Raw genomic sequence first — 57,671 nt, forward strand, 5'->3', positions numbered from 1 at the left:
GTACATGACATAAATTATAAAAATTCAATGTTTAAGTAGAAGTTATAGTTTTTATTATGTAATTAGACATGTTTGTGAAAAAATATTTTCCAAATGACAAGCTAGCAGCTGATTTTCATAATGCAACAAGTGTTGCTTCGCAGGATGAATGAAACATTGAAAGTTTTTGCAATGAGATATATCGATTCTTTTCTTGTTTCGGGGAGGTTTAATGTCCTTGACATAAAAGTAACAATACAAAAATGTAGTTTGAAATTGTTTGCTTTTGCTTCTTTGTAGCCTTAAAAATCGCAGAAGCATTAGAAAGTACTGTAGAAAAAATTTAAAAATATAACGTGCGAAAAGCGCACTTATAAACTAGTTAGAAAGAAAGGGGGAAAATATCAGCACTTCCAATGGCAGTACCAATTGATCTAAAGCATAAATATATAAAAAGCACTTCAAGAGGTGACATCATGAGCCAACAAGAGGAATATGCAGCGACTTATGAATTTGGAAAAACGAAAGTTTATGTTGTGGCTCCTGAACCTAAAACACAAAAGGAAATTGAAAACATCCTTCGAGCATATTACGAGGCTGGTTGGGCCATCATCAAAGAAATGCAAGCAAAAGAAAGTATCGAGGATTAATTCCTCTTTTTTTCATAAAAAATAGACAAGTTATGTATTCTATAAATTTTATTGTAATTCTTTGAAAACTGAATACGGAGGTGAACAAATATGGGAACAAGTATATATTGCAATTCATCGATAGGTGGATTGCTACGTAATGCTAGAGAATGTTGTGAAAGATGGACAAATTCATTCAATAGAGCCACCAACAAGTGGTCATGGGGAACAGTCCTTTGTATATAAAAGTGGAAAAGTAACTCGTATGGATGAGCGGAAAACACAGTTACTTTAATCAAATTTGAATTTTGTTCGGGATGAAAATTTAGTGAAACAAAAAGTAATGAATACAAGGAAAAATCCCTGGGGGACAGGGATTCGATAAGGGAGATATTGTTGTCGTGCAATGTCGAAATTTGGCGTATTCAACAAATTAATATTATCATGAATTTTCAGTGGATTGTGATAGTGGATGTGTCAAAAATGTGTACAGATTTCATATAAAAGCGTTATTTGTTAAGAAATGAGGAGGTGTAATAGTGAATAATTGGATGGTGATATGAAAAAAGAATCCTTTATATAAAGGATTCTTCTGGTGATGAATTTTAACCTTCATAGTCACATTCATTACAAGAATTATCTTTTTCATTACAGCAAATACAGAACGTTTTTTGGATAAATATATTCCCGACACTAGGACTGTTAGTGGTATTTGAGAAAGTAAGGCTTTCGAAATCTTCCACTTGAAATATCCGTGGTGAATCCTCTTCACTTAATCTAGCGGTAATTGGTATGCGAGATCCTCTTGTTCGAATAGTTACTTCAAAAGGGGCACTATTACCAGCAGCAGAAATCTGAATTAATGTTTTATTGTGATTTTTGGTAAAGTCTTCAAAAATAGTTCTTGAAGTGTTAGGGCGTAAGAAAAAATCTAGGGGGATATTTCCAGTTAAATTTACTCCCGATCCGGAAATTGTATGAGTCTCAACGAAACATTTATGTTCTTTTTGACTAGAATACGAGTGATATTGGTTTTTATAACACTTCTTACCATTTTCATAAAAATAATCCGCCATACGTATGTCACTCTCCTTGTTAGTTGTCCATATATATTATTTGTGAAATAGAAATGGTGCTTGGACGAAATTTAAAAAATTTAAGGGATTTATTATGTACCGAAAAGTCAGTAAAAGGGTGGGGGAAAATCAGTTGGATAAAATGGACGAAAGCGTTATTTGAATAGAAAGAGGTTAGAGAATGATAAGGTAAAAAGTTTCACAAATTATCAACTTTAAATCAATGTTCATAGTATGAAAGGTGACGGGTGAGAATATTTACGAGGGTGGGGTGAATAAAAATGTTTCCCAGTTATTTTTACAATGAAATGCGAAAGCGTCCTTTAGGTGGGCATGGTCCTGCGCAAAGTACAATTCAAGCTGTTCACCAGGCTATACAAGCACAGCAACAAGCGATACAAGCACAACAAATGCAACAAAGTATACAACCTTACTATCATTCATTGCAATATTATTATCCAATGTACATTATGCAGTATAGGATACCTTTTTCAACGGTTCCGTATGAAACTGCATATTATTTGTAGCAAATAGTCACAGAAGACATAACTGTTCGATGGACACTTATTCATAAATAGTTTAACAAAAACGTTATTTGATAAAAAAGAGCACATGTGTGAATGTGCTCTTAGAAAGATAGCAATCTATGAGAGAGGGTCTTCATACAATAAAGTATGCTTGTCTCATTAAGGCGTGTCAAAAATAAACAAAAGCGCCACTTTGAAGCAGAATGTGAATGTTGATTCAGGAAAAGGAAAAATAAAAATAGATATTGAAAGCCAGATGAAGACCCTAATATCTTTTGAAAAACTTTTGTAGTCAGATTTTCCTTCTGAAGTGAATTTTTTATATTGTATGTTGTTTTTTGATAGCTGAGTATGTCCGTAAAAGAATAAAAACGCTAAATTTAATGAATATTTTATTTAAAAAAAACATCACAATAAAAAGAGCACCTTCGAACAGTGCTCTGTAAAGGAAAAGAATCTTTGCAATTAATTGAAAAGTTGTAAAAGGATACCGTTCAGTTTATAGCTTAGATATTATTTTTTGATTCAAAATAGCATATGAGTATTGAGGGAGAAGTGTGAAAAAACAAAAGAGCAGCTAGCAAAAGCTAACTGTTTGGTTCATGGGTAATAGAGAAAGTAACTTAATGGGTTATCTATTATATTGACGGAAGATTTATTAAATAATCATAGTGATAATTTATTATTTATTTTAACTTAAGGCTGGTTCCAAAAAAGTGACATACCAACAAAATATAGAACTATTAAAAGGAAAATTGCTATGAAAATAACTGAAAAAATCTTTTTCATTAGTAGACCTCCTTTATGAAGAATATTAACATTTATCCAGAATTTGAACAAAATAGTTATTTAAATAAAAGAAACCCCGTTTATCTACGGGGCTCCTAAGGGTAATCGTCAAGTAATGACGTACTCGACTAATTAACCGTAACATGAACTTTTTGGAAATAATACTGGTAAATGTGTCCAAATGAATCAGGACCGTCATTTTGAATAAAATCGTTATTTCATAATAAATAATCTAAGAGCACACATATAAGCGTGCTCTTAGATTAGAAAGGTAGATTTCTATGAGTAGAGAATCTCCATACAATAACATATGCTTGTCCAGTATAAATGTGAAAAGTTTTTAATAAAAACGCTATTTTAATTGCAAATAAAAAGAGCACATTCATGTATGCGCTCTTGGATAACGGTTGTTGTATTTTATTTTAGTGCTTATCTTTCATCGGATGTATCAAATTTATCAATCAATTTAAAGATAATTTCTAGAAGAACTGTAAATAAAATAGCAAAAATCAACACGGCATGAGGGGATAATTTCACCGTTGTAAAATTAAGATTTGCTAACCCAAAATATCCGACATACATCGTAAGAAATGTACTAACAATTGAAATTGTGAATCCTAAGAAACCTAATTCTATTAGTTTTTCCTCAGATAGTTTGAATACTCGTAATATGAAAGAGAAGATTATTCCAAATATGAAAAAGCCAATAGATAACGTCAATAGTGACATTATACTTGTATATTCAATGTCATTAGGCATCCATTGTTTCATTCCTACAATTATAACTGTAGGGAGAACAATAGGTAGTACCAGTGGTAACACTATTTGAAGAACTGCAAATAGTCCATTGATGTTATTTGTTTCATTGTTATTTTGATTATTCATAAAGCCTCCAAAAAATAATATGAAGATTAATATCCTAGAGGATTTTAACACAAAAGTATTAGTAAAGATACATTCAAAAATAAAGATGGATTTAAACAAAAATTTCATATTGTAATAATATACAGAGTTTATTGGGGATGATTCTATAAATAAAAACTCTACTCTCAACGACGAGAGCAGAGTTCATGGATGCAGTTGCTGAGTTCGTGGGATGGTGAACGCCAGCAATTGAATAATATCATGATTATTCAGAAAAAACACCGAGTAAATATTTCTAACTTTTCTAATAATAGTAAATTGATGTGAAATGAATAAAATCGTTATTTACATTGTATATGTAAAAAGAGCATCTGATATAGGTGCTCCTAGAAAGAAGATTCCAATGCCTTTAAGTCTCCTTGTTTATATTGATTATTTATATGCTAGTTTCATTGTAAATGTGAAAGTCGAAATAACTGAAGTGAAATATGTATACAAAAAAGAGCACTATATAAAAGTGCTCTTTCAAGAACTTGTATTGTTATTTATTTAATACTAATAATTACTAACAAAAAGAAATTGAAGTTTGCTTACTGCTATATAAGATACAGAAAATTTACTATTGTAGGGATTGCCATGAATGTGCTTATTGAAATTGTTGTTGACCGCCCATTTGCTGTCCTTGTTGGTTACCCATTTGCATACCTTGTTGACCGCCCATTTGCTGCCCTTGTTGGTTACCCATTTGCATACCTTGTTGACCGCCCATTTGTTGCCCTTGTTGTCCACCCGTTTGACCAACTTGTGATTGAGCCTGAGAAATAGCTTGATTTACTTGGCTTAATGTCTGATTAGCTTGTAGATACTGTAAACCTTGATTTAATGTTTGAATAGCTTGTTGGATAGTTTGTTGTAATTGTTGATCAGCTTGTTGCATTTGTTGTTGAGACTGTTGGCTAAATTGTTGAAGCTGTTGCATCAGTTGGTTAGCTTGTTGCAATCCTTGTTGCGGCTGTTGTTGTTGACCTTGAGATGCTTGAGATAAAGACTGTTGTAACTGCTGAATTTGATCTTTAAGACTAGTTAATTCTTGTGAAACTTCTAAATCAGCAGCTTTTCGTGCCACAGCTTCAACTTTTTTCTCTGTTCGTTTGTCCATTTTATAATCCTCCTTTTGTACCCACATAGTAGTGAGCAACATCTTTTATATTGTGCAAATTTTTGGGTTAAATACTAAATAAAAAAATAAATTTAAAATACAGAGAATTAGGAAAGGGGCATAAAGATAAAGTTTTAATTACAAATAGGACAAGCGAAATCGCTTGTCCCATGAGGAGTAAATTAACTTAGGTAGATTTTAAAAGTAACAAAATGACTCGTATTGGTAAATTGACTCATGAATAGTATGTGTGAATGGGAAAGGATTATACAACAAAATAACAGACAACTGAAAAAGTTGTCTGTTATTAAAGCCCTTGGATAACGGTGGGGAGTCCGTCAGAGAAATTATGGAAATGTCAATAGCTTTTTAAAGAGTCTGTACAAAATCAGCATTGATTATACAAAATTTGTTAATGATTTGGCAGACAACATTTTTAGTTGCCTGCCTGTGGGTCTCATGAGTTTGTGAGATTAACTAATGGCATACTCATTGAAAGAGGGAGTGAACCGCTAGTTCGAATGGCTTATGGATAGTGTGTGCAGCCTTTTTGAAAATATGTAAAAAGGATATGTCTATTTAAAAAATCAAATATAGCACAAATATAGCGTGTTCATAGGAAGATGGGTTTTTATGAGTGATGTTCTCTATACAATAACATATGCTTGTTTCGTTTAAATGTGTCAAAAATCAACAAAAACGCCATTTGATACTGAAATTATCCACTATAAAAAGAGCACTATATACGTGCTCTTATCAGGGCCTCAGAGAGTGGAATGTGGCACACATGATAATATATGTAAGTTACTCATCAAGGTGTAAATATCTAACAAAAATTTCATTTTATAAAAAACATCACAATAAAAAGAGTACCTTCGAACAGTGCTCTTTAAGAGGAAATAAGCCTTGGAATCAATTGAAAAGTTGTAAAAGGATACCTTTCATTTTAATGCTTAGATATTATTTTTGATTCAAAATAGTATATGAGTATTGAGGAAGAAGTGTGAAAAAAACAAAAAAGCAGCTAGCAAAGGCTAACTGCTCGGCTCCAATGGGGGAATGGAGAAAGATTATATCTACAGTATTTGCGGAATATTGAGTTTTATTCAGGGAGGAAGAGAGAAAGTTATGTTACATATTTGATGAAGAATTCTTTTATTAATAGTAACGTTCCCAAAAGAAACAAGATTTCAATCGTGAACCAGAACATACTTTTTTGTGGATTTTTAAATTCCATCATTACGGAGAAAAATAAATAACTTGCAATGAGCATGATAATAAAGAGACGGATTATATCAGACATTTATAGCACTCCTTACAATTAACCACTTGTTACGTCTTCTCATTACTATTGTTACAGCAAAATAGAAAACAATCAGGGCCACTGCTGTAATAGCAAAATATTTAACATAGGGGCCAGCTACTTCGTTTATATTCTCCCACTTTTCTACAAGCTTCCAACCTAGATATACAAATAAGGCCGACCAAGGAATAATTGCAAGCGTAGTAAGCGTAATAAATCTAAAAACACAATAACAAGGAATGTGAACAAGCATATATTCATACAATTGTATGGATAGTTCGTTTTCAATATGTTATCCCATAATTTTTCAAGAGAAAGCACTTAATTTTTGGGAGTGCTCTCTTTCACATTTTAAGAAGGACAAGCATATATTGGAGTATGGGACAAGATCTCCAAGGTCCTATTCAATACTCATTGAAAACTCCTACACATTTGGGCATCTACTGACGTGGATGCTCTTTTTATTGAACAAAATGGGCGCATACTCTATCGTAAATTCTTGTGGATGTTAGGGCGCGGCGGTGATAAAAACGGTCTAATGTCCGTTATTATCCACTTTTTAATCAGTGAATTGCATGGTATTCCAGAATATAATACTTCTGTTGTTGCAAACAGTGAAGAGCAAGCAGAAACAAGCTCTGATGAAGTAAAGAAAACTGTTCGCAGACATGAAATTTTGAAAAAAAGCTTTTAAAGCAACTGAAACACAAACGACTTCGAAGGCTACTGGAAGTATAGTGAAGTTTAGAACATCAAACGGAGATACGAAAGATAGTCTTCGTGATGGTGAGGTTCTGATGTGCGCTTACGTGAATTTTCTACAACGAACTCAAAAGTAGTAGGTGTACTAGAACAAAAAGATTACGAGATTGATGGTCGTGAAGGTGATTGGGTTCATGTAAAAGATCGCGGATGGATTTATTTTGGTGAGTATATTCGTTGGGTTAGATAATACAAGATCTATCCTTAATTTAGGGTGTTTTTTAGATACTACTAACAATGGTACATTATATCAACCTCACATGTATAGGTTATACAAGTATGAGTTGTTATTAAGAATCACTTTTTTGTTCTAAACATATAGTTTATAGAAGTAATCTTTATGTACAAGGGGTGGGTAGATTGGATAGAAAAGTAAGAAAAAATGATTTTGTTTCCGGATTTGTACCACATCATAACCATGGATCTGTTGATTATACATCCGTGGCAGATGGTCATGTACATCAATGTTTGGATGTAACATCACCACCAATTCCGACGCAAGAGGGAGGACATATTCACTATACAGAAGGATATGTTCTATTTGAGGATGGGCACACCCATTATTATAAGGCATACTCAGGACCAGCCATTCCTGTTGGAAATGGAATGCATGTTCATTATTATGATTTTTACACGACTGAAGATGATGGGCATAAACACCATGTTAAAGGAGTGGATCAACCTGCTCCAGGGAATAAATAAAAATTATAATACAGCAATTACTATCCAAAAAGGGCATTAGAGATGTCCTTTACTTAAAAATCATAAAGATAAATAAAACACAGGGAGGATTAAAATCCCCCCTGTTGTAAAATCAGACTATCCTCTTAATACTCTAAATGCTGCTCTTATTTTTCTAGCAAATTCTAATGGTGGTTCAATAGATTCAAAGTGCATATACATTGCCCGTGGTTCGTCAAATAACCAGTGATTATGAATCGCTGTAACTATAATATCTCTTTTTCTAAGTTCAGTTAATAACGGGTTAATTTCTTCTTGTAAAAGCACAGTTTCTCCTAAATTTAACGCATTACCTCTACTATCCAGATCTTCAAATGAAAAAAATTGAGGGTTTACAAGTGGAGACCTTGTTCTACGTCCAAGAATCGTAAATCTAATATTACGAAACTTTTGTACCAAACATACTCCCTCCGGAGTGACTGATCCCTCTCCACCTAAGATTCTCGCAAATTCATTACATAATTGACTGCTAGATGAACATCTAGATTCGCATGAATGATAATCATCTGAATACATAAAATCCCTTCTTTCCATATATACGTAGTGTTAGGGACAAGCAATTCCCTATAATAAAATATTCATACTATACGGAAAAGGTTTGGACTATTTATTTACTACTAATGAGATTAAATACTATAATCCTTACATAATTATTTATTAATACTTATATTTTCATATTCGGACTAAAGAAAATCCTTGTTTTTTACCCTTTTTTTAGGTTCTGTCCTTCGCTTTTTATTTGAATATCTCTAATTGTTTTATTTATATTTAAATAGAACACTAAATAAGAACTGTCTGTGCTAATTGTTCCATACGTTGCAATAGGATCATAACTCATGAAAAGACCTCCTTGAAATAACACCTAAATCATACCAATCTCATGCAACAACTGTAAATATTACATTCCCATAAATCCGTGATTAAGGAGTTGCAGAAACTTATTTTTAAAACTCCAATCAAGTTGAACTCTTCGTTGTTAGACAAAAATAAAAATCACCTCATTTGAAGTGATTTTTATTATGATAACACTCTACTCTGACAGGTTTTGTTACTAATTTTATCTCCCAACCTTTTCGATCGTTACATCCATTTTACATTCCTCTGATTCCTTTAATGCATTTTTTAGTAAATCTAAAAAAGAAGTTCCTTGAATAGTATGATAGTTTGCTAAGTTAGTTATTTTAGCAGGAATTTTATCTCCATAAGGTGGTTTTTTTGTTATATCTTCAAAATCCCATATTACCTCTGATGGAGGGATTTTGCTCAATTTTTCTCTAATTTCTTCCACGTTTTTTAATGCCGCAGACACATCCTGCCATTTTAATCTTTCAAAATATAAATCCTGCATTAATAAAGGGTATTTAGTTCCCCAACCATCAGGCTCACAGTGGTATGACACTGTTGAGAAAAAACTGTGTAGAAAGTCAGGGTGTCCTGCTTCATAAAAAAACATATCTACAGAAAATCCTACTGCCATTTTTATCAGTCCTCTTTTATAATTTTTATTTCAGGTAATGCATTAGCTTTTTTTCTTATTTCTGTTCTAATTTCTTTCAAAATTTCATTAGAAACAGTTTGTCCTCTTATTGTGGAGGTAATTTTTCGTAAAAAAAGATGCAATCAAAAGAGAACGCCTCGGATGGGTAACAATGAACGTATTTTTACTATACCACAAGATATTACCTTTAAATTCCAATTTTCATATTCTTAACATTGCTTTGTTAGAATCTTACATGTAATAACAAAATAGTTAATAGGAGATGTAATCGGTGGAAATGCAAATTTTCGATGTTAACGAATCTGTTTGATGTATCATCAAAGTACCAGCAGAATCAAAAGAATACACATTTTTATTCCACAAGGATTCAACTTTTGTGGAATCGGTATTTTTATTAGAAGATGAGAGGCAGTGTAGTTTGATGAATGAAGAGATAGTTACTAAAACAGGTGCAATTACATCGGAGCAACTCAAGAGGGACTTTTTTGGAGATTTAAAAGGTTAGGTATGGATTGCGGTTGATGACGTGGGTTTATATAAAAGAAAAGCGACAGATCAAGAGGTAGAAATGTATTGGCATGTAAAAAAAATATACAAGAGAATTTAGCTGATAAAGTGAAAGTCCCTCTCGAGTGAGAGGGACTTTTGTTTTTAGATTATGATTAGTTGTTAATCGAATATAATTCAATTTAAGTTAATACGACAAGTATTAACTAAATTTTTTTGATTGTTTTAATTCTATTTTTATTTATAACTTCTATCTACAGCTTTCATCAGTTCCCAATCATTTCTTAATTCTTTTTTCTTTGTGTGTATTTCATTAATACCGTGGTTCAATTCTTTACGTAAGGTCCCTAAATCTTCCGTCGCTTTTTTTCCCGCACCATTTTGTGACCAACCAGCTTGTACGAGGTTATAAATGTCGTTGATACGCTCTTGATTTTCATTTATATATGTGATTAATTTGTTTAAGCTTTCAAAAGCGTCTTCTATATGTTCTTCGTTAAAGTACATTTGTCTCATTTTTTTATCCACCCAAATCCTTGGAAATTTTCGTCCGCATTTTTATATTCGTCCGCCTTTTTCTTAATAAACTCTGCAACTTCTTGAGACTTTAAAGCATATACTCGGCTAGTCTGATCTAAAAGGTGATAAAGTTCATTTATTCTATTTTCCATACGCTGACTCTTTGTTGATTTTAGAGACTGTTTTACTTCGTCAATTACCCGTGGGATATGGTTTCGGAAGGCTTCTGCGCTCTGTTTCATTTCGTTTGCTGACTTCTCTAGATATTCCATGATAACTTTTACCTCCCCGACACCATTAATAGAATATCTCGGAGATTGATAAATTTCTTTTCCTGTACTAGCATCTATCAATTTATTATCTATATTTCCGAATTTGTCATAATGATAATTGCCTAATCCATGAAAATCTTTATCTTTTGAGACAGAGTCGCTGAATCTATCAATCATATGAAAACCATAGTCATCTGTAGCTGTTTTAAAATCCGAATCAATCATATATGTATCGCCAATATGATTTTTATCTTCCCATAGAAAACCACCAGAAATAGAATCCTTAGGGTTAATGTAATTCGTTATTTTTCCTTTGTATTCTCCTGAGTCCACCTTTTCTTGAATTTCTTTTGGTAACATATCATAAACACCAGGAGCAGAATAAGTTATTGCAGGCACATCGCACATCGCTGCAGCATATTGAGCATTTGCACCACCTAACGAATGACCTGTGACTGTTATCGTAGCTTCACCGCCATATTCCTTTTTTACTATTTCTAAGAGAGACGTTGCTTGCGTAAATTGATTTGGTGCTACTACTTGAGTTTTATCAGATGGATCTATTTTCTCCCCATCTTGTAAAGGTTTGTCACCTTTGAATATATACTTAAAATCTGTCAAATAATCTGGTCCTGCTCTGTCTATTGATTTACCACCCTCTGTACCTCTATAGGATACAACAACTTCTTTAGTTTGCTTATTGTAAAAAACTGTTGCATCAAACCCAGTTACAGGGTCATGTAATGTTGCACCTTTAGGTTCAATTACTTTCCAGTTTTCTCCCCCTGTAGATGTGTAAGTTGAGCCTATTTCATGATCAGTGTAGGATTCGTCGGATAACTCGTTATAAGTTCTATCAGAAATGCTGGTACTCATAATATTCCTCCTAATATTATATTATTTCTATTATAATAGATTAGGGGGGGAAATGAATGAAAAAGGTAATATTTGTTATTGTTTTGGTGTTTTTTGGTATGGGGGCGTATCTTGCGGTTCAATATAACAAAGCGTTACATCCTTACACCGCACAGGAAGAAAAGGAAATGAAAGAAAAATCTTCACAAGCTGCTGTTGAATATTTTAAAAAAGAAAAAAATTGGGATATTAAAGTTACTAAAGTTGAATTTTCTGGATCTTTGGGAGGTGGTTCTATTTTTGTACATGGATATGTTAAGGAAAATCGAGAAAAGGTATCTGCAACAATAAAGTATAATAAAAATTACGAAGTATCTGGAGTAACTGTAAGCGAAAAACTACATAATATGGAAAGTGGAAAAGAGTGAAAATTTCATTAATTACATATAATTTGTGATTTTGGTAAATATCATCAAGCAAAAAAGTTAACTGAAATTAGTTAGCTTTTTTGCTTAGCTCTATATGTTGTGCTAGACAACTCTTTATAGGTTTTATCTGAGATTATATCCCCTATAACGTCCCTTTATTTCTGAATATTTAATATTATAATGGTAATGGGGGTAATAATAAATGAAGAAAATCCTATTAATTACATTTATATTAATTTTAGGTACTGGTTCGTGTGCTGTATATGAGTTTTATAAAGCTACTCATCCGTACACTAAAAAAGAAGAACAAGAGATGAAAGAAAAAGCGTCAAGAGTAGCAGCCGAGTATTTTGAAAAAGAAAAAAATTGGAATATTACAGTGAAAAATGTTGGATTTTCAACAGATATTTCTCGAAGTTCAATTAATGTTTATGGCTATGTTACTGACAACAAAAAGAAAGAAGTATATGCAAATATAAGATATAGAGATGATTATAAAATTGGAAACACGAGTGATTAATTATTCTAAATGAACGGTACTTTTACTACATATTGTTTAATTATAATTAAAAGCTCTGCTCTATTTATTAATATAAAAATGTCGAAACTCAGATGAGGATAAAATTTGTTTGTTATCATCAATTGAGTTTCATCACTTTACAATTGGCAGACGCATACAATCCCTTTATTCTAATTACTTTTACGTTAATTAGGATCGTATAGAGGAGATCATAAATGAAAAAAGTTCTATTCGTTATATTTTTGTTAATTTTAGGAATGGGTTCGTGCACTGTTTATGAATTGTATAAAGCTACTCATCCGTACACTGAAAAGGAAGAACAAGAGATAAAAGAAAAAGCATCGAAAGCAGCTATTGAATACTTTAAGGTAAAGGAGAATTTGGATATCGTAGTGACCAAAGTGGAATTTTCTAACGATATCTCTGGAAGCTGGATTAATGTTGACGGTTATGTATCTGGAGATAAAAAGAAAGAGGTGTCTGCAAACGTAGACTATAAAAATGATTATAATGTTACAAGTTATAATTATTAAACGTTTTAACGTTGTACATATATAATAGAAGTAAATAAAAAATATTTCTTTTTGTCATCACCATGTTGGCGTCAATCTTATGCGTTTAATGGCGACAAAACATATTTATTTTGTGCCATTTGGGCAAGATGCACCAGAGAAAAAACCAAACTCAATGGTAGCCCGTATGGAACTTCTTGAAGATACAATTGTAGAAGCGATAGAAGGGAAGCAAATACAACCTGTTGTTGTAGAAAAATTCAGATATATGAATTAAAAAACGAAAAAAAACGGACATTTTTTTATGAAACCATCATTCTTATCGCAGAATATGATAAAATTAACGTTATTAAGATTAGAAGGGGTATTTTATACTCCTTCTAATTCTAAGTATAGAAGGATTGGTATCTAGAAAGGGGCATAGTGATGGAAAAGCAAAAAACTTTTCATGTCGCTGTAGTTGGAGCAACCGGCGCAGTTGGTGAACAAATGTTAAATACTTTAGAGAAACGAGAATTTCCAATTGGGAAATTAACGTTACTTTCATCTAAACGTTCTGCAGGCAAGAAGCTTGTATTTAAAGGAGAAGAATTCATAGTACAAGAAGCAACTCCTGAAAGCTTTGAAGGAGTCGATATTGCACTCTTTAGTGCAGGCGGATCTGTATCGAAACAATTAGCACCAGAAGCAGCAAAACGTGGTGCGATTGTTGTTGACAATACAAGTGCATTCCGTATGACAGAAAATGTACCACTTGTTGTACCAGAAGTGAATGAAAATGACTTAAAAGAACATAGTGGTATCATTGCAAATCCAAACTGTTCTACAATTCAAATGGTAGTTGCTCTTGAACCAATTCGTCAACAGTTTGGTTTAAAACGAGTAATTGTTTCCACATATCAAGCTGTGTCTGGTGCTGGAGCTGCTGCAATTGAGGAGCTTCATGAACAATCACAAGCAATCTTAAATGGGGAAGAAGTAAAAGCAAGTGTTTTACCTGTATCAGGTGATAAAAAACATTACCAAATTGCTTTTAATGCTATTCCACAAATTGATAAGTTTCAAGATAATGGATTTACATTTGAAGAGATGAAAATGATTAATGAAACGAAAAAAATTATGCATATGCCTGAGTTAGAAGTAGCAGCAACATGTGTACGTTTACCTGTTGTATCAGGTCATTCTGAGTCTGTTTACATTGAATTAGAAAAAGAAGGTGTAACAGTAGAAGATATGAAAAACCTACTTGCAAATGCAGAAGGAGTAGTACTGCAAGATAATCCAGCAGAACAGTTCTACCCAATGCCATCTACTGCAGTAGGTAAAAACGAAGTGTTCGTTGGGCGTATTCGTAAAGATTTAAATAATGAAAAAGGATTCCATCTTTGGGTCGTATCTGATAACTTATTAAAAGGTGCTGCATGGAACTCTGTTCAAATTGCAGAACGATTAGTAAAATTACAATTAGTGTAAACGGCTAAGAGAAGGTGCAAAGAAAATGAAAATTATTGTTCAAAAATTTGGTGGTACATCTGTACGTGACGAAAATGGACGTAAGCATGCACTTCACCATGTTAAAAAATCATTAGATGCTGGTTATAAAGTAGTTACAGTTGTATCAGCTATGGGACGTAAAGGTGAACCATATGCAACGGATACATTATTAAGTCTTGTAAATCAAAATGAATTTAGTATTTCAAAACGTGAGCAGGATTTATTACTATCATGCGGAGAATTAATCTCGGCAATCGTTTTCTCAAATATGTTAAATGAAAACGGAATAAAAGCAGCAGCACTGAATGGTGCACAAGCTGGTTTTGTGACAAATGATGATTTTACGAACGCAAAGATTGTTGAAATGAATTGTGATCGTATACATGAAGAGTTACAAAACGTAGATGTTATTGTTGTTACTGGATTTCAAGGCCAAACGAAAGATGGCGATATAACAACACTTGGACGCGGTGGTAGTGATACTTCAGCTTCGGCACTAGGTGTTGCGCTTCATGCTGAATATATCGATATTTTTACTGATGTAGAAGGTGTGATGACTGCTGATCCCCGTATAGTAAAGGACGCGCGTCATCTTCAAAACGTGACGTACAATGAAATTTGCAACATGGCTTATCAAGGTGCGAAGGTTGTTCATCCGCGTGCAGTTGAAATTGCAATGCATGCAAAGGTGCCACTTCGTGTACGCTCTACGTACTCTGATAGTGAAGGGACACTTATTGCTGCATATGCCGGTGCTACAAAAGGCCGTGATATAGAGGAACGTCCAGTTACAGGAATTGCCCATGTATCAAATGTGACGCAAATTAAAGTAGTTGCGAAAGACGGATCGTACGATTTGCAAAAGCATGTTTTCAAAGAAATGGCAAATGAAGGAATTAGTGTAGACTTAATTAACATTTCGCCTACAGGCGTGGCATACACAATAAGTGATAATGTATCTGGGCGTGCTGTTGAAGTTCTTCATAAGCTTGGATATGATCCAATCGTGACGGAGCACTGTGCAAAGGTATCTATTGTAGGAGCTGGAATGGCAGGTATTCCAGGGGTTACTGCTAAAATCGTTACAGCTTTAGCAGAAAAAGGTGTTCAAATTTTACAATCAGCTGATAGTCATACGACAATTTGGGTGCTTGTAAAAGAAGTAGATTTAGTGGAAGCTGTGAATGCATTGCATACTGCGTTTGAGCTTTCAAAAGAACAGCAACTGGAACAGTAAGGAGTGAGACCATGATAGATTTTGGGACAATTGCAACAGCGATGGTAACACCGTTTGATAAAAATGGAAACGTCGATTTTGCGAAGACAACTAAATTGGTAAATTATTTAATTGATAACGGTACAACAGCAATTGTGGTAGGAGGAACGACTGGAGAGTCTCCTACATTGTCATCAGAAGAAAAAGTAGCGTTATATCGCCATGTCGTATCTGTTGTCGATAAAAGGGTGCCCGTAATCGCTGGAACAGGAAGCAATAATACGCATGCTTCTATCGAGTTAACGAAAAAAGCAACAGAAGTTGGTGTCGATGCAATTATGTTAGTGGCACCGTATTATAATAAGCCGAGTCAAGAAGGAATGTATCTGCATTTTAAAACAATTGCTGAAAGTACAGAACTTCCGGTTATGCTATATAATGTTCCAGGACGATCTATTGTACAAATCTCCGTTGATACAGTTGTTCGTTTATCAGAAATACCAAACATCGTAGCGATTAAAGATGCTGGTGGCGATGTGTTAACAATGACAGAAATTATTGAAAAAACAGCGGACGACTTTGCTGTATACAGCGGTGATGATGGTTTAACGTTACCAGCTATGGCGGTTGGGGCTAAAGGTATTGTTTCTGTTGCCTCTCATGTGATTGGAAATGAAATGCAAGAAATGATTGCGGCATTCCAAGTAGGAGATTTCAAAAAAGCACAGAAATTGCATCAATTGCTTGTTAAAGTAACGAATGCATTGTTTATGGCACCAAGCCCAACACCAGTAAAAACAGCGTTACAAATGGTTGGATTAGACGTAGGATCTGTGCGTTTACCACTTATTCCATTAACAGAAGAAGAACGACTAACATTACATGATGTAATGCAATCGATTCCTCGTTAATAAAAATGACCTAGTGTAAAAACTAGGTCATTTTTATTTTGAAAGAAATTTTTTACAGGTATTCTCCTTGAAATTTATATACTTCATCCTTCTTTCTCACGATTTAACTTGTGTTCTATTTCTTGTATCAGTTATAATATGGCTAAGTAGCTTAGTACGGGTATGCTTAGCAAAATTGGAAAAAATTATGGTTTAACGGAATTTTCATATCATATCGCATAAGATATTTGATTTATATAATGAAAGAGAGGTGAAACCTGGTTTAAAAAACGAACGAGAACATGATATCGCATAACGGTAAGGACATTCGTCTTGGACGGTGAATATATGGTGGTTGTAGAGTTTCCCTGGTGTCTCTACAATTTTAGTGAAATCAGTGTTTGTAAGATTTTTAAACCAGGCAACAACATGAAGAGAAAAGAGAATGATTCTGTAAAAGTATTTGCTCTCGGTGGAGTAGGTGAAATCGGGAAGAATATGTATTGTGTGGAAATTGATTCCGAGATTTTTATTGTAGACGCAGGATTGATGTTCCCGGGAGACGAGATGTTTGGAATTGATATTGTTATCCCTGACATTACATATTTAGTAGAAAATCAAGAACGAGTAAAAGGTTTATTTATTACACATGGTCATGAAGATCACATTGGTGGAATTGTTTATGTACTGCGTAAACTTTCAATCCCAGTATATGCAACTAAGTTAACAGTAGGTTTAATACAAGAAAAACTTGGTGAAGCAGGAATGCTTGGTCGTGTAGATTTAAAAACAATTGATTCTAATTCAGAAGTAGAATTCAATACGACAACGGTTTCATTCTTTGGTACAACACATAGTATTCCAGATTCCGTTGGTGTTTGTTTCCATACATCAAAAGGTGCAATCGTATATACAGGAGATTTTAAATTTGACCAAACACCAATTGGTAACAGTGGAGCAGACCTTGGAAAGATGGCTCAAATCGGAAATGAAGGTGTTCTTTGTCTGTTATCAGATAGTACAAATGCTGAGCGTCCTGGTTATACAGGTTCTGAAAAAGAAGTTGGAATAGAGATTTCAAAAGTATTTTATGGTGCAGAAGGCCGTATCATCGTTGCTTCTTTCGCCTCTAATGTACATCGTATTCAACAAGTGTTTGATGCGGCTGCTGAAACAGGACGTAAAGTAGCTGTTGTAGGCCGTAGTATGGTGAAAGTGGTGGATATCGCAAGACGTCTTGGATATTTAGATGTTCCAGATGGCATGGTTATTTCACTGCAAGAAGTGGATAATTTCCCAGAGAAGAAGGTAGCAATTTTAACAACTGGTAGCCAAGGGGAACCAATGGCAGCTCTTTCAAGAATGGCAAAGCAAGCACATAAACAAATTTCAATTCGTAAAGGTGATACAGTTATCATTGCTGCTTCTCCGATTCCGGGAAATGAAATATCAGTATCTAAAATTATTGATTTACTATTTAGAGCTGGTGCAGAGGTTGTCTACTATGGAGAAAGAAAAGTTCACGTTTCCGGTCATGGTAGTCAAGAAGAATTGAAATTGATGCTAAATTTAATGAAACCGAAGTATTTTATACCCGTACATGGTGAATTTCGTATGCAAAAGGCACATGCGTATTTGGCGGAAGATGTTGGTGTCTTGAAAGAAAATATTTTCATCGTAGAAAAAGGCGATGTAATTGTTTTTGAAGGCGTAGAGGCAAAGCCAGCTGGTAAAGTACAAGCGGGCAATGTTCTTATTGATGGATTAGGTGTAGGTGATGTCGGAAATATTGTCTTGCGTGATCGTAAGATGTTATCACAAGACGGAATTTTAGTTGTTGTTGTAACACTTGGGAAAGATGAGAAGAAAATCATCTCTGGACCAGAAATTATTTCACGTGGTTTTGTGTATGTTCGTGAATCTGAAGCGTTAATTGAAAAATCTACAGATATTGTACGTACAATTGTTGAACAATCCATTAAAGAATATTCCATTGAATGGTCTATGTTAAAGCAAAATATTCGCGAATTATTAGGACAGTTCCTATACGAGGAAACGAAGAGAAAACCGATGATTTTACCAATTATCATGGAAGTGTAAGAAAACCACCTTTACCGGTGGTTTTTTCTTTTGATCCCTATCGCATGAAATTTACAACTTAAGAAATAATAGTGGTATAAGAGTGAAAGGGGATGCGATATGACAGAACGTGATGGTTTAACAAATGAGGAAAAAGAAGCAGAGCCGAAAGAGGCATCAGTAATAGAGAAAATCCAACAACTCGGTCAAACGAACGTTCCGCAAATGAATGAATCACGTATTCACTGCTTAACAATTGTTGGACAAGTAGAAGGCCATATGCAGCTTCCGCCACAAAATAAAACGACGAAATATGAACATGTGATTCCACAAATTGTGGCAATTGAGCAGAATCCGAAAATTGAGGGATTACTTTTATTGCTAAATACTGTGGGCGGGGATGTTGAGGCTGGATTGGCAATCTCAGAAATGGTAGCTTCATTATCGAAGCCAACTGTATCTTTGGTTTTAGGTGGAGGGCACTCGATAGGTGTGCCAATTGCAGTCTCAACAGATTATTCATTTATTGCTGAAACTGCAACGATGACAATTCACCCAGTTCGTCTGACTGGTCTTGTTATTGGTGTGCCGCAAACATTTGAGTACTTGGATAAAATGCAAGAACGTGTGGTAAGATTTGTAACAAAACACTCAAAAGTGACGGAAGATCGTTTTAAAGAGCTTATGTTTGCTAAGGGAAATTTAACGCGCGATATTGGAACAAATGTAATCGGAATAGATGCAGTGAAGTATGGTCTTATAGATGATGTTGGTGGTATTGGAGATGCAATTCGAAAGTTGAATGAATTAATAGATATGCAAACAGGTGGAAATCAAGATGGGAAGTTGCTACAATGATTTTATATACAATTATGCCCGAGCAACTTATTTATGAGGCGGACTATTCGCAGTACGAACGACAAAAAATAGTGAATGTAAATGGAGTAGAGATGGTTGTATCGGAAGAGAATAATCAATATTATTCCGTTGTTCGTGTGTTAAGTACAAATCCATTCCACTACTTACAGTATGAACCGGGCCAGAAAATAACCTTTTAGCAAAAAGCAGGATTTTGTTAAGAAGCTATGGTATAATATAAAAAACAAGACGGTTGAGCAGCCATGATTAGGCTGCTTTCTTCTGTTTACGCGGCATTTTACACATCTTGTAAAATGCGGCGTAAATAGATTTAAAAAATGTGATGAATGACATGAAAAATACTTTCAATGAATGAAAGTTTCACTTAATTTTTGGACTTGGGGTGAAGAAATGGTAAAACAAAAGCAAAGAGGGACGAAATCAAAAGCAAGACGTACGATAAAGCCAACTTTGTATTACGAAATCGTCGGGTTGACTCTTTTTGCGCTTTCGATCATTACAATCTTACAGCTAGGCATTGTAGGGAAATCGTTTGTGTTATTTTTTCGCTTTTTCTTTGGCGAATGGTACATAATTGGTGTATTAGGTGTAATAGCTTTATCTATTGCGTTTGTTATAAGACGCGGTTGGCCAAACCTTTTAAATAAACGGTTAATCGGTGTCTATTTAATTGTGTTAGCGATATTGATGTTTAGTCATATTACATTATTTAACCTTCTTACAAAAGACGGAGCGGTGGAAAATACTTCTGTAATTGTGAGCACAAAAGATATGTTCTTTCATGAGATGAAGAAAGGCACAGAGACAGTTCATTTAGGTGGAGGTATGTTTGGGGCGCTTATGTTTGCAACGTTTTACTTTTTGTTTGATGAAGTAGGTGCTTACATTATTGGGATTATTCTAGTTATTCTTGGTATACTTTGCATTACAAATAAACATATTGGGGAAGTACTAGCTCCAGTTGGACGAATACTTAGAAGTCAATTTCAAGTGATGCAGGGAGATTATAAGGACTGGAGAGCGAAACGCACTGCTGAACAAACAGAAAAGAAAAAAGCGACAAGGCGCACACGTAGTGAAAGGCATGATATACAAGAAGAGATTGTCGAACCGGTAGAAGAAATAGAAATTGGTCCACCAATTATTTCGAACTTTACAGAGAATTATCCAGTAAGTGAAGAAAAGGATAAAAATCGTGAAGATGAAGTTGCTGATGAGCTGATTGCCCCCCCTGTTATGGAAGAGGAGCTTCCATCGGCATTAAAAGAGCGGTCGCAAAAGAAACGAGGAGAAAAGATAGTTGAATCTCTAGAAGGGGAAATGAAAACTCCCCCAATGCAATTTTCAAATGTGGAAAACAAAGATTACAAGCTTCCTTCTATCGATATATTGAAGTTTCCCAAAAACAAGCAGGTTACAAATGAAAATGAAAAAATTTATGAAAATGCTCGTAAGCTTGAGCGTACGTTCCAAAGTTTTGGTGTGAAAGCAAAAGTGACGAAAGTACATAAAGGGCCTGCGGTTACGAAATATGAAGTGTATCCTGATATGGGAGTGAAAGTAAGTAAAATTGTGAGTTTGAGTGATGATTTAGCACTGGCATTAGCTGCGAAAGATATTCGTATTGAAGCTCCTATTCCTGGGAAATCCGCAGTAGGGATTGAAGTTCCAAATTCAGAGGTTTCCATGGTAACACTTAGAGAAGTACTTGATTCGAAAGCGAACAATCATCCGGAAGAAAAATTATTAATTGGCCTTGGGCGTGATATTACTGGTGACGCAGTGTTAGCGCGGTTAAATAAGATGCCTCATCTATTAGTAGCTGGAGCGACTGGTAGCGGCAAGAGTGTATGTATTAATGGTATTATTGTTAGTATTTTAATGCGTGCTAAACCACATGAAGTAAAGTTAATGATGATTGATCCAAAGATGGTAGAGTTGAATGTATACAATGGTGTTCCGCACTTATTAACACCTGTTGTGACGGATCCTAAAAAAGCATCACAAGCTTTGAAAAAAGTTGTGAGTGAGATGGAGCGACGTTATGAACTATTTGCTCATAGTGGAACACGTAACATTGAAGGGTATAATGAATACATTAGAAACCATAATGATCAATCAGAAGCAAAACAACCTGAGCTTCCATACATTGTTGTAATTGTGGACGAGTTGGCGGATTTAATGATGGTCGCTTCTTCGGATGTAGAGGATGCAATTATGCGTTTAGCACAGATGGCACGTGCTGCTGGTATTCACTTAATTATCGCAACGCAGCGTCCATCTGTTGATGTTATTACTGGTGTTATTAAAGCGAATATTCCGTCACGTATTGCGTTCGCGGTTTCCTCGCAGACGGACTCTCGGACAATTCTTGATAGCGGAGGCGCTGAAAAATTATTAGGACGAGGGGATATGTTATTCATACCAATTGGTGCGTCTAAGCCAGTTCGTGTACAAGGGGCGTTTCTATCAGACGATGAAGTGGAACGAGTTGTAGAATACGTTATTGGTCAACAAAAAGCACAATATCAAGAAGATATGATACCGCAAGATGTCCCGGAAACAAAGCAAGAAGTAGAAGATGAATTATATGATGAAGCGGTTCAGCTTGTTGTAGAAATGCAAACAGCTTCTGTTTCGATGCTACAACGTAGATTTCGAGTAGGATATACACGTGCAGCGCGTCTTATTGATGCGATGGAAATGAATGGTGTGGTTGGACCTTATGAAGGTAGTAAACCGAGAGAAGTTTTGATTAAAGATATACAAGAAAAAAGTTCTTAATAAAAAAGTCTAATTGTTTACAATTAGGCTTTTTTATATGGTGTTTTTGTTATATACTATAGTCACCGGTAAAGAAAGGGCTTTCATTTTTAGATGTTCTTTAGAATACGAATGCTTTCAATGTTATTTTTAAAAAATGTTCGATATTACTTGTGGGAAAATGTTGAATTGTGTTGACACATATGGGAGCAAGTGTTACGATTACTTCGAAAAGAATCACTGCCTCATATAATCTTGGAGATAAGGTCCATAAGTTTCTACCTGGCAACCATGAATTGCTAGACTATGAGGGGAAAAGTGTGTAACAAAGGATGTAAGGGATCTTTGTGCCGAACTTTTTCTCTGTATGAGGAATGTTTGTGGTACAAAGTTTTTTTTATGAAATAAAGATAGAAAATTTCATTTTGAAAAATTATTAACATTTATTCGACAAATATCGTTTTGTGGTAGCATTGCTATACTATGTTGTTAGTTGAAAAAAGAGAACGGAAGTCTTACATCAGAGGTCGAATAATTGGAATGCGGGGGAGTCTTATGTCAGTTAAATCCGATAGTCGACACTTATATTTACGGGTGATCGATCATATTAAAGAAAAAATCAAAAGCGGGGCATATAAAGAAAAACAAAAATTGCCTTCAGAGTTTGATTTAGCGAAAGAACTTGGCGTAAGTAGAGCGACTTTACGAGAAGCGTTGCGTATTTTAGAGGAGGAAAATGTTGTCATTCGTAGACATGGCGTTGGTACTTTTGTGAATGCCAAACCACTGTTTTCTTCTGGAATTGAACAGCTTTCTAGTATTACAGATATGATTTCTAGTGTTGGGAAAACGCCGGGAACCATCTTTTTATCATCATCTACTACGAGTCTAACAGAAGAGGAAAAAGAAAAGTTTAATAGTGATGAAGGCTTTGAGGCTGTAATGATTGAGCGTGTTCGTACAGCAGATGGGGAACCTGTTGTGTACTGTGTTGACAAGTTGGCGAAAGAGGTATTACCGGACTTATCCGATTATAATGAGGAATCATTGCTTACTGTAATTCATAATAACACGCATAAACGTATTACATATGCAGTTGCTCACATTGAACCAATTGGTTATCATCCGAAAATATCACCAATTTTACAATGCGAACCAGAAACAGCGCTGCTGATTCTAAAACAAATGCACTATGATCAAAATGATGAACCAATTTTATATTCTATTAATTATTTTAGAGCAGATAAATTTAGCTTCCACGTATTAAGAAAACGCATGTAATTCGTTCCCTTTTTAGGGAGGTGACAGCAAGAAGAAGGGGACACTAGCATATTAATAGATACATATATCATTTAGGAGGGGTTTCTAGTATGAAGAAAAAAACAGGTATTTTATTATCATTAACGTTGGCAGCGAGTGCAGTGTTAGGGGCATGTGGTAACTCGGATAAGGCAAGTGGGGACAAAAAAGATGAAAAGAGCATTAAAGTAGGTCTGGTTACAGATGTTGGGGGCGTTGATGATAAATCATTTAACCAATCCTCTTGGGAAGGTTTAAAAAAATTCGGTAAAGATAACGGGCTGAAAGAGAAAACAAACTATCGTTACCTTCAGTCTGAAAAAGAAGCCGACTATATTCCGAACTTAAAGAAATTTGCAAAAGATAAATATGATTTATCTTTTGGTATTGGATATAAATTAGAAAAAGCAATTGGAGAGGTTGCAAAAGAATTTCCAAAACAACAGTTTGCGATTGTAGATACTGTCGTAAAAGAACCAAACGTTACAAGCATTACATTTAAGGATCATGAAGGGTCGTTTCTTGTAGGTGCAGTAGCAGCGATGTCAACAAAAACGAATAAAGTTGGTTTTGTTGGCGGAATGAAGAGTGATTTAATTAGTAAGTTTGAGAACGGATTTAAAGCTGGCGCTAAAGCTGTTAATCCAAACATCGAGATTGTATCTGAATATGCAGAAGCATTTGATAAACCTGAAAAAGGTACAGTTCTTGCATCAGCGATGTATGGACAGGGAGTAGATGTGATTTATCACGCTGCGGGCGGTACTGGTAACGGTGTATTTACTGAAGCGAAAAACCGTAAGAAAAAAGGTGAAAATGTTTGGGTAATCGGTGTTGACCGTGACCAACATCAAGAAGGTATGCCTGAAAATGTAACGTTAACTTCTATGGTAAAACGTGTTGACATTGCGGTTCAAAAAGTAGCAGAAGAAGCAAAAGACGGTAAACTAAAAGGTGGAAAAGTAGAAGAGTTCGGTTTAAAAGATGACGGTGTCGGTATTGCGAAAACAACTGATAATGTGAAAAAAGTAAACCCAGAAATTTTAACAAAAATAGAAGAGTTTGAAAAGAAAATTACTGCTGGTGAAATTAAAGTACCTGCGACTGATGATGAGTACAAGCAATACGAGGCTTCTCTTAAGAAATAATGATAGAGAAATAGCAAAGGTTAGTTCTTAGAACTAACCTTTGTATATATGAAATTGCTGTTAATAGAGTGTAATAGGGGACTGTTCCCTGCTAAAAGGAGGCACAATATGGAATACGTAATTGAGATGAATAATATTACAAAAGTATTCCCAGGCATTGTAGCGAATGATGATATTACGTTACAAGTAAAACAGGGAGAGATACATGCTTTACTTGGAGAAAATGGTGCAGGGAAATCAACGCTCATGAATGTATTATTTGGTTTGTATCAACCAGAGCAAGGGGAAATTAAAATTAAAGGTAACCCTGTAAAAATTACCAATCCTAACATTGCAAATGACCTTGGTATCGGGATGGTTCATCAACATTTTATGCTCGTTCATAATTTTACAGTTACAGAGAATATTATTCTTGGAAATGAACCGAAGAAAAAAGGGAAGATTGCTATTGAAGATGCTGCAAAAGAAATTAAGCAGTTATCTGAACAGTACGGTTTAGCTGTGGATCCGTATGCAAAGATAGAAGATATTTCTGTAGGTATGCAGCAACGTGTTGAGATTTTAAAAACGCTCTATCGAGGAGCAGAAATTTTAATATTCGATGAACCGACGGCAGTGTTAACTCCTCAAGAGATTCATGAGCTTATTCAAATTATGAAAAAGCTTGTACAAGAAGGAAAATCTATTATTCTTATTACACATAAGTTAAAAGAAATTATGGAAGTTTGTGACCGCTGTACGATTATTCGAAAAGGAAAAGGAATTGGAACTGTTGACGTTGCAAATACAAATGAACATAAACTTGCGGAATTAATGGTCGGACGTCAAGTGAATTTTAAAACAGAAAAAATAGACGCTAAACCTGAGGGAGATGTACTTTCCATTACAAACCTTGTGGTTCATGATGCACGTCAATTACCTGCTGTAAAAGGCCTTGACTTAACTGTTCGTGCAGGAGAAATTGTCGGTATTGCAGGAATTGATGGAAATGGACAAAGCGAACTTATAGAAGCGATTACTGGTTTACGAAAAGTTGAGTCAGGTTCTATTGCAATTAAAGGGAAAGAAATAACAAATTGGCCAGTTAGACGTATTACAGAAGAAGGAATTGGTCATATTCCAGAAGATCGTCATAAACATGGTCTCGTTCTTGATTTTTCAGTAAGAGATAACATGGTTTTACAAACGTATTATAAAAATCAATTTTCAAAAAAAGGAATTTTAAACTTCGCTAAAATTACAGAGAAAGCAAAAGCTCTAATTGAACAGTTTGATGTGCGTACACCGAGTGAACAAACATTAGCTCGTGCCCTATCTGGTGGAAACCAACAAAAGGCAATTATTGCACGTGAAGTAGATCGTGATCCAGAATTATTAATTGCAGCGCAGCCAACACGTGGTTTAGATGTTGGGGCAATTGAATTTATCCATAAAAAATTAATTGAGCAGAGAGATAAAGGAAAAGCGGTGCTTCTGTTATCTTTAGAACTTGATGAAATTCTAAATGTGAGTGACCGTGTCGCGGTTATTTATGAAGGGAAAATCGTAGCGATAGTTGATGCGAAAGAAACAAATGAACAACAGCTTGGTCTTTTAATGGCTGGGGGAACAGAGAAAGAGCAGGTGGGTACAAATGGCTAAAAAAATATTAACCGAACGAACGATTAATATTTTAGTTCCTGTATTATCAGTTATCTTTGGATTACTTGTAGGCGCTATTGTAATGTTAGTAAGTGGTTATGATCCAATTGTTGGATACGGTGCACTTTGGACTGGTATGTTTGGTAGTCCAAGTGCAATCGGAGAAACATTACGTACAATGATTCCACTTGTTCTTGCTGGGTTGTCAGTCGCGTTTGCGTTTCGTACAGGATTATTTAATATTGGTGTAGAAGGCCAGTTGCTGGTTGGTTGGCTTGCGGCAGTTTGGTTTGGTTATGCCGTATCACTTCCTGCATTTCTTCATATTCCGTTATCTATTTTAGTAGCTGCGATTGTAGGTGGATTATGGGGATTTATTCCGGGGTATTTAAAAGGGAAATTTAAAGTTAACGAAGTTATTGTCACAATTATGATGAACTATATTGCGTTATATGTTACATATGACATCATTAAACGTTTTTTACATGAAGGAAACGATAAAACATATGATGTTAAGTCAAGTGCATCGTTAGCTTCGGATTGGTTATCTTCTTTGACAGATGGGTCACGTCTTCATTGGGGGATTATTGTCGCAATTCTTATTGCAATCTTCATGTGGTTTTTACTAGATAGAACAACTTTAGGTTATGAATTAAAATCAGTTGGATTTAACCAACATGCGTCAAAATATGCAGGAATGAAAGTGTCACGTAATGTTATCCTTTCTATGACAATTGCTGGTGCGTTTGCAGGAATTGGTGGTGCAATGGAAGGGTTGGGTACATTCCAAAGCATGACGGCAATGTCGACATTCACGGGAATTGGATTCGATGGAATCGCAGTAGCTCTTCTTGGGGGGAATAATCCATTCGGTATTATACTTTCGGCGTTATTATTTGGTGGGTTAAAAAGTGCAGCGCCGCAAATGAACTTTGAAGCAGATGTTCCATCAGAGCTGATTAACGTAATTATTGCATGTATAATCTTCTTTGTTGCATGTAGTTATGTTTTAAGATGGGCACTTACTCGCATGAGCAAGGAGGGGAAATAAATGAGCTTCCTAGATATTTTAGCCATTCTTGTGACAGGGACATTATATACGGCGGCACCGATTATTTTTACAGCGCTAGGTGGAGTGTTTAGTGAGCGTTCAGGTGTTGTAAATATTGCGTTAGAAGGATTAATGTTGTTTGGTGCGTTTATTGGTGTTATTACAACGCTATTAATGGGTGATACTTGGGGGGCAATGACTCCTTGGATTGCGCTTGTATTTGCAGCAATTGGAAGTGGATTATTTGCACTACTTCATGCGCTTGCATCCATTACGTTCCGAGCTGATCAAGTTGTCAGTGGAGTTGCCATCAACTTTTTAGCACTTGGTTTAACGGTATTTGCGATTAAGAAGATCTTTGGTAAAGGACAAACTGATTTTATACAATACCGTATTGAAAAAATTGATATTCCAGGACTTTCAGATATTCCAATTATCGGAAAGATCTTTTTCTCAAATGTACCATTAACATCTTATATTGCCATTATTTTAGCATTCGTTGTTTGGTACATTATTTATAAAACTCCATTCGGCCTTCGCCTTCGCGCTGTTGGGGAACATCCAATGGCGGCAGATACAATGGGAATTAATGTGTATAAAATGCGTTATATCGCTGTTTGTATTTCAGGAATGTTTGCAGGGGTTGGTGGTGCCATTTTTTCAATGTCAATCTCGAATAACTTCTCAGGTGCTACGATTACAGGACAAGGTTTCTTGGCGTTAGCTGCGATGATTTTCGGGAAATGGAATCCACTTGGTGCGCTTGGTGCCGCATTGTTTTTCGGTTTTGCACAATCACTTAGTGTAACGGGCGGTACAATTCCAGTATTAGATCAAATCCCAAGTGTTCTCTTAACAATATTACCGTATGTATTTACGATTTTAGCACTTGTTGGTTTTGTAGGACGTTCAGAAGCGCCAAAGGCACTTGGGACACCGTATGAAAAAGGAAAACGATAATATAAAACAGTAAATACTGTTACATTATTATAAGCATTTGTAAAGAGAAAATAAGTTATAAAAAAGCTCGCACATTAGTGCGAGCTTTTTTACATAGAATATGCTTAATACAGAAATTCACTTTCTTCCTTTTTAAGTAGTCAACCGTTAGAAGGAGAACTATGTGACGGAAATAAGGGGGAAAAGTTGATTTTTCGTTTCTAAAAATTGTATATTGAAGAGGAATATTCCTACATACGTAAAGGAGGGCTATAAAATGAAACTGATGGAACAGCAAATACATGAATTAGGTGGTTTGCGTGTACATATGATTCCGACAGATAAATATAAAACAAATACATTTGTATTTCGCTTTAAAGCACCTTTAAACGAAGAAACGGTGACAGAGCGTGCATTATTACCATATGTATTACAAAGTGCAACAGAAAAACTACCATCCGTAATTCGTCTTCGTCAATATTTAGAGGAATTATACGGTTCTTCCCTAGCGGTAGATGTAAGTAAAAAAGGGGAAGATCATATCATTTCTATTTATGTAGACATTGCAAATGAAACATATTTACAGGATGCACCGCCACTCTTTGAAAAGGCGCTTTCTATACTATCCGATATCGTATTACATCCAGCAACGGAGGGAAGTGGCTTTTTACAACCAATTGTAGAAAGCGAGAAAAGAGCACTCGTGCAACGAATTGAAGCTACATATGATGATAAAATGCGTTATGCGAATGAACGATTAATAGAAGAAATGTGTAAAGTAGAACCGTATCGTATAAGTGCAAATGGTCAAAAAGAGCGCGTTGCTTCCATTACGAATGAAACGTTATATAGTTATTATCAAAAGGTGTTAGTGGAAGATGAAATGGATCTATATATCATTGGTGACATAGCTGAAGATGCGATTGATTTAGTAGGTAAATATTTTTCAATTCCGCCTCGTGAAGAAAAAGAGAAACATGTTATTCTTCATAAGCGAAATAATGAAGAACAAGAAATTGTGGAAAAACAAGAATTAAAGCAAAGTAAATTAAATATCGGATATCGCACATATATTACGTACCGTGATGAAGATTATTTTGCGCTTCAGCTATTTAATGGATTATTTGGCGGGTTCTCACATTCAAAATTATTTGTGAATGTACGCGAAAAAAATAGTTTAGCGTATTATGCAGCATCTCGCTTTGAAAGTCATAAAGGTCTTCTTTTTGTTATGTCAGGAATTGAAGCGAAAAATTATAAAAAAGCGGTCGAGATTATTAAAGAACAAATGAAAGCGATGCAAAGTGGTGACTTTTCAGAAGAAGAGATTCATCAAACTAAGAGTGTAATTCAAAATCAAATTCTAGAGGCGATTGATACACCACGTGGTTTTGTAGAAATGCTTTATCATGGCGTTATTGCAGAACGTACACGTCCAGTAGAGGAATGGTTGACTGGGATTGAACGTGTTACAAAAGAGGAAATTGTAAAGGTTGCCAATAATATTGAACTTGATACGATTTACTTTTTACACGGAACGGAGGGAGAATAGATGGAGAAAATTTCTTATGAACAATTAAAAGAAACTCTATATTATGAGAAGCTTCCAAATGGGTTAGATGTATATATATTGCCGAAGCAAGGATTTAACAAAACTTTCGCTACATTTACAACAAAATATGGTTCCGTTGATAATACGTTTGTTCCACTTGGAAAAGAAGAAATGATTCGGGTGCCAGATGGAATTGCTCATTTTCTTGAGCATAAATTGTTCGAAAAAGAAGATCATGATGCGTTTCAATTGTTTAGTAAACAAGGTGCTTCTGCTAATGCCTTTACATCATTTACGAGAACAGCCTATCTTTTTTCGTGTACATCAAATGTAGAACAAAATTTAAATACATTATTAAATTTCGTTCAAGAGCCGTATTTTTCTGAAAAAACAGTTGAAAAAGAAAAAGGTATTATTGGCCAAGAGATTCAAATGTATCAAGATAACCCAGATTGGCGTTTGTATTTTGGTTTAATCGATAGTTTATTCGTTAAACATCCAATTAAAATTGATATTGCAGGAACTATTGAGTCCATTAGTGAAATTACAAAAGACTTATTATATGAATGTTACGAGACATTTTATCACCCTAGCAACATGTTGCTATTTGTTGTTGGAGCGATTGATCCAGAAAAGACAATGCAGTTAGTACGTAAAAACCAGGCGAAAAAAGATTATAAAAATCAACCAGAAATTGTACGTTCGTTTGAAGAGGAACCAGAAGCGGTAAATGAAAAGAAAAAAATTATTTCTATGCCTGTTCAAACACCGAAATGTTTAGTTGGTATTAAAGCGACTGGGCTTAAAGAAAAAGGGCAAGAGCTTTTAAAACAAGAGATTGCGCTTACATTACTTTTAGATTATTTATTTGGGAAAGGATCAACTCATTATGAGTCATTATATAATGAAGGACTTATTGATGATTCATTCTCTTATGATTATACAGAAGAAAATAACTTTGGCTTTGCGATGGTTGGTGGCGACACGAAACAGCCTGATGAGCTAGCCAATCGATTGAAAGGTATTTTATTACAGACGGATTATAATGAGTTAGATGAGAAGGCGCTAGAGCGTGTAAAGAAAAAGAAAATTGGTGGCTTCTTACGCTCGCTTAACTCGCCTGAATATATTGCAAATCAATTCACAAGGTATGCATTTAATGAATCTAGTTTATTCGATGCTCTTTCCGTTTTAGAGGGATTAACTGTTCAAGATTTACAAGAAGCGGCAAAAGTATTTTTGTCTGAGGAAAGAATGAGCATTTGCCAAGTATTGCCCAAAAAATAAAGTGAAACATGAATAGTTGAGCTTAAGCTTTACGATGTAGAACTTTACAGGTAGTTTTACTTTATCCCCTCACCTAACCTTTTGGCTATTGCTGAATTGTAAGGTGGGGGTATTATTTGTTTGTGAATACATGATAGAATTAGTGACTTGAAAGAGTTTCTCTGTAGAGGAAAGATAAGAGAGGATATATATGACAAAGTTTGCACTAGTGACGGGAGGAAGCGGAGGAATCGGCTCTGCAATTTCAAAACAATTAGTTGAAGATGGTTATACAGTGTATGTTCATTACAACAAGAGTGAAGAAAAGATAAAGGGATTAAAGCTAGAGCTGGGTGCGATTATTCCGGTTCAAGCTAATTTAGCTGCAGCAGATGGCGTACAGAAGCTCTGGGCGCAAATTCAAAATCCTATTGATGTAATTGTGTATGCAGCTGGGCGAAGTATATTTGGTTTGGTGACAGATGTGACAAATGAGCAATTGAATGAGATGGTGGAATTGCAAGTGAAGAGTGTTTATAAACTTCTTTCACTTGCGCTTCCATCGATGATTCGTCTAAGAAGTGGAAATATCGTAGTTATTTCATCTATATGGGGGCAGATAGGGGCGTCTTGTGAAGTGTTATACTCCATGGTAAAAGGGGCACAAAATTCGTATGTAAAAGCATTAGCGAAAGAGGTAGCTTTAAGCGGGATACGTGTAAACGCAGTATCACCAGGAGCAATAAATACAGAAATGTTAAGCGTGTTCTCAGAAGAGGACAAGCAAGGAATTGCAGAAGAGATTCCAGCTGGAAGAATTGGATTTCCGGAGGAAGTCGCAAAAACTGTTTCTTTCCTTGTATCACCATCTGCTTCATATATAACAGGACAAATTATTGGAGTGAATGGTGGCTGGCATTGTTAAAATAAAAATATGTACATAAAAAATGAAAAATTGTACAAATTAAGCATGATTCTATTACTTAATAGTGAGGTGCTTAACCATGTCAGTATTAGATAATTTTGACCAGTGGAAAAGTTATTTAGGAGAGCGCTTAGAACAGGCGCAAGGAAAAGGGCTTGATGGTAGTGCGGTCTCAGATATGGCATTCCGTGTAGGAGATTATTTAGCAAATGAAGTAGAGGCACGAAATGATCAAGAAAAGTTATTAGCTGAGCTTTGGAAAGTGGCTGATGAACAAGAGCAGCATATAATAGCTAATTTAATGGTAAAGTTTGTACAACATAAGTAAAAAAAGAGAGGAGAAAATCCTCTCTTTTTTTTTTAGGTATCGAAAATACCGTGATTCGATTATACATTTATCTTCCCTATTAACGTAAAATCATATAATATAGTACGTAGGTGTAAAGTAAGCAGGGGGAGTGACGTTTGATGATTGAATGGTATTTTGAATATGAAATACATAAAAACCGACCTGGCTTGCTTGGTGACGTTTCTTCGTTAATCGGTATGCTTGGCATTAATATTGTCACAATTAATGGTGTAGATAACGCTCGGCGTGGACTGTTACTTATGTGTGATAGTCAAGAGCAAATCTCTAGACTTGAATCAATTTTGAATACGATGGATAATATAACGGTAACGAAATATCGTCCGCCAAAGCTCAGAGATAGGTTGGCAGTTAGGCACGGCAGGTATATACAACGAGATGCAGATGATAAGAAAACATTTCGTTTTGTGCGTGATGAATTAGGGTTACTCGTTGATTTTATGGCAGAACTGATGAAAAAAGAAGGACATAAACTCATCGGGATACGAGGAATGCCTCGCGTTGGTAAAACAGAATCTATCGTTGCTGCAAGCGTTTGTGCAAATAAGCGTTGGCTTTTTGTTTCGTCTACTCTGATTAAACAAACTGTACGCAGTCAACTAATTGAAGATGAGTATAGTGACGATAATATTTTTATATTAGATGGAATTGTTTCAACAAAGCGTGCAAATGAAAAACATTGGCAGCTCGTTCGTGAAATTATGAGATTGCCTGCAACAAAAGTTGTCGAACATCCAGATGTATTCGTGACTCAATCAGAATACACACTTGATGATTTTGATTATATTATTGAATTGCGTAACGATTATGATGAAGAAATTCAATATGATTTAGTAGATGAAATTGAGCAAGGAACGCAAAATAATTTCTCTATGTTTGACTTTTAAAGAAATATTGAGGTGTTAGAAGTGACGGAATTAGGACAAAAGCTGAAAGAAGCAAGGGAAGCGAAAGGCTTGTCTATCGATCAGCTACATGGGGTTACGAAAATTCAAAAACGTTATTTAGTAACGATTGAAGAGGGCGATTATAGTATATTGCCTGGCGCATTTTATGCGCGTGCATTTATTAAACAATATGCGGATGCGGTTGGCTTAAATGGAGAACAATTGCTTGCAGAGTATCAAAGTGTAATACCACAATCTGAATCTCATGATGTACCGCAAGTATCAAAAAGTCAAAAGACACAAGAAACAATGCAAAAAGCAGCATCACTTCCAATTGCAGATCATATGCCTAAAATATTGATCGCATTATTGGTAATTGCAGTAGGAGTAGCTGTGTGGTTTGTTTTTCAATGGTTAGCGGGAAAAGATGAAGGACAAGTAAAACAAAGTAAAAGCGAACAAATAGAAGTACAGAAGGCAAAAGATTCTCCGCTTGATGAAAAGAAAGAAGAAGAAAAAGCAAAAGAACCTAAAAAAGAAGAACCTAAGAAAGAAGAGCCAAAGAAAGAAGAACCACCAGCACAACAGCCGACTACTGGTCAAGAAGAAGTGAAGGTTATTGGAACAAGTGGTAAGGTATCTACTTTGGAAATTCATAATAATAAAGCACTGGAGTTAGAAATTACAGCGAAGGGTGCAAGTTATGTAGATATTAAAAGTGAAGCTGGAAATGTCGTTTTTAATGGCACACTTCAAGAAGGTCAAACAGAAAAACATGATTTAACAACAGCAAAAGAAGTACTTCTCAACATTGGAAGTGCACCGAATGTTGAAATTAAACTGAATGGCCAACCAGTTGCTTTCCCACTAGATCCAGAAAAGGAATATCACCAAAGATTAGTGATTAAAAATCTAGGGACAGGGCAACCTGCACAATAATAGTCATCGCTTCGATGACTTTTTTCCAATGAACAAATGTTTTTGACATGATGGAGGAATAGCTGTGAATTTACCAAATAAAATTACAATATCTCGAATCTGCTTAATTCCAATTTTTTTAGTAATTATGTTAGCTCCTTTTAACTGGGGAACATATACAGTTGGAAATGTGGATTTACCAATTCAACATTTAGTAGGAGCAATTATTTTTATTGTTGCTTCGGCTACAGATTGGATTGATGGACATTATGCAAGAAAATATAACCTTGTAACAAATTTAGGGAAGTTTCTTGATCCATTAGCTGATAAGTTACTCGTTTCAGCTGCGCTTATTACATTAGTAGAAATGCAATATGTTCCATCTTGGATTGTTATTGTAATCATTAGTCGTGAGTTTGCTGTAACAGGATTACGTCTTATATTGGCTGGAACTGGTGAGGTTGTTGCAGCTAATATGTTAGGGAAAATTAAAACATGGACACAAATTATCGCAATTTCAGCGTATTTATTGCATGATGTACCGTTAAATTTAATCCATATTCCAGTCGCAGATATTTTCATATGGATTGCGCTTATCTTTACAGTTATTTCTGGATGGGACTATTTCTGGAAAAATAGAGCTGCTTTTGTAAATTCAAAATAACAGCTTATGGGGGAATCGGAATGAATGCCGAAATTATTGCGGTTGGAACGGAATTGTTACTCGGACAAATTACAAATACAAATGCGAAATTTTTATCTGAAAAATTAGCATCCATTGGAATCAATGTGTATTATCATACTGTTGTAGGTGATAATAATCAGCGGTTACAAGAAGCAATTCAAATTGCAGAGAAGCGTGCGGATATACTTATTTTTACTGGTGGATTAGGACCGACAAAAGATGATTTAACGAAAGAAACAATTGCTTCAACTTTGCAAGAAGAACTTGTTTATGATGAAGTGGCATTAACGTCAATTAGTGAATATTTTAAACGTACAGGGCGTGAATTCACAGAAAACAACAAGAAGCAAGCACTTGTTTTAAAAGGATCGACTGTATTTGCAAATGATCATGGTATGGCTCCGGGTATGGGGTTAGCTAAGAACGAGAAGGTTTATATTCTATTACCAGGCCCACCAAAAGAAATGAAACCGATGTATACAAGTTACGTAGAGCCATTTTTACGTAACTTTACAACTGAAGAGCATATATATTCCCGTGTTCTTCGTTTTTTCGGCATTGGAGAATCCCAACTGGAAGTGAAAGTTCAAGATTTAATTGATAGTCAAACGAATCCAACAATTGCTCCGCTAGCTTCGGATGGGGAAGTAACGCTGCGTTTGACCGCTAAACATCGTGATGTAAAGCAAGCAGAAGTGCTCATTCAACATGTAGAAGATTTGATTTTAGAGCGAGTAGGGGAATTTTTCTACGGTTATAACCAAGATTTTCTTCATAATAAAGCAATTGATTTATTGAAGAAAAAAGGTTTAACTTTAGCATCTGCGGAAAGTTTAACAGGCGGTCTGTTTGGAAATCAAGTAACAGAAAACACGGGTGTATCTTCTGTATTTAAAGGTGGCATAATTTGCTATCATAACGATGTAAAACAACATATTTTACAAGTACCTGAAGAAGTATTACAAACAGTTGGTGCTGTAAGCGAACAATGTGCGCGTTATCTTGCTGAAAATGTAAAAACATTATTGAAGACAGATATTGGTGTTAGCTTCACTGGAGTGGCAGGACCAAATGCTTCGGAAAATAAAGAACCTGGTACTGTTTTTGTAGGTTTAGCGATAAAGAATGAACCAACTATTGTTGTTTCTCTTAAATTAAGCGGAAGCCGTCAGCAAATTCGAGAACGCTCTGTGAAATATGGATTTTATCATTTGTATAAAAAGCTAGAAGAGATTTAAACCTCTTCTAGCTTTTTTGTAATGAAAATCATACATTCTTCTATAGAAAATAAAAAAACGAATAAATGTTCGATTTTTGTTGGCAAATTGATATGAAAATAGGTATAATGAGATTAGCAATTCAGTTAAGGAGGAATTTTGAATGAGTGATCGTCAAGCGGCATTAGATATGGCGTTAAAACAAATAGAGAAGCAATTCGGTAAAGGTTCTATTATGAAATTAGGAGAACAGGCAGAACGTAGAATTTCTACGGTACCGAGTGGTTCATTAGCACTTGATGTAGCTTTAGGTGTTGGTGGTTACCCACGTGGCCGTATTATCGAAATTTACGGACCTGAAAGTTCAGGTAAAACAACAGTTTCCTTACATGCGATTGCAGAAGTGCAACGTCAAGGTGGACAAGCAGCATTTATTGATGCTGAGCATGCGATGGATCCGGTATATGCACAAAAGTTAGGTGTTAATATTGATGAGTTACTATTATCACAGCCTGATACAGGAGAACAAGGTTTAGAAATTGCAGAAGCATTAGTACGAAGCGGTGCAATTGATATCATCGTAATTGACTCTGTAGCGGCTCTTGTACCAAAAGCGGAAATCGAAGGGGAAATGGGTGACTCTCATGTCGGTTTACAAGCGCGTTTAATGTCACAAGCACTTCGTAAGCTTTCTGGTGCGATTAATAAATCAAAAACAATTGCAATCTTTATTAACCAAATTCGTGAAAAAGTTGGGGTTATGTTCGGGAACCCAGAAACAACTCCAGGTGGTCGTGCTTTGAAATTCTATTCAACAGTTCGTCTTGAAGTACGTCGTGCTGAGCAATTAAAGCAAGGTAATGACATTGTTGGTAACAAAACGAAAATAAAAGTAGTGAAAAATAAAGTGGCACCTCCTTTCCGTGTTGCTGAAGTTGATATTATGTATGGAGAAGGAATTTCACGAGAAGGCGAAATTTTAGATATGGCTTCTGAACTTGATATCGTTCAAAAAAGTGGTGCTTGGTATTCTTATAATGAAGAACGTTTAGGACAAGGACGCGAAAATGCGAAGCAGTTCTTAAAAGAAAATCCAGATGTAAGAGATGAAATTGCATTCTTTATTCGTGAGCACCATGGAATTAGTGAAGATTCTGCTGCTGAAAGTATGGAAGATGGAACTCTTCTTGATTAATAAAAGACACGATTCCGTGTCTTTTATTTTTTATCTCACAATAATATGTAACAAGGCCTTTTTGTAAGGTTTTTTCCTTTGTTAGAACTGATTTAGTAAGGGTTGTTATCATTGATGTGTATAAACTTTTTTTGTAAAAAGAAGATTTACATGACAAAGGTAAAGAAAGTAAAAGTAGACAACGCTTGACAATGAAAAATGCGATAGATACAATGAGAATGTATATTTTTTCTTATATACGATACACTCTTCTCTAGAAGAGAAGTAACATTCGGGGTAGGTTCTATACCTTTTCGAAATAATAATATGACATTTTAATTGTGAAATGAAGAAAGTCCCTTAAAAAAGCGGGGCGACGGTCTTTGCTGTACGTTGCAATTCAATGTACATGCCGACAGTCTTTTTTCATTCATAGCAAGGGGAGGTGAAATCATGAGTAGTACAGTTTGGATACTCATCTCCATTTTGCTTGCAACAGTCGGTGCAGTTGTTGGCTTTTTTGTTCGAAAGTCTATTGCAGAAGCGAAGATTAATGGTGCAGCGAATGAAGCGAGACGTATTTTAGACGATGCGAATCGCGAAGCAGAAGCACTTAAAAAAGAAGCGCTTTTAGAAGCAAAGGATGAAATTCATACACTTCGTACAGAAGCTGAATTAGAAATTCGTGACCGTAGAAGCGAATTACAAAAACAAGAAAATCGTTTAATGCAAAAAGAAGAGAACCTTGATCGTAAAGACGAAACGCTCGATAAACGCGAGCAAATGTTAGAAAAGAAAGAGGAATCTCTTGTAGCGAGACAACAACAGATTGAAGAGTTGGAAAGCAAAGTGGGAGAGTTAGTTCAAAAGCAACAAACAGAATTAGAGCGCATTTCCAATCTGACACGCGAACAAGCGAAAGCGATCATTTTAGGGAAAGTGGAAAGTGAAATTTCTCATGAAATTGCCGTTATGGTAAAAGAAAGTGAAGTTCGTGCGAAAGAAGAAGCGGATAAGAAAGCAAAAGAGATTTTATCTCTTGCAATGCAAAGATGTGCGGCTGATCATGTTGCTGAAACAACCGTTTCGGTTGTAAATCTTCCAAATGACGAAATGAAGGGACGTATTATCGGACGCGAAGGTCGTAATATTCGTACGTTAGAAACGTTAACAGGTATTGACCTTATTATTGATGATACGCCAGAAGCGGTAATTCTATCAGGATTCGATCCAATTCGTCGTGAAACAGCTCGTATCGCTCTTGATAAGCTCGTACAGGATGGACGTATTCACCCAGCGCGTATTGAGGAAATGGTCGAAAAATCGAGACGTGAAGTGGATGAGTACATTCGCGAAGTTGGGGAACAAACAACGTTTGAAGTAGGTGTCCACGGATTACATCCAGACTTAATTAAGATTTTAGGTCGTTTGAAATACCGTACAAGTTATGGACAAAACGTGTTGAAACACTCTATGGAAGTAGCGTACTTAACAGGACTGATGGCAGCGGAGCTTGGCGAGGACGAAAAATTAGCGAGACGAGCAGGTCTGTTGCATGATATTGGAAAAGCAATTGACCACGAAGTAGAAGGTAGTCACGTTGAAATTGGTGTTGAACTCGCAACGAAATATAAAGAGCATCCGGTTGTTATTAATAGTATCGCATCTCACCATGGTGATACAGAACCAACTTCCATCATTGCGGTTTTAGTTGCGGCAGCAGATGCGTTATCAGCTGCAAGACCAGGAGCTCGTAGTGAAACACTTGAAAACTATATTCGTCGTCTTGAGAAGTTAGAAGAGATTTCAGAATCCTATGAAGGAGTAGAAAAATCTTTTGCAATTCAAGCAGGACGTGAAGTTCGCATCTTGGTAAAACCTGATACAATCGATGATTTAGAAGCTCATCGTTTAGCGCGGGATATTCGAAAACGTATTGAAAATGAACTGGATTATCCAGGACATATCAAAGTAACCGTTATTCGTGAAACACGTGCAGTGGAATACGCAAAATAAAGTGGTGAAGCACCACTTTATTTTTTTGTGTTGGGATTGGGCAATATAAAATAAATTGTTTGTAAACAACTTGGATCTCGCTATTTGCGGATAGTAATAAAATAAGCAGTACATAGAAAGGGTAAGACATATGAGAATTTTATTTGTTGGAGATGTAGTAGGGTCCCCTGGAAGAGGTATGATTCAACAATACGTACCAGCGTTAAAGAAAAAATATACGCCTACTGTAACAATTATTAATGGAGAAAATGCTGCAGGTGGTCGTGGTATTACAGAGAAAATTTACCGGAACTTTTTAGAGTGCGGTGCACAAGCAGTTACACTTGGGAATCATGCTTGGGATAACCGTGAAGTGTTTGAATTTATTGATGATGCTAAATATCTTGCAAGACCAGCCAACTTTCCGGAGGGAACACCAGGAAAAGGACTTATTTTTGTAAATTGTAACGGTACAGAAGTAGCAGTAATTAACTTACAAGGACGTACGTTCCTTCCGCCAATTGATTGTCCGTTCCGAAAAGTGGATGAATTAATTAACATTGCGAAAAAGCGCACAAATATTATCTTTATTGATTTTCATGCTGAGACAACAAGTGAAAAACAAGCACTTGGTTGGTATGTAGACGGACGTGCTACAGCAGTAGTAGGGACACATACGCATGTTCCAACAGCAGATAATCGTATTTTACCAAGTGGGACAGCTTACATTACAGATGTTGGAATGACTGGTCCATATGATGGAATTTTAGGGATGGATCGTGAAGCTGTACTGAAGAAGTTTTTAACGAATTTACCTGTACGTTTTGAAGTAACAAATGGAAGAACACAGTTAAGCGCAGTGTTAATTGATGTTGATCCAAATACTGGAAAAGCTAAAAAAATTGAACGTATTTTAATCAATGATGATCAGCCATTTTTTGAATAATATAATTTAAAAGTTAGAAAAAACATTATATTTTAATTTTTTAGAAAAATTACAGAAATTAAGCAGGAATACATGTCTTTCCTCGTGAATATAAGTTAAAGTGAAATAATCGCTAATACTTTTTAAAGAAACGAGGAGGAAACGAGGAATGGAAATATTAAAAGTTAAAGCAACTTCGGTCCCTAACTCTGTAGCCGGTGCACTTGCTGGGGTTATCCGCGAACGCGGAACAGCAGAAATCCAAGCTATTGGCGCAGGTGCATTAAATCAAGCCGTGAAGGCAGTAGCAATTGCAAGAGGATTTGTAGCGCCTAGTGGTTTAGATTTAATTTGTATTCCGGCTTTTACAGACATTATGATTGATGGTGAAGAACGTACAGCAATAAAATTAATTGTAGAACCTCGTTAAGTTTAAACAACCTGTTTGCTTTTATGCAAACAGGTTGTTTTTATGAGGAAGGGGGATAAAAGTGAAAGTTTTTGATGCACATTGTGATGTATTATGGCAACTATGGAGTTCAAAAGGAAAGAAGGATTTTCAAAACGATCCCTCTTTACATATTACATTTGAACAGCTGGAAAAAAGAAAAGGAAGCGTTCAATGCTTTGCGATATATGTCCCAGAAACAGTGCCATATGAACAACGTTTTGAAGCCGCGCTAGCTATGGTAGATATATTTTATAAGCAGGTATTATCGCTACCAAATATGAAATTGATTCAAACAAAAAAAGACATAGAGCAGTTAGGACCCAATGAAATTGGTGCCATTTTAACATTAGAAGGCGGCGAACCAATTGGAAAAGAAATGATGAAATTGCTCACGCTCTATCGCTTAGGAGTTCGATCTATGGGACTCACTTGGAATCATGCAAATTTATTAGCTGATGGGGCACTTGAAACGAGAGGAGCAGGACTTACTACGTTTGGTAGGAAGGTTGTAGAAGAACTGAATTCGTTTCGTTTATGGACAGATGTGTCTCACTTAAACGAAAAAGGTTTTTGGGATGTGATAGAAATTGCCCAATATCCAATTGCATCACATTCAAATTGTTATGAGCTTTGTCAACACCCGCGTAATTTGAAAAATGAACAAGTACAAGCACTTATTCAAAAAGATGGTGTAATTGGTGTAACTTTCGTTCCGGAGTTTTTAAGCAATCAAAGGCCTGCTTATATAGATGACATATTACGGCATGTGGAGCATATTTGTTCACTTGGAGGAGAGCGTAATATAGGGTTTGGTTCGGATTTTGATGGTATTACAAAAATGGTTGTCGGTCTAGAGGCGTATCGACATTATGAATGTGTAATCAATGAACTGAGTAAGCGATACAGTGAAACAAATGTCAAAAGGTTTTTATATGATAATTTCATTGATCATATTCTTTTCTAGATGCTTATTTTATATTGTCTTTTAAATTTAAATTCAAATAGTTAGAAAAGTTAAAAAATTTAATAAAAATCAGACCAAATCATTGCATTTTTTTCATTGTAAGGCTAGAATTGTAGACGAATTAAGATTATGCAAAAGATTCAGGGAAGTCTGAAGAGGTATAATTTGCGTCCATTGTAGTTTCTTTGCACAAAAAGTGCTACACTATTACTGTAAAAAAATACACTACAATGAATGCAGCCAAAAGGGGTGTAGGAGATGATTAGTCAACTTTCATGGAAAGTTGGAGGACAACAAGGTGAAGGGATTGAAAGTACAGGAGAAATTTTCTGTATTGCATTAAACCGCTTAGGGTATTACCTATACGGTTACCGCCACTTTTCATCACGAATTAAAGGTGGTCATACAAATAATAAAATTCGCGTAAGTACAACTGAAGTACGTGCGATATCTGATGATTTAGATATTTTAATTGCATTTGATCAAGAAACAATTGACTTTAACTTCCACGAATTACGCCCGGGTGGGATTGTTGTTGCAGATGCAAAATTTAATCCAACTATACCAGAAAGTGCAGATGTGAATTTATATGCAATACCTTTTACAGATATTGCCTCTGAATTAGGGACATCATTAATGAAAAACATGGTTGCCGTTGGAGCATCTAGTGCGGTATTAGGATTAGATGAAACTGTATATTTAGAAGTTGTTGAAGAAATTTTCGGTCGCAAGGGAGAGCAAGTCGTTCAGAAGAATATGGAAGCAATCAAACGCGGCTCTCAATATATGAAAGAATTACTTGGTGAAAAAGTAAATATGATGCAGCTTGAAAAAGCTGATGGTCAAAAACGTATGTTTATGATCGGTAACGATGCAATTGCATTTGGTGCAGTAGCTGGCGGTGCACGTTTTATGTCAGCATATCCAATTACACCTGCCTCTGAAATTATGGAATACTTAATTAAAAAATTACCAAAAGTAGGCGGAACAGTCATCCAAACAGAGGATGAAATTGCCGCTTGTACAATGGCAATTGGTGCGAACTATGCTGGTGTACGTACATTAACAGCATCAGCAGGACCTGGCCTATCTTTAATGATGGAAGCAATTGGTTTAGCTGGTATTACAGAAACACCTCTTGTTATCATAGATACACAACGTGGTGGCCCAAGTACTGGTTTACCAACAAAACAAGAGCAGTCTGATTTAATGGCGATGATTTACGGTACACATGGGGAAATTCCAAAAATCGTAATGGCACCAAGTACTGTTGAAGAAGCGTTCTATGATATCGTAGAAGCGTTTAACTTAGCAGAAGAATACCAAGTTCCTGTTATTTTCTTAACAGATTTACAGCTTTCTTTAGGAAAGCAAACTGTAGAACCACTGAAGTTAGATAGAGTAGAAATTCGCCGCGGTAAGCTTGATTTACAAGCAGAGTTACCAGAGCGTGAAAATAAAGCTTACTTTAAACGTTACGAAGTGACAGAAGATGGTATTTCGCCACGCGTTTTACCTGGTATGAAAAATGGTATTCACCATGTGACAGGTGTAGAGCATGATGAAACTGGTAAACCTTCTGAATCATCACTAAATCGTAAAGCACAAATGGACAAACGTTTCCGTAAAATGGAGAATTTAAAGTTTAATACCCCTGTTTACAAAAATGCTAAGTATGATGACGCTGATGTATTGTTAGTTGGCTTTAACTCTACTCGTGGTGCAATTGAAGAAGCGATGGAGCGCTTAGAGCAAGAAGGATTAAAAGTAAATCATGCTCACGTTCGTTTAATTCATCCGTTCCCAACTGATGAAATTCTTCCACTTGTGAAGGGAGCAAAACGCGTTGTTGTAGTAGAAAACAATGCAACTGGTCAGCTTACTAACATTATGAAAATGAATCTTGGCAATGGTGAGAAAATTTCTAGTCTGTTAAAATATGACGGGAATCCATTCCTACCAAAAGAAATTTACAACGAATGCAAAAAAGGGGTTGTATTAAATGGCAACATTTAAGGACTTTCGTAACAGTGTAAAACCAAACTGGTGTCCAGGTTGCGGAGACTTCTCAGTGCAAGCTGCAATTCAACGTGCAGCAGCTAACGTTGGTTTAAACCCAGATGAATTAGCTGTTATTTCTGGAATTGGCTGTTCGGGTCGTATTTCGGGTTACATTAATTCATATGGCGTTCATAGTATTCATGGACGTGCACTGCCAATTGCACAAGGCGTGAAAATGGCAAACCGTGATTTAACAGTTATCGCATCTGGTGGTGACGGAGATGGCTTCGCAATCGGTATGGGACATACAATTCATTCGATTCGTCGTAACATTGACATTACTTACATTGTTATGGATAACCAAATTTACGGTTTAACAAAAGGTCAAACTTCACCACGTAGTGAAGCCGGCTTTAAAACGAAAAGTACACCGCAAGGTTCAATTGAACCAGCGTTATCTGTAATGGAAATGGCATTAACAGCTGGTGCGACATTTGTGGCGCAAAGCTTTTCAAGTGACTTAAAAGAATTAACGCAGCTTATCGAAGCTGGTATTCAGCATAAAGGGTTCTCTTTAATTAATGTATTCAGTCCATGTGTAACTTATAATAAAGTAAATACGTATGACTGGTTTAAAGAGAATTTAACAAAACTAAGCACAGTCGAAGGATACGATCCATCTAATCGTATGATTGCTATGCAAACATTAATGGAAAACAAAGGTTTAGTAACGGGTTTAATTTATCAAAATACAGAACAGCCTTCTTATCAAGAACTTGTAAAGGGATATAGTGAAAAACCTTTAGTGCAGGCTGATTTACAAATGGATCAAAAAATGTTTGATGAACTCGTTGCTGAGTTTATGTAATCGTAATAAAAAGCTGCTTAATGGCAGCTTTTTTATTCACTCATAAAATTCAGAATGTTAAAATAATAAGTGTATCGTCTTGTTAGTTAAATGGGTTTGTGCGCTGAAGTAAGTGGGTATGGTATGGTCTCTTTGTTGTTAAATTTGGCTAAACATCTTATACTATGATAGTGTGTATAGGAATAAAGTAATATGTTTTTTAGGACAAAGTTAAAACAACAAAAAAGGGAATGTCTATTGGTGTCGGGAGGACTCCATTCTTACGGATGGTTAGATCGACTACTCGAGTTTCAAAGGGGCAAGCTATCTCTCAAACTATCCTAATCTTTAAGATGGGTCTAATTGTCATCAAAATGGACTACAGAGTGTGTAGAGTTAAGGTTGAAAGGAGATTACCCATGAACGAGCAACAACGATTAGCAAGTCAACAAGCCAATTCTTCTATGAAAAAAGGAGAAAAAGATTACAGTAAATACTTTGAAAGTGTATATCAGCCGCCTTCTTTAAAAGATGCGAAAAAGCGCGGGAAAGAAGAAGTTAAAATTGAACGTGATTTTGGTTTGCCAGAAGAGTTTCGTAACTTTGGTGCAGGAAGAAAGTTTTATATCCGTACTTATGGATGTCAAATGAATGAGCATGATACAGAAGTAATGGCTGGTATTTTTACAGCGCTTGGATATGAACCAACATTTTCGACAGAAGATGCAGATGTGATTCTATTAAATACTTGTGCTATTCGTGAAAACGCTGAGAATAAAGTATTTGGGGAACTTGGACATTTAAAACCATTAAAACAAAGAAATCCGGATCTTTTAATCGGTGTGTGTGGTTGTATGTCTCAAGAAGAATCCGTTGTAAACAAAATTATGCAAAAAAACCAGCATGTAGATATGGTATTTGGTACACATAATATTCACCGTTTACCGTACATTTTAAAGGATGCGATGTTCTCAAAAGCAACAGTTGTTGAAGTATGGTCTAAAGAAGGAGATGTAATTGAAAACCTTCCGAAAGTACGTCGTGGTGATATTAAAGCATGGGTAAACATTATGTATGGATGCGACAAATTCTGTACATATTGCATCGTACCGTATACACGTGGCAAAGAACGTAGTCGCCGTCCAGAAGATATTATTAATGAAATTCGTCATTTAGCTGCAAATGGATATAAAGAAATTACGTTGCTTGGTCAGAACGTAAACGCATATGGTAAAGACTTTGAAGATTTAGAATATGGTCTTGGCGATTTAATGGATGAACTTCGTAAGATTGATATAGCACGTGTTCGCTTTACAACAAGTCACCCACGTGATTTTGATGATCACTTAATTGAAGTGCTTGGAAAAGGCGGTAATTTAGTTGAACATATCCACTTACCAGTGCAATCTGGAAGTACAGATATGCTAAAGATTATGGCACGTAAATATTCACGGGAACATTATTTAGAACTTGTACGTAAAATTAAAGAGGCGATTCCTGATGCTGTATTAACAACTGATATTATCGTTGGTTTCCCAAATGAAACAGACGAGCAATTTGAAGAAACGATGTCGTTATATCGCGAAGTAGGTTTTGACAGTGCATTTACATTTATTTATTCTCCACGTGAAGGTACACCTGCTGCAAAAATGAAGGATAATGTACCGATGGAAGTCAAAAAAGAGCGTTTACAACGTTTAAATGCACTAGTTAATGAATATTCTATAGAAAAGAATAAACGATATAAAGGTAAAATTGTTGAAGTATTAGTTGATGGAGAAAGTAAAAATAACCCTGATGTACTTGCAGGTTATACACGTACTAATAAGCTGGTAAACTTCGTAGCTCCAAAATCTGCAATTGGTCAGCTTGTGAAAGTAAGAGTAACGGAAGCAAAAACTTGGTCTCTAAACGGGGAATTGGTTGAGGAGCCGATCGAGGTGAAATAATAGATGAAAGTTTATACAAAAGATGAAATTGTTGAGCAAGCAAAAGAATTGGCGAAAATGATTTCTGAAACAGAAGAAGTAGATTTCTTTAAACGTGCGGAAGCACAAATTCATAAAAATGAAAATGTCAAACGTGCAATAGATGAAATTAAAGTACTGCAAAAACAAGCAGTAAACCTGCAGCATTATGGGAAATGGGAAGGATTGAAAAAAGTAGAAGCGGAAATAGATGCTCTGCAAGATAAACTTGATAGCATTCCGGTTGTACAGGAATTTAAATCTTCACAAACATATGTAAATGATTTACTGCAGCTTGTAGCAAGTACCATTTCTAATAACGTAACAGATGAAATTTTAATTTCAACTGGTGGCAATGTGTTAAAAGGTGAAACAGGTGCTGAAGTAGAGAGTAAAAAAGGAAATTGTGGTTGTTAAGAGAGATGTCTTATGGACATCTTTTTTTGTTTTTATTCTACTCTATAGTCTTTTGTCAAAAAAAGAATGACACATTCCGCTATTGTCACGCATATGATTAAGTGAATATTGATTGAGGAGGGTTCCGAATGTCCGAATTTAGAGAGATTATTACAAAGGCAGTAGTGGGAAAAGGACGTAGGTATACAAAGTCAACGCATACATGTGAATCAAATCATGAACCGACGAGTATTCTCGGATGTTGGGTAATTAATCACACATATGAAGCAAGAAAGAATGGGAAGTCTGTAGAAATTGAAGGATACTACGATGTGAATACGTGGTATTCATTTAATGAAAACACAAAAACAGAAGTTGTAACAGAACGTGTTAGTTATACGGATGAAATCAATGTTGGATATCGTGACAAAAACTTTTCGGGTGAAGATTTAGAAATTATTACCCGTGTTATTCAACATCCTAATTGTTTAGAAGCAATCGTTTCACCAAATGGTAACAAAATTGTTGTAACTGTAGAGCGTGAATTTGTAACTGAAGTGGTCGGTGAAACAAAAATGTGTGTAAATGTAAATCCAGATGGATGTCCAGAGGCTGAGGATAATTTTGAAGTAGATGACGATGAATTTGAAGAGTTAGATCCAAATTTTATTGTAGATGCAGAAGAAGAATAATAGAAAGCTAGGGAGAAACTCTTCCTAGCTTTTTACATGATGTGAATGAACATGTTTCAAGATAAAAATGTGCTATAATGAAGAGAGACTCCCAAAAGAGGAGATGAGAGTGTCCGTGAAGTGCGGCATATAAATATATAGCACATTTTTATGAAGTATGGAGGAAACAAATGGTTCAGTATACCCCGATGATACAACAATATTTAAAGGTCAAGGCAGACTATCAAGATGCCTTTTTATTTTTTAGATTAGGTGATTTTTATGAAATGTTTTTTGAAGACGCGGTTAAAGCAGCGCACGAGCTTGAAATCACATTAACGAGCCGAGATGGTGGGAGTAGTGATCGTATACCGATGTGTGGTGTACCGTATCATGCAGCAAAAAATTATATTGAACAGCTCGTTGAAAAAGGATATAAGGTTGCGGTTTGTGAGCAAGTAGAAGATCCGAAAACAGCAAAAGGTGTTGTACGTCGTGAAGTTGTTCAATTGATTACGCCAGGAACGATGATGGAAGGGCGCACAATTGATGAGAAAGAAAACAACTTCTTAGCAGCGTTAACTCATTTTGAAGATGGTTCTTATGCACTAGCTTGTAATGATTTAACAACAGGACAAAATACGGTAACATTGTTAACAGGTTCTGTAGAAGATGTCTTGTTGGAAGTATACGCAACAGGTTCAAAAGAAATTGTTGTAGATTCCACATTTTCAAAAGATGAGCTAAACAAGTTGACAGAAACATTAAAGATGACAATCTCTTATGAAGATGAAACGAAAGTTCCTGAAGGATTAGAGCATCTTGTGAGAAATGTAACCCAAACGAAATTAGTTACAGCAGTAGGACGATTATTAAATTATGTATTAAGAACACAAAAACGTTCATTAGATCATCTGCAGCCTGTAGATATTTATTATACAAATCAATTTATGAAAATTGATGTACATTCAAAGCGTAACTTAGAGTTAACAGAAACACTTCGAACAAAAGAAAAAATGGGCTCTTTATTATGGCTATTAGATAAAACAAAAACAGCGATGGGCGGTCGTATGTTAAAACAGTGGATGGAACGCCCGCTTATACAAAAAGAAAAGATTGAGGAACGTTTAGAAATGGTTGAAACGTTTGTGAATGACTATTTCTTACGTGAAGATTTAAAAGAAAAACTAAAAGAAGTGTATGATTTAGAGCGTTTAGCAGGGAAAGTTGCATATGGTAATGTAAATGCACGTGATTTACTGCAATTAAGACGTTCACTTCTGCAAGTGCCAGCTATTTTAGAGGCGATTAGTTTATTAGACAATTCTTACGCAGCAAGATTAATTCAAGGCGCTGATCCATGTGAAAGTTTAACAGAATTACTAGGCAGAAGTATTCAAGAAAATCCACCGCTTTCTATAAAAGACGGTGATATTATAAAAGATGGCTATAATGACCAGTTAGATCAATATCGCTATGTTAGTAAGAACGGAAAAACGTGGATTGCAGAACTTGAAAAACGTGAGCGTGATATTACAGGAATTAAATCATTAAAGATTGGTTATAACCGTATTTTCGGCTACTATATTGAAGTGACAAAGGCAAACCTCGCTTCGCTCCCAGAAGGGCGTTATGAACGCAAACAGACGCTTGCAAATGCGGAACGCTTTATTACAGATGAATTAAAAGAAAAAGAAACATTGATTTTAGAGGCAGAGGAAAAAATTGTACAGCTGGAATATGATTTGTTTACTTCACTACGTGAAGAAGTAAAAGTATTTATTCCGAAATTACAGCATCTAGCGAAAGTTATTAGTGAACTAGATGTACTGCAAAGCTTCGCGACAGTGAGTGAAGAAGAACAATTTGTAAAACCAGTTTTAACAGATAAGCGTGAAATCTTTATAAAAGATGGTCGCCATCCTGTTGTAGAAAAAGTATTGAACGGCAAATTGTATGTTCCGAATGATTGTGTGATGCCAGAAAATATGGATGTCTTTTTAATTACAGGTCCAAACATGTCTGGTAAGAGTACGTATATGCGTCAATTAGCACTTGTTACTGTTATGTCGCAAATCGGTTGTTTTGTACCAGCAACAGAAGCTGTATTACCAGTCTTCGATCAAATCTTTACGAGAATTGGTGCAGCAGATGATTTAATTTCAGGTCAAAGTACATTTATGGTTGAAATGTTAGAAGCGAAAAATGCAATTGCGAATGCATCAGAAAGAAGTTTAATTTTATTTGATGAAATTGGCCGTGGTACATCTACGTATGACGGTATGGCACTTGCACAAGCAATTATTGAACATATTCATGATCAAATTGGTGCAAAGACGCTATTCTCGACACACTATCATGAATTAACAGTGTTAGAAGAAAGTTTAACACACCTTAAAAATGTACATGTTTCGGCTATTGAAGAAAACGGAAAAGTTGTCTTCTTGCATAAAATTCAAGACGGTGCAGCAGATAAAAGTTATGGTATTCATGTTGCACAACTTGCGGAGCTTCCAGATAGTTTAATTGCTCGTGCAAAAGAAGTATTAGCGCAGTTAGAAGGACAAGAGGAAATCATTATTCCGAAACGTGCAGAAGTCAAAATTCAAGAAGAAAAGGTACAAGAACCAGTTGTAATAAAAGAAGAGGTAGAGACACTATCAGAGAAGAACGAAGAAGCAGAATCACAGCTTTCGTTCTTTGCGGCAGAACAATCTCCTAAAAAACAAGAAAACCCTGTACTGGATCAAAAAGAAACGGCTGTCTTAACACAAATTAAAAAAATTGATTTACTTGATATGACGCCTCTAGAAGCATTAAATGAATTGTATCGTTTACAAAAAAAGTTAAAGAAAGGATGAGTAAGTAGATGGGGAAAATTCGCAAACTCGATGACCAACTCTCTAACTTAATTGCAGCAGGGGAAGTAGTCGAACGCCCTGCTTCAGTTGTAAAAGAACTTGTCGAAAATTCCATCGATGCGAATAGTACATCTATTGAAATCCACTTAGAAGAAGCTGGATTATCGAAAATTCGCATCATTGATAATGGAGATGGCATTGTTGAGGAAGATTGTATTGTTGCCTTTGAACGACATGCAACAAGCAAAATTAAAGATGAAAATGATCTGTTTCGTATCAGAACGCTTGGCTTCCGCGGTGAGGCATTGCCAAGTATCGCATCTGTTAGTGAATTAGAGTTAATCACAAGCACAGGAGATGAACCAGGTACACATCTTATTATTAAAGGTGGAGACATTATAAAGCAGGAAAAAACAGCGAGCCGTAAAGGGACAGATATTACGGTTCAAAACCTGTTTTTTAACACACCAGCGCGCCTTAAATATATGAAGACAATTCATACAGAGCTTGGGAATATTACAGACATTGTATATCGTATTGCGATGTCCCATCCAGAAGTATCTTTGAAATTGTTTCATAATGAGAAGAAGCTGCTACACACTTCTGGGAATGGTGATGTAAGACAAGTACTTGCAGCCATTTACAGTATTCAAGTTGCGAAAAAATTGATTCCAATTGAAGCAGAATCATTAGATTTTACGATTCGTGGTTATGTAACGCTACCTGAAGTAACGAGAGCATCTCGTAACTATATGTCAACGATTGTAAATGGTCGTTACGTTCGGAATTATGTATTAATGAAAGCTATTCAGCAAGGGTATCACACATTGCTTCCAGTTGGCCGCTATCCAATTGGTTTCTTATCAATCGAGATGGACCCAATGTTAGTAGATGTTAACGTTCATCCAGCTAAGTTAGAAGTGCGCTTCAGTAAAGAACAGGAGTTACTGCAACTCATTGAAAAAACATTGCAAGACGCGTTTAAAAAAGTGCAGCTCATTCCAGATGCTGGTGTTACAACGAAGAAAAAAGAAAAAGATGAAAGTGTACAAGAGCAATTTCATTTTGAACATACAAAACCAAAAGAACCACCAATGCCTAATATCGTCTTACCAACTGGGATGGATGAGAAGCAAGAAGTAAGTACAATAAAACAAACGCCAGCGCCGCAACTTTGGCAACAGCCGAAGCAAGAATGGCAGCCACCACAATCACTTGTAAGAGAAGAAAGTTGGCAACCAACTTCTAAATCGCTAATTGAAGAAAAGGCTCAAGAAGAACAAGAATGGGATAGCAGTGAAGAAGACTTTGAATTAGAGGAATTAGAAGAAGAGATTCAAGAGATCGAAGAGATTAAAATGAACGGAAACGATTTACCACCGCTTTATCCAATTGGACAAATGCACGGAACTTATATTTTCGCTCAAAATGATAAAGGGTTATATATGATTGACCAACATGCGGCGCAAGAGCGAATCAATTATGAATATTTCCGTGATAAAGTAGGTCAAGTTGGGCAAGAAGTACAGGAGTTACTTGTACCATATCGTATTGATTTATCCCTTACTGAATTCCTACGTGTCGAAGAACAATTAGAAGAATTGAAAAAGGTAGGATTGTTCCTAGAGCAATTCGGCCACCAATCCTTTATTGTTCGTTCGCATCCAACGTGGTTCCCGAAAGGTCAGGAAACAGAAATCATAGACGAAATGATGCAGCAGGTCGTAAAGCTAAAAAAAGTTGATATAAAAAAACTGCGTGAAGAAGCAGCCATTATGATGAGCTGTAAAGCATCGATTAAAGCAAATCAATATTTAACGAACGATCAAATTTTTGCTTTGCTAGAAGAATTGCGCACAACAACAAATCCTTACACATGTCCACATGGTAGACCGATCCTTGTACATCATTCGACGTATGAACTGGAAAAGATGTTTAAACGGGTGATGTAGGATAGGTGTGTTGAGGGAAATTACCTTTATTGCAATGAAAATAAGTAGTGAATAGGAAAGATGGAATGGACATGCAATAATAGATTTTTTTGTCTGTTATTTCGAGGGAATATTAGGTGAAGAAAAAGAAGTGATAAAATAAATCGCTTCTTTTTTGTTTGTTGCGATATTTATTTTTACAATAAGGGTACTATTGATAGGAAGATGATGTATAGGAAGTATGTGTGAAGCTCATCTATACATTCATAAACGGTTTTAAAGGAAAATAAATAACCTGAGTCCGATATTGTATCAGGCTCAGGTTATTTAGAGATGTGTTTTTCCATTAAAGGCTTCTGTCTACAAACTGTATTTCCCGCTGCAATTTTATAAATGAACGGTACATTCCAATTCTCCAAGAGACGATCATCGCAAAAGCGAGTAAGAAGAACATACCGCTTAATTGTCCTAAATCAATTGATTGACTTAAATATTCTTTCATACCGAGGCGGACAGCTAGTAAACCGACTAAAATAAAGATAAATGCTTTAGAAGGTATTAAATAGATGTCTTGTCCGCGAATTTCAAATTTTGATGTTTTAATAAGAAAAATAGAGAAAAATAAACCAACAATAACTGCTTCGAGAATTTCAGATGATGTTAAGCGAAATTCTGGTAAGAAGTACATGCATGCTCCCGTACTCATAAAAATTGGAGGGAGTACAATTTTTTTAAGTGTTACAGGTTTCTTTGCTGATTTTAAGCGAAGAAACATCATTCCAACAGCCATACACAGAGCAATGATACTTGATAAAACAGCTAAGCTCATGTTTGACCTCCTTTTATCCTTTGAACGATTTTTTTAATAGAATCATAAACCAAACGAGAGCGGCACCAATGATCGTATGAGACATTCCCGCAATATGACTTAACCCTTTAAAATCAGCCCCATTGAGTTGAAGGAGTCCGCGGGCCGCCATTGAACCAACTGTTAAAACTAATCCTAAATTATAGAGGATAAACCAGATGTTAAAACTTTTTTCTTTATAGAATGCAAATGATTTTGATAGGGCAAAGGCGAGTAAGAAGAATAAAAATCCAAGAACTAGCACATGTGTGTGCAACTTGTATAACGATGTAGTACCTTGAATTCCTTGCGCTTTTGAATATTCTCTCGCAAATACACCTGATAATAAACCGATAATTAAATAAGTGAATGCTGCATTATATAACTTTTTCATCATATACCTCCTAGGTAGCATTAGCAATGTTTATTTTTGGATAGTAGGCTGCGATTATTAGTGGTTTGTCATTCCGTATATAAGGCCAGAAATATATGGGATTAGCCAAATGAACCAGACGATAATACTTAGCTTGTGGAATGTTGTCATCATATTTGTATCTTTTTTGATTAATACAATTGTTGCCCAAACAGCATGGAATAACATCAGTAAAATGGCTGCTAGACCTGTGATTCCGTGGAAACTGAATAGGGATCCTGCTTCTGCCATCTTTTCCATTAAAGTCGTTCCGAGTGTATCACATACGAGTCCGAGCCAAAAAATGACGACATGCCAAGGTTTTAATGTCTTTTGGAATTTTTCACTCCATACGCCAATTGTATAAAAAATGAGTGCAGCTGTAATACATGTAATAGCAGATGCCAACACGTTCATCATTCCTTTCTAACTGCCATGTTCCTTATATAAAATATGTTACATGAGAATTATGAATAGAATATGAACGCAATATTACATATGAAGTTTGTTGAATTATTATATTGGGATTCAATTGTGATGTAAACAAAAAATTAAAATGTGCTGTTAATGAAAAAAACTTTCTTATTTCCTATTTGACTAGGGATAAGAAAGTTTTTTAGACTACTGTTATTGTACATGTTTTCTTACACTTCGTTTTCTCGTAGTAATTTTCCATCGCGAAGTGTTAAAATTCGATCACATACATCAAGCATTTTTTCATCGTGTGTAATCATAATCGCTGCTTTTTTATTTTTCTTAACTTCATCTTTCATTCGTTCAACTACTTCTCTAGCACGTTTTGAGTCAAGACTAGCAGTAGGTTCATCAGCTAAAATTAAATCTGGATTATTCATAAATGCACGAGCAATGGCTACCCGCTGTTTTTCCCCACCTGAAAGTTGGTTTGGATAATGATTCATTCGATGTGATAATCCAAAAGTGTTCAGTAATTGTTCTGCCAATTTACCAGCTTCTTTTTTATCTTCTCCCTTTAACTTAGCGATATATAAGAGTTGCTCTTTCACTGTTAAGAAAGGTACGAGGTTTGCAAATTGAAATATAAATCCAATTTTTCTTAAACGAATATCGGTCATTTCTTTTTCTGATAAACTTGTTATGTTTTGACCAGAAACATAGATATTTCCTTTTGAAGGAGATAAAAGTGCCCCTGCAATGGAAAGCAATGTACTTTTTCCTGAACCAGATGGACCAACAATACCGATAAATTCGCCTTCTTTTACATCTAATGTAATTGGGTGCAGAGCAGTTACTTCTGTATCTCCATCGCCATATACTTTACTTACTTGATCCAACTTTAATAATGACGATGAGTTATCCCATTTTAATTCTGTTACCATTACATGCCACCTCCGATTGCTTCTAATGCATCTACTTTCAATACTTGATATAGAGAAATTAGTGTACCCAGTATACTAATTAAGATAAAGACACCTATATATTGCAAGATTGTTGTTGTTGTTAATAAGAACGGCATACTAGCTGGTAGAATAGCTTCTACAGCAAAGATTAGGCCAATGCCGATGATAAGAGCAACGCCAGTTAAGAATATAGATTGTACAACTAAAGTTTTTGCTAAATATGAGTTTTTTGTTCCGATTGCTTTTAATACACCTAATTGATGTGTTTTTTGTAATGTAATGACATAGAAGAAAACACCAATTAACAATGCTGAAATTGCAAGTAAAAACCCAATAATCATCGTTAATGTTCCTTGTTCTTCTTTATAACCTGGAATACTTTGTAATACTTCTTTTTTATCAATAACTTTTGCATTGTCGATTTTTTTATCAGTATTTAGAGCAATTACACTGTAATCTTTTTGATGTGGAAGTGCAATAGCATCCCATGCATTTTCATTCATATGAACAACAGGTGAATGACTAAACATTTGATTTTGCGAGAATCCGACAACTTTGAAAGTCTTTTTAGAAATAGGTTCTACTAGCTCATCTCCAAGTTTGATCCCTTTTTGCTTGATAGATTCATCAACAACAACTTCATTGTTTTCTAACGTACCGTTTTTTCCTTCAATAACTTTTGGGGCAATGAATGAATCTTGTTTACTTGAGAAAATGGCAACATCAACTTTATTTGAGTTTCCTTCTTTTTCAAATGTCGCCACTTTAATATGCATCGGAACAGCATCTTTTGCATCAACCTGTGCTAATACTTTATCTACATCTTCTTTCTTGATTTGGGAGCGTAATAATTTACCATCTACATCATCTGATACTATAAACTTGTCTGCTTTCATTTCGATAAAAGAAGAAGCATTAGCATGTGATAAACCATTTGCTAGACCTGATATAATAAGTACAAGAAATGATAATAACATCATGATTGTACCAATTAATCCGTATCGTAATTTCGATTGTTTTAATTCTTTAAGTGCTAAAAACATTAGGTTCGTTCCTCCTTGTTTTGTTCTATGTTCTTATCATAAAGAGGAAATATGAACGGAATATGAACAACAGGTTACAAAAGAAGAGTCTACAATTTATATATAAATACAAACTGAAGTAATGACATACCCCCCTGTTTTTAGGTGAGCAAGAGCATCTGGCCACGCATAGAAGCGGTCAGAGAGAAAGCTTTTTATTCTACATAGCAACGACTTATATGTTGAAATAATTAAAATGGATTTATATAGTTCCTTCTTGTTGTTTCGGAAGGTAAATAGAGAAGGTCGTTCCTTTTCCAAGTTCACTATCAACGGTTATTGCTCCTTCATGAAGGTCAATCACTTTTTTTACAATAGAAAGACCTAATCCGCTGCCATTTACTTTTCTATTTCGGGCAGTATCAACTTTATGAAATCGATCAAATATTTTTTTTACTTCATTCTCGGGTATACCAATACCCATATCAGTAATCGAAATATGCCATTCTGTGTCTAGCTCTTCCGCTTCAAATGAAATTGTCCCAGCACTTTCTGTAAATTTAATACTATTGGTAAACAAGTTGGTCCATACTTGATAGAGCAAGTTTTCATCTCCGTAAATTTGCATGTTAGGAACAGCCATTTCAACTGCAAGATCTTTTGTTCTCCATTCCCACTCAAGCATAAAAATAATATCTCTTATTTGCTTTCCTAGATTAAAAGGCTGTTTAAGTAAAGTAAGATCTTGTTTATCAAGTGAAGCTAGCATTAATAATTGTTTACATAAACTGGACAATCGGCGACTTTCTGATTCAATGATTTCTAAGTAATGTTTCTGTTCCGCTACCGTTAAATCATTTGTTTGTAATGTCTTGGAAAATCCCTGAATAGATGAGAGGGGAGACTGAAATTCATGTGAAACATTCGAAACAAATTCTTGTCGCATCCGATCTACATTCTGCAACTTTTGGGCCATCTTGCGAAAGCTAGTTGCAAGTGTACCAAGTTCGTCTTTGCGATTTTCTGGTAGTGCTAAATCATAGTTACCACTTGCGACCTCTTTTGTCGCATGTGTAAATCTTTGAATAGGGCGAACGACAAAGCGTGTAGCTACCGCGATACAAATTAGACTAATTATAATAATCAGTCCTAATAAAACAGCATAGAAAATACGTAATTCTCCAAATTGATGTTGAATATCCGGACGAATAAATAGCGCATAACCCTTACCATTGTTTTCGATAGGAATCCCAATACTATTTAAAAGTGTATTATCAAAAAAGCCAGTAGCAAATAAACGATTCGGGTACGTTGCAATTCCATTGTATATATTTCCTTTTAATACATGTTCAAGTGTCTCTTCGCTAATATTCATTTTCTTGAAATTATCACTGTACCGCTTGCCTTGTTTTTTATCGTCTACTAAGTAGACTTCAAAGCCAAGGTTAGAAATAGACTGTAAATAATCATCTTTATTTTGTTCTGTATTTTTCTCATATAAATATTTTACTTCTTGTGCATATTTTAAAATTTTCTCGCTGTTATATGGCTTTAAATAAACATGATAATATACATTTGTAAGTAGAAATGCCAATATACTACTAACCAGCATAATAAAAACTGATATGATAACAAATCTAGAATATAACGAGCGCATATTTTTTCACCTCTA

56 protein-coding genes, 5 pseudogenes and 1 riboswitch are annotated in these 57,671 nt (G+C 35.5%); of the genes and pseudogenes, 44 read left to right on the forward strand and 17 right to left on the reverse strand.

Going from position 1 to position 57,671, the window contains the following annotated elements; all coding sequences use genetic code 11:
* Positions 1 to 54: 54 nt before the first annotated feature.
* Positions 55 to 278, reverse strand: a pseudogene (locus CN288_RS29985) (ImmA/IrrE family metallo-endopeptidase); the annotation flags it as partial.
* Between the two features lie 117 nt (positions 279 to 395).
* Here CN288_RS29985 and CN288_RS04485 point away from each other — a divergent pair.
* Both CN288_RS04485 and CN288_RS04490 read left to right on the forward strand, forming a co-directional pair.
* Positions 396 to 629, forward strand: coding sequence for a hypothetical protein (locus CN288_RS04485; protein ID WP_208017123.1), 234 nt, complete (start codon positions 396 to 398; stop codon positions 627 to 629).
* A gap of 151 nt (positions 630 to 780) precedes the next feature.
* Positions 781 to 903 (forward strand): annotated as a pseudogene (locus CN288_RS04490) (DUF3954 domain-containing protein); the annotation flags it as partial.
* Between the two features lie 310 nt (positions 904 to 1,213).
* Here the strand turns inward: CN288_RS04490 and CN288_RS04495 are convergent.
* The gene (locus CN288_RS04495; RefSeq protein WP_026590346.1) at positions 1,214 to 1,684 is read right to left on the reverse strand and encodes a hypothetical protein; all 471 of its coding nucleotides are present in this window, start codon (positions 1,682 to 1,684) and stop codon (positions 1,214 to 1,216) included.
* A 281-nt stretch (positions 1,685 to 1,965) separates the two neighbouring features.
* On the opposite strand from CN288_RS04495, the gene CN288_RS04500 reads away from it, so the two are divergent.
* Positions 1,966 to 2,211 carry a DUF3947 family protein gene (locus CN288_RS04500; protein ID WP_098301826.1) on the forward strand — a complete coding sequence of 82 codons (246 nt, stop codon included), beginning with the start codon at positions 1,966 to 1,968 and terminating at the stop codon, positions 2,209 to 2,211.
* Positions 2,212 to 3,429: 1,218 nt separating this feature from the next.
* On the opposite strand, the gene CN288_RS04505 is transcribed toward CN288_RS04500, so the two are convergent.
* Positions 3,430 to 3,885, reverse strand: coding sequence for a hypothetical protein (locus CN288_RS04505; RefSeq protein ID WP_026590348.1), 456 nt, complete (start codon positions 3,883 to 3,885; stop codon positions 3,430 to 3,432).
* Between the two features lie 307 nt (positions 3,886 to 4,192).
* On the opposite strand from CN288_RS04505, the gene CN288_RS04510 reads away from it, so the two are divergent.
* On the forward strand, positions 4,193 to 4,417 hold the full coding sequence (locus tag CN288_RS04510) for a hypothetical protein (protein WP_090687090.1): 225 nt from the start codon (positions 4,193 to 4,195) through the stop codon (positions 4,415 to 4,417).
* A gap of 93 nt (positions 4,418 to 4,510) precedes the next feature.
* Here CN288_RS04510 and CN288_RS04515 read toward each other — a convergent pair whose 3' ends face one another.
* From CN288_RS04515 to CN288_RS29400, 3 genes and pseudogenes are all read right to left on the reverse strand, one after another.
* On the reverse strand, positions 4,511 to 5,023 hold the full coding sequence (locus CN288_RS04515) for a hypothetical protein (RefSeq protein ID WP_098301827.1): 513 nt from the start codon (positions 5,021 to 5,023) through the stop codon (positions 4,511 to 4,513).
* 1,126 nt (positions 5,024 to 6,149) lie between these two features.
* A complete protein-coding gene (locus CN288_RS28605) occupies positions 6,150 to 6,326 on the reverse strand; it encodes a hypothetical protein (RefSeq protein ID WP_176527642.1) in 177 nt (58 codons plus the stop codon).
* Positions 6,319 to 6,546, reverse strand: a pseudogene (locus CN288_RS29400) (hypothetical protein); the annotation flags it as partial. The pseudogene CN288_RS29400 and the gene CN288_RS28605, both read right to left, overlap by 8 nt.
* A gap of 237 nt (positions 6,547 to 6,783) precedes the next feature.
* Here CN288_RS29400 and CN288_RS04525 point away from each other — a divergent pair.
* The 3 genes and pseudogenes from CN288_RS04525 to CN288_RS04530 all read left to right on the forward strand — a co-directional run.
* Positions 6,784 to 7,123 (forward strand): annotated as a pseudogene (locus tag CN288_RS04525) (terminase large subunit); the annotation flags it as partial.
* Positions 7,124 to 7,125: 2 nt separating this feature from the next.
* Positions 7,126 to 7,278 carry a hypothetical protein gene (locus CN288_RS28610; protein ID WP_170833593.1) on the forward strand — a complete coding sequence of 51 codons (153 nt, stop codon included), beginning with the start codon at positions 7,126 to 7,128 and terminating at the stop codon, positions 7,276 to 7,278.
* Between the two features lie 170 nt (positions 7,279 to 7,448).
* Positions 7,449 to 7,790: a YmaF family protein gene (locus CN288_RS04530; RefSeq protein WP_026590353.1), complete on the forward strand. Its 342-nt coding sequence runs from the start codon at positions 7,449 to 7,451 to the stop codon at positions 7,788 to 7,790.
* Positions 7,791 to 7,907: 117 nt separating this feature from the next.
* Here the strand turns inward: CN288_RS04530 and CN288_RS04535 are convergent, their stop codons facing one another.
* From CN288_RS04535 to CN288_RS04540, 3 genes are all read right to left on the reverse strand, one after another.
* The gene (locus tag CN288_RS04535) at positions 7,908 to 8,345 is read right to left on the reverse strand and encodes a DUF1259 domain-containing protein (protein WP_026590354.1); all 438 of its coding nucleotides are present in this window, start codon (positions 8,343 to 8,345) and stop codon (positions 7,908 to 7,910) included.
* A 187-nt stretch (positions 8,346 to 8,532) separates the two neighbouring features.
* The gene (locus CN288_RS29405) at positions 8,533 to 8,667 is read right to left on the reverse strand and encodes a hypothetical protein (RefSeq protein ID WP_255259945.1); all 135 of its coding nucleotides are present in this window, start codon (positions 8,665 to 8,667) and stop codon (positions 8,533 to 8,535) included.
* A gap of 219 nt (positions 8,668 to 8,886) precedes the next feature.
* On the reverse strand, positions 8,887 to 9,306 hold the full coding sequence (locus CN288_RS04540; RefSeq protein ID WP_026590355.1) for an Imm70 family immunity protein: 420 nt from the start codon (positions 9,304 to 9,306) through the stop codon (positions 8,887 to 8,889).
* Between the two features lie 397 nt (positions 9,307 to 9,703).
* Between CN288_RS04540 and CN288_RS29410 the strand changes: the two genes are divergently transcribed.
* Positions 9,704 to 9,832: a hypothetical protein gene (locus tag CN288_RS29410; RefSeq protein ID WP_255259946.1), complete on the forward strand. Its 129-nt coding sequence runs from the start codon at positions 9,704 to 9,706 to the stop codon at positions 9,830 to 9,832.
* A 239-nt stretch (positions 9,833 to 10,071) separates the two neighbouring features.
* On the opposite strand, the gene CN288_RS04545 is transcribed toward CN288_RS29410, so the two are convergent.
* Positions 10,072 to 10,350: a hypothetical protein gene (locus tag CN288_RS04545; RefSeq protein WP_026590357.1), complete on the reverse strand. Its 279-nt coding sequence runs from the start codon at positions 10,348 to 10,350 to the stop codon at positions 10,072 to 10,074.
* Positions 10,347 to 11,501, reverse strand: coding sequence for an Mbeg1-like protein (locus CN288_RS04550; protein WP_098301828.1), 1,155 nt, complete (start codon positions 11,499 to 11,501; stop codon positions 10,347 to 10,349). Before CN288_RS04550 ends, CN288_RS04545 begins: the two co-directional genes overlap by 4 nt.
* Before the next feature lie 56 nt (positions 11,502 to 11,557).
* Between CN288_RS04550 and CN288_RS04555 the strand changes: the two genes are divergently transcribed.
* The 36 genes and pseudogenes from CN288_RS04555 to mutL all read left to right on the forward strand — a co-directional run bounded on the left by CN288_RS04555 (position 11,558) and on the right by mutL (position 52,360).
* A complete protein-coding gene (locus tag CN288_RS04555) occupies positions 11,558 to 11,908 on the forward strand; it encodes a hypothetical protein (RefSeq protein WP_255259947.1) in 351 nt (116 codons plus the stop codon).
* A 202-nt stretch (positions 11,909 to 12,110) separates the two neighbouring features.
* Positions 12,111 to 12,428 (forward strand): hypothetical protein, encoded by a 318-nt coding sequence (locus CN288_RS04560; RefSeq protein WP_098301829.1) that lies wholly within the window; start codon positions 12,111 to 12,113, stop codon positions 12,426 to 12,428.
* A gap of 215 nt (positions 12,429 to 12,643) precedes the next feature.
* Complete coding sequence (locus CN288_RS04565) at positions 12,644 to 12,961, forward strand: hypothetical protein (RefSeq protein WP_090687074.1); 318 nt, start codon at positions 12,644 to 12,646, stop codon at positions 12,959 to 12,961.
* A 67-nt stretch (positions 12,962 to 13,028) separates the two neighbouring features.
* A pseudogene (gene spoVFB, locus CN288_RS04570) lies at positions 13,029 to 13,217 on the forward strand (dipicolinate synthase subunit B); the annotation flags it as partial.
* A 149-nt stretch (positions 13,218 to 13,366) separates the two neighbouring features.
* The gene (gene asd, locus CN288_RS04575) at positions 13,367 to 14,413 is read left to right on the forward strand and encodes an aspartate-semialdehyde dehydrogenase (protein ID WP_026590367.1); all 1,047 of its coding nucleotides are present in this window, start codon (positions 13,367 to 13,369) and stop codon (positions 14,411 to 14,413) included.
* A 25-nt stretch (positions 14,414 to 14,438) separates the two neighbouring features.
* Positions 14,439 to 15,671, forward strand: a complete 1,233-nt coding sequence (dapG, locus tag CN288_RS04580) for an aspartate kinase (RefSeq protein ID WP_098301830.1) — start codon at positions 14,439 to 14,441, stop codon at positions 15,669 to 15,671.
* 11 nt (positions 15,672 to 15,682) lie between these two features.
* Positions 15,683 to 16,561, forward strand: coding sequence for a 4-hydroxy-tetrahydrodipicolinate synthase (gene dapA / locus CN288_RS04585; RefSeq protein WP_026590369.1), 879 nt, complete (start codon positions 15,683 to 15,685; stop codon positions 16,559 to 16,561).
* A 408-nt stretch (positions 16,562 to 16,969) separates the two neighbouring features.
* Positions 16,970 to 18,640, forward strand: coding sequence for a ribonuclease J (locus tag CN288_RS04590; protein ID WP_098301831.1), 1,671 nt, complete (start codon positions 16,970 to 16,972; stop codon positions 18,638 to 18,640).
* Positions 18,641 to 18,739: 99 nt separating this feature from the next.
* Complete coding sequence (locus CN288_RS04595) at positions 18,740 to 19,477, forward strand: ClpP family protease (protein ID WP_026590371.1); 738 nt, start codon at positions 18,740 to 18,742, stop codon at positions 19,475 to 19,477.
* The gene (locus tag CN288_RS04600; protein WP_090687066.1) at positions 19,474 to 19,677 is read left to right on the forward strand and encodes a YlzJ-like family protein; all 204 of its coding nucleotides are present in this window, start codon (positions 19,474 to 19,476) and stop codon (positions 19,675 to 19,677) included. Before CN288_RS04595 ends, CN288_RS04600 begins: the two co-directional genes overlap by 4 nt.
* Before the next feature lie 211 nt (positions 19,678 to 19,888).
* The gene (locus tag CN288_RS04605; RefSeq protein WP_026590373.1) at positions 19,889 to 22,282 is read left to right on the forward strand and encodes a DNA translocase FtsK; all 2,394 of its coding nucleotides are present in this window, start codon (positions 19,889 to 19,891) and stop codon (positions 22,280 to 22,282) included.
* Positions 22,283 to 22,486: 204 nt separating this feature from the next.
* A riboswitch (purine riboswitch) is annotated at positions 22,487 to 22,588 on the forward strand.
* A gap of 228 nt (positions 22,589 to 22,816) precedes the next feature.
* Entirely contained in the window at positions 22,817 to 23,542 is a 726-nt protein-coding gene (locus CN288_RS04610) for a GntR family transcriptional regulator (protein WP_026590374.1), read from the forward strand.
* An 89-nt stretch (positions 23,543 to 23,631) separates the two neighbouring features.
* Entirely contained in the window at positions 23,632 to 24,708 is a 1,077-nt protein-coding gene (locus CN288_RS04615; RefSeq protein WP_026590375.1) for a BMP family lipoprotein, read from the forward strand.
* A gap of 108 nt (positions 24,709 to 24,816) precedes the next feature.
* Positions 24,817 to 26,349, forward strand: coding sequence for an ABC transporter ATP-binding protein (locus CN288_RS04620; RefSeq protein ID WP_026590376.1), 1,533 nt, complete (start codon positions 24,817 to 24,819; stop codon positions 26,347 to 26,349).
* Positions 26,342 to 27,400: an ABC transporter permease gene (locus CN288_RS04625; protein WP_026590377.1), complete on the forward strand. Its 1,059-nt coding sequence runs from the start codon at positions 26,342 to 26,344 to the stop codon at positions 27,398 to 27,400. The genes CN288_RS04620 and CN288_RS04625 overlap by 8 nt, the downstream gene beginning before the upstream one ends.
* Positions 27,401 to 28,360, forward strand: a complete 960-nt coding sequence (locus CN288_RS04630; protein ID WP_026590378.1) for an ABC transporter permease — start codon at positions 27,401 to 27,403, stop codon at positions 28,358 to 28,360. It abuts the gene before it with no gap.
* A 256-nt stretch (positions 28,361 to 28,616) separates the two neighbouring features.
* The gene (gene yfmF / locus CN288_RS04635) at positions 28,617 to 29,891 is read left to right on the forward strand and encodes an EF-P 5-aminopentanol modification-associated protein YfmF (protein ID WP_026590379.1); all 1,275 of its coding nucleotides are present in this window, start codon (positions 28,617 to 28,619) and stop codon (positions 29,889 to 29,891) included.
* Positions 29,892 to 31,178: an EF-P 5-aminopentanol modification-associated protein YfmH gene (gene yfmH / locus CN288_RS04640; protein WP_026590380.1), complete on the forward strand. Its 1,287-nt coding sequence runs from the start codon at positions 29,892 to 29,894 to the stop codon at positions 31,176 to 31,178. It begins immediately after the preceding gene.
* Positions 31,179 to 31,368: 190 nt separating this feature from the next.
* Entirely contained in the window at positions 31,369 to 32,082 is a 714-nt protein-coding gene (ymfI, locus tag CN288_RS04645; RefSeq protein WP_026590381.1) for an elongation factor P 5-aminopentanone reductase, read from the forward strand.
* A gap of 79 nt (positions 32,083 to 32,161) precedes the next feature.
* The gene (locus CN288_RS04650; RefSeq protein WP_026590382.1) at positions 32,162 to 32,410 is read left to right on the forward strand and encodes a DUF3243 domain-containing protein; all 249 of its coding nucleotides are present in this window, start codon (positions 32,162 to 32,164) and stop codon (positions 32,408 to 32,410) included.
* Positions 32,411 to 32,550: 140 nt separating this feature from the next.
* Positions 32,551 to 33,336 (forward strand): DUF3388 domain-containing protein, encoded by a 786-nt coding sequence (locus CN288_RS04655; protein WP_026590383.1) that lies wholly within the window; start codon positions 32,551 to 32,553, stop codon positions 33,334 to 33,336.
* A 21-nt stretch (positions 33,337 to 33,357) separates the two neighbouring features.
* Positions 33,358 to 34,275: a helix-turn-helix domain-containing protein gene (locus CN288_RS04660; protein WP_026590384.1), complete on the forward strand. Its 918-nt coding sequence runs from the start codon at positions 33,358 to 33,360 to the stop codon at positions 34,273 to 34,275.
* Positions 34,276 to 34,339: 64 nt separating this feature from the next.
* On the forward strand, positions 34,340 to 34,918 hold the full coding sequence (pgsA, locus tag CN288_RS04665; RefSeq protein WP_001052962.1) for a CDP-diacylglycerol--glycerol-3-phosphate 3-phosphatidyltransferase: 579 nt from the start codon (positions 34,340 to 34,342) through the stop codon (positions 34,916 to 34,918).
* A gap of 20 nt (positions 34,919 to 34,938) precedes the next feature.
* Positions 34,939 to 36,177: a competence/damage-inducible protein A gene (locus tag CN288_RS04670; protein WP_098301832.1), complete on the forward strand. Its 1,239-nt coding sequence runs from the start codon at positions 34,939 to 34,941 to the stop codon at positions 36,175 to 36,177.
* Positions 36,178 to 36,319: 142 nt separating this feature from the next.
* Positions 36,320 to 37,351, forward strand: a complete 1,032-nt coding sequence (gene recA / locus CN288_RS04675; RefSeq protein ID WP_026590386.1) for a recombinase RecA — start codon at positions 36,320 to 36,322, stop codon at positions 37,349 to 37,351.
* A 432-nt stretch (positions 37,352 to 37,783) separates the two neighbouring features.
* The gene (rny, locus tag CN288_RS04680; protein WP_026590387.1) at positions 37,784 to 39,346 is read left to right on the forward strand and encodes a ribonuclease Y; all 1,563 of its coding nucleotides are present in this window, start codon (positions 37,784 to 37,786) and stop codon (positions 39,344 to 39,346) included.
* Positions 39,347 to 39,476: 130 nt separating this feature from the next.
* A complete protein-coding gene (locus CN288_RS04685; protein ID WP_003199419.1) occupies positions 39,477 to 40,271 on the forward strand; it encodes a TIGR00282 family metallophosphoesterase in 795 nt (264 codons plus the stop codon).
* Between the two features lie 148 nt (positions 40,272 to 40,419).
* Positions 40,420 to 40,680, forward strand: coding sequence for a stage V sporulation protein SpoVS (spoVS, locus tag CN288_RS04690; RefSeq protein ID WP_000404341.1), 261 nt, complete (start codon positions 40,420 to 40,422; stop codon positions 40,678 to 40,680).
* A gap of 61 nt (positions 40,681 to 40,741) precedes the next feature.
* On the forward strand, positions 40,742 to 41,665 hold the full coding sequence (locus tag CN288_RS04695; protein WP_026590388.1) for a dipeptidase: 924 nt from the start codon (positions 40,742 to 40,744) through the stop codon (positions 41,663 to 41,665).
* Between the two features lie 258 nt (positions 41,666 to 41,923).
* A complete protein-coding gene (locus tag CN288_RS04700) occupies positions 41,924 to 43,681 on the forward strand; it encodes a 2-oxoacid:acceptor oxidoreductase subunit alpha (RefSeq protein WP_090687053.1) in 1,758 nt (585 codons plus the stop codon).
* Complete coding sequence (locus CN288_RS04705) at positions 43,668 to 44,534, forward strand: 2-oxoacid:ferredoxin oxidoreductase subunit beta (RefSeq protein ID WP_018764680.1); 867 nt, start codon at positions 43,668 to 43,670, stop codon at positions 44,532 to 44,534. The genes CN288_RS04700 and CN288_RS04705 overlap by 14 nt, the downstream gene beginning before the upstream one ends.
* Before the next feature lie 398 nt (positions 44,535 to 44,932).
* Entirely contained in the window at positions 44,933 to 46,462 is a 1,530-nt protein-coding gene (gene miaB, locus CN288_RS04710) for a tRNA (N6-isopentenyl adenosine(37)-C2)-methylthiotransferase MiaB (RefSeq protein WP_026590390.1), read from the forward strand.
* Between the two features lie 3 nt (positions 46,463 to 46,465).
* Entirely contained in the window at positions 46,466 to 46,897 is a 432-nt protein-coding gene (locus tag CN288_RS04715; RefSeq protein ID WP_026590391.1) for a RicAFT regulatory complex protein RicA family protein, read from the forward strand.
* A gap of 128 nt (positions 46,898 to 47,025) precedes the next feature.
* Positions 47,026 to 47,568, forward strand: coding sequence for an outer spore coat protein CotE (gene cotE / locus CN288_RS04720; RefSeq protein WP_026590392.1), 543 nt, complete (start codon positions 47,026 to 47,028; stop codon positions 47,566 to 47,568).
* Between the two features lie 170 nt (positions 47,569 to 47,738).
* Positions 47,739 to 50,408 carry a DNA mismatch repair protein MutS gene (gene mutS / locus CN288_RS04725; RefSeq protein WP_026590393.1) on the forward strand — a complete coding sequence of 890 codons (2,670 nt, stop codon included), beginning with the start codon at positions 47,739 to 47,741 and terminating at the stop codon, positions 50,406 to 50,408.
* A gap of 8 nt (positions 50,409 to 50,416) precedes the next feature.
* The gene (gene mutL, locus CN288_RS04730) at positions 50,417 to 52,360 is read left to right on the forward strand and encodes a DNA mismatch repair endonuclease MutL (protein ID WP_098301833.1); all 1,944 of its coding nucleotides are present in this window, start codon (positions 50,417 to 50,419) and stop codon (positions 52,358 to 52,360) included.
* 325 nt (positions 52,361 to 52,685) lie between these two features.
* On the opposite strand, the gene CN288_RS04735 is transcribed toward mutL, so the two are convergent.
* The 6 genes from CN288_RS04735 to CN288_RS04760 form a co-directional block, all read right to left on the reverse strand.
* Positions 52,686 to 53,168, reverse strand: a complete 483-nt coding sequence (locus CN288_RS04735) for a CcdC family protein (protein WP_026590395.1) — start codon at positions 53,166 to 53,168, stop codon at positions 52,686 to 52,688.
* Positions 53,169 to 53,181: 13 nt separating this feature from the next.
* Positions 53,182 to 53,580, reverse strand: a complete 399-nt coding sequence (locus CN288_RS04740; protein WP_026590396.1) for a DUF2871 domain-containing protein — start codon at positions 53,578 to 53,580, stop codon at positions 53,182 to 53,184.
* A 57-nt stretch (positions 53,581 to 53,637) separates the two neighbouring features.
* Positions 53,638 to 54,009 carry an HsmA family protein gene (locus tag CN288_RS04745; protein WP_026590397.1) on the reverse strand — a complete coding sequence of 124 codons (372 nt, stop codon included), beginning with the start codon at positions 54,007 to 54,009 and terminating at the stop codon, positions 53,638 to 53,640.
* A 233-nt stretch (positions 54,010 to 54,242) separates the two neighbouring features.
* Positions 54,243 to 54,956 (reverse strand): ABC transporter ATP-binding protein, encoded by a 714-nt coding sequence (locus CN288_RS04750; RefSeq protein ID WP_090687045.1) that lies wholly within the window; start codon positions 54,954 to 54,956, stop codon positions 54,243 to 54,245.
* A complete protein-coding gene (locus CN288_RS04755; RefSeq protein ID WP_098301834.1) occupies positions 54,956 to 56,020 on the reverse strand; it encodes an ABC transporter permease in 1,065 nt (354 codons plus the stop codon). Before CN288_RS04755 ends, CN288_RS04750 begins: the two co-directional genes overlap by 1 nt.
* Positions 56,021 to 56,261: 241 nt before the next feature.
* Entirely contained in the window at positions 56,262 to 57,656 is a 1,395-nt protein-coding gene (locus CN288_RS04760; protein ID WP_098301835.1) for a sensor histidine kinase, read from the reverse strand.
* Positions 57,657 to 57,671 lie beyond the last annotated feature (15 nt).

Origin of the sequence: Bacillus sp. AFS023182 (assembly GCF_002560575.1) — a bacterium.
Lineage (GTDB): Bacteria > Bacillota > Bacilli > Bacillales > Bacillaceae_G > Bacillus_A > Bacillus_A arachidis.

Excerpts from the sequence above, each read along its gene's own strand:
- CN288_RS04540 (WP_026590355.1), bottom strand. The coding sequence starts at position 9,306 with ATGGCAGTAGGATTTTCTGTAGATATGTTTTTTTATGAAGCAGGACAC.
- rny (WP_026590387.1), top strand. The coding sequence starts at position 37,784 with ATGAGTAGTACAGTTTGGATACTCATCTCCATTTTGCTTGCAACAGTC.
- CN288_RS04625 (WP_026590377.1), top strand. The coding sequence starts at position 26,342 with ATGGCTAAAAAAATATTAACCGAACGAACGATTAATATTTTAGTTCCT.
- CN288_RS04505 (WP_026590348.1), bottom strand. The coding sequence starts at position 3,885 with ATGAATAATCAAAATAACAATGAAACAAATAACATCAATGGACTATTT.
- CN288_RS04495 (WP_026590346.1), bottom strand. The coding sequence starts at position 1,684 with ATGGCGGATTATTTTTATGAAAATGGTAAGAAGTGTTATAAAAACCAA.
- CN288_RS04615 (WP_026590375.1), top strand. The coding sequence starts at position 23,632 with ATGAAGAAAAAAACAGGTATTTTATTATCATTAACGTTGGCAGCGAGT.
- cotE (WP_026590392.1), top strand. The coding sequence starts at position 47,026 with ATGTCCGAATTTAGAGAGATTATTACAAAGGCAGTAGTGGGAAAAGGA.
- mutL (WP_098301833.1), top strand. The coding sequence starts at position 50,417 with ATGGGGAAAATTCGCAAACTCGATGACCAACTCTCTAACTTAATTGCA.
- CN288_RS04715 (WP_026590391.1), top strand. The coding sequence starts at position 46,466 with ATGAAAGTTTATACAAAAGATGAAATTGTTGAGCAAGCAAAAGAATTG.
- CN288_RS04685 (WP_003199419.1), top strand. The coding sequence starts at position 39,477 with ATGAGAATTTTATTTGTTGGAGATGTAGTAGGGTCCCCTGGAAGAGGT.
- CN288_RS04560 (WP_098301829.1), top strand. The coding sequence starts at position 12,111 with ATGAAGAAAATCCTATTAATTACATTTATATTAATTTTAGGTACTGGT.
- CN288_RS04740 (WP_026590396.1), bottom strand. The coding sequence starts at position 53,580 with ATGAAAAAGTTATATAATGCAGCATTCACTTATTTAATTATCGGTTTA.
- CN288_RS04555 (WP_255259947.1), top strand. The coding sequence starts at position 11,558 with ATGAAAAAGGTAATATTTGTTATTGTTTTGGTGTTTTTTGGTATGGGG.
- CN288_RS04565 (WP_090687074.1), top strand. The coding sequence starts at position 12,644 with ATGAAAAAAGTTCTATTCGTTATATTTTTGTTAATTTTAGGAATGGGT.
- CN288_RS04650 (WP_026590382.1), top strand. The coding sequence starts at position 32,162 with ATGTCAGTATTAGATAATTTTGACCAGTGGAAAAGTTATTTAGGAGAG.
- ymfI (WP_026590381.1), top strand. The coding sequence starts at position 31,369 with ATGACAAAGTTTGCACTAGTGACGGGAGGAAGCGGAGGAATCGGCTCT.
- CN288_RS04535 (WP_026590354.1), bottom strand. The coding sequence starts at position 8,345 with ATGTATTCAGATGATTATCATTCATGCGAATCTAGATGTTCATCTAGC.
- CN288_RS04605 (WP_026590373.1), top strand. The coding sequence starts at position 19,889 with ATGGTAAAACAAAAGCAAAGAGGGACGAAATCAAAAGCAAGACGTACG.
- yfmH (WP_026590380.1), top strand. The coding sequence starts at position 29,892 with ATGGAGAAAATTTCTTATGAACAATTAAAAGAAACTCTATATTATGAG.
- CN288_RS04750 (WP_090687045.1), bottom strand. The coding sequence starts at position 54,956 with ATGGTAACAGAATTAAAATGGGATAACTCATCGTCATTATTAAAGTTG.
- CN288_RS04620 (WP_026590376.1), top strand. The coding sequence starts at position 24,817 with ATGGAATACGTAATTGAGATGAATAATATTACAAAAGTATTCCCAGGC.
- CN288_RS04590 (WP_098301831.1), top strand. The coding sequence starts at position 16,970 with ATGAAGAGAAAAGAGAATGATTCTGTAAAAGTATTTGCTCTCGGTGGA.
- CN288_RS04610 (WP_026590374.1), top strand. The coding sequence starts at position 22,817 with ATGTCAGTTAAATCCGATAGTCGACACTTATATTTACGGGTGATCGAT.
- CN288_RS04735 (WP_026590395.1), bottom strand. The coding sequence starts at position 53,168 with ATGAGCTTAGCTGTTTTATCAAGTATCATTGCTCTGTGTATGGCTGTT.
- CN288_RS04600 (WP_090687066.1), top strand. The coding sequence starts at position 19,474 with ATGATTTTATATACAATTATGCCCGAGCAACTTATTTATGAGGCGGAC.
- CN288_RS04760 (WP_098301835.1), bottom strand. The coding sequence starts at position 57,656 with ATGCGCTCGTTATATTCTAGATTTGTTATCATATCAGTTTTTATTATG.
- dapG (WP_098301830.1), top strand. The coding sequence starts at position 14,439 with ATGAAAATTATTGTTCAAAAATTTGGTGGTACATCTGTACGTGACGAA.
- CN288_RS04545 (WP_026590357.1), bottom strand. The coding sequence starts at position 10,350 with ATGAGACAAATGTACTTTAACGAAGAACATATAGAAGACGCTTTTGAA.
- CN288_RS04515 (WP_098301827.1), bottom strand. The coding sequence starts at position 5,023 with ATGGACAAACGAACAGAGAAAAAAGTTGAAGCTGTGGCACGAAAAGCT.
- CN288_RS04485 (WP_208017123.1), top strand. The coding sequence starts at position 396 with ATGGCAGTACCAATTGATCTAAAGCATAAATATATAAAAAGCACTTCA.
- CN288_RS04510 (WP_090687090.1), top strand. The coding sequence starts at position 4,193 with ATGAATAAAATCGTTATTTACATTGTATATGTAAAAAGAGCATCTGAT.
- CN288_RS28605 (WP_176527642.1), bottom strand. The coding sequence starts at position 6,326 with ATGTCTGATATAATCCGTCTCTTTATTATCATGCTCATTGCAAGTTAT.
- CN288_RS04705 (WP_018764680.1), top strand. The coding sequence starts at position 43,668 with ATGGCAACATTTAAGGACTTTCGTAACAGTGTAAAACCAAACTGGTGT.
- spoVS (WP_000404341.1), top strand. The coding sequence starts at position 40,420 with ATGGAAATATTAAAAGTTAAAGCAACTTCGGTCCCTAACTCTGTAGCC.
- CN288_RS04670 (WP_098301832.1), top strand. The coding sequence starts at position 34,939 with ATGAATGCCGAAATTATTGCGGTTGGAACGGAATTGTTACTCGGACAA.
- asd (WP_026590367.1), top strand. The coding sequence starts at position 13,367 with ATGGAAAAGCAAAAAACTTTTCATGTCGCTGTAGTTGGAGCAACCGGC.
- CN288_RS04700 (WP_090687053.1), top strand. The coding sequence starts at position 41,924 with ATGATTAGTCAACTTTCATGGAAAGTTGGAGGACAACAAGGTGAAGGG.
- yfmF (WP_026590379.1), top strand. The coding sequence starts at position 28,617 with ATGAAACTGATGGAACAGCAAATACATGAATTAGGTGGTTTGCGTGTA.
- miaB (WP_026590390.1), top strand. The coding sequence starts at position 44,933 with ATGAACGAGCAACAACGATTAGCAAGTCAACAAGCCAATTCTTCTATG.
- CN288_RS04630 (WP_026590378.1), top strand. The coding sequence starts at position 27,401 with ATGAGCTTCCTAGATATTTTAGCCATTCTTGTGACAGGGACATTATAT.
- dapA (WP_026590369.1), top strand. The coding sequence starts at position 15,683 with ATGATAGATTTTGGGACAATTGCAACAGCGATGGTAACACCGTTTGAT.
- CN288_RS04595 (WP_026590371.1), top strand. The coding sequence starts at position 18,740 with ATGACAGAACGTGATGGTTTAACAAATGAGGAAAAAGAAGCAGAGCCG.
- CN288_RS04655 (WP_026590383.1), top strand. The coding sequence starts at position 32,551 with ATGATTGAATGGTATTTTGAATATGAAATACATAAAAACCGACCTGGC.
- CN288_RS04755 (WP_098301834.1), bottom strand. The coding sequence starts at position 56,020 with ATGTTTTTAGCACTTAAAGAATTAAAACAATCGAAATTACGATACGGA.
- mutS (WP_026590393.1), top strand. The coding sequence starts at position 47,739 with ATGGTTCAGTATACCCCGATGATACAACAATATTTAAAGGTCAAGGCA.
- recA (WP_026590386.1), top strand. The coding sequence starts at position 36,320 with ATGAGTGATCGTCAAGCGGCATTAGATATGGCGTTAAAACAAATAGAG.
- CN288_RS29405 (WP_255259945.1), bottom strand. The coding sequence starts at position 8,667 with ATGAGTTATGATCCTATTGCAACGTATGGAACAATTAGCACAGACAGT.
- CN288_RS04500 (WP_098301826.1), top strand. The coding sequence starts at position 1,966 with ATGTTTCCCAGTTATTTTTACAATGAAATGCGAAAGCGTCCTTTAGGT.
- CN288_RS04550 (WP_098301828.1), bottom strand. The coding sequence starts at position 11,501 with ATGAGTACCAGCATTTCTGATAGAACTTATAACGAGTTATCCGACGAA.